Source organism: Vibrio sp. 10N.222.55.C6 (assembly GCF_041473395.1).
Lineage (GTDB): Bacteria > Pseudomonadota > Gammaproteobacteria > Enterobacterales > Vibrionaceae > Vibrio > Vibrio crassostreae_C.
In genome coordinates this window covers 125,811-183,481 of sequence record NZ_JBFRSD010000009.1, presented here as the reverse complement: position 1 = coordinate 183,481, position 57,671 = coordinate 125,811, and the positions used below count along the sequence as shown (strand labels likewise).

Genomic DNA, 57,671 nt, shown 5'->3' with positions numbered 1-57,671 from the left:
TTAGTTGCCAAAAAATCGGCGGTATACCCGGCTGCGCCAGCATGGATGACATTCGCAACATCTCGACACACCCAACAACACAACAAGTCGCCGAGGCTAACGTCCTGGCTTCCCACCCTTTTGCCTTACTGCCAAGACGCACCCGTGAAGGCCATCCTATTCGAACCCAAGACACGGTTAGGAAGGTGGTGATTTTTCCCTTTACTTCGGATGACACCACCACTTACCTCGACACAATGGATATTTACATTGTGTTAGACGAGTCTACCTGGACAGGTCGCCCTGTTCAGGCTATCAAGAAGGATTAACGCCATGGGCGTCTCAAAAGATTTAAAGGGTTTTTATCAAGAAGCCAAACGTGAATATAACCACCTTCATTCTGAACTGCCTTACCGCACTTTTGATGCGCAGCACAGCCTCTTTCATAACAAAAAGGGCGTAGGATTTGGATTCAAATTGAGCGTCTTAACGGGGGCGAATGACGACATGGTGGAGGCATTTAACCGTCTCATCATGGATTTACCGCCTGGCCATAAATGGGATTACCATTTTTCCATGATGGGCCACAACCACGTGAGTCATTTGATTGAGCAAAATACCGCCTTGAAATCCGCTCGTGCGGGTATTTGCAGTGAATTAGCAAAACAAGAAGCCGATTACGCCAACTTTGCGGCTCACCACGGCTTTTTTCATCGTCAGAAGCATTACTTTGACATCAAAGATTACAGCGCGTGGTTGTTTGTCTCCAGTACGGACGATGTTGATAGTGTGTTGGATTGCAAAGAGGCGCTCACCACGACTTTATCCCAAATTGGACTGGAGCTCACGCCGCTTACCCCCGAAGGCTTAATCAACTACGTCGAAGGCATTCTCAATTTTGACCCCACACAAACCGCCCCTCGCGGATCTGACTACGCACCAGAAGCGTTGATCTACAAACAAGTCCTCTCTCCTGATACCGAGTTTTTAACTCGCCGACATTACACCGACGTTCGCTTTAGTAACCGCCAACATCAAACGGTGACCTCGCGGATCATTTCATTGGGTTTACGCAGTACACCTCGAACTTTCCGCCTTTACGCCTTGCCCGATTGTTTTGCGTCCTTAAAGAGCGTGGCCAAAAATGTGCAATGTCCACACCTCATGACCCTCAATTTTCGCCATCAAGAATCGGGCAGTTTTGCGACCAAAAATGGCGGACGCATTGGAGAGCTGGAAAAAACACTCAAGTCCCCGATGGCATTTTTCTTCCCTCAAGCGAAGAAAGAGCAGAGCGAACGCGAGCAAATTCGAGATGAAATGTCGGATGGCATCAACAGCATGGCATACATGCACCTGACGCTGACGTTATTTACCAACAAAAAATCCGAGCGACTGCATCGCACTACTGCCATTAACGCCTTTCGCTCTGGCGGGATTGATTTACAAACCGTCTCGATGCTGCAAAGCCAAGCGCTCATGACGACCTTACCGTTCATGATGACCGATGGGTTTTGGGCCGATTGCGACCGTGCTGGACGCATTCAAACCGTAAAAACCGGCAATGTGGCCAACCTCTTGCCTCTTGTGATGGACGTAAAGAATTTCAGTGGCGGCATGATGCTTCCCACCATGCGCCAACAAGCCTTTTGGTTTAATCCGTTTAATTGTGGCTCAGATAACTACAACATCGCCCTGACCGGAGGCTCCGGGGCAGGAAAATCCTTCTTTGTGCAAAAGCTCGCCGAAACCCTCTTTGCCATGAACGGTAAAATCTGGGCGTTAGATAAAGGAAAGAGCTTTAAAAAGCTCACCTTGATGCTTGGCGGCCGCTACATGACAGCTGAGAAGATTTACCTCAATCCATTCACTCACCTGGAACGCATTGCCATGGGGGATGACTATACCGATGAAAAAGGCGAACAGGTCAACCCTCTCAAGGAAACGCTGCACACCATCACCGGACTCTTTGCGACCATGGCCTGCCCCACACACGAAATGGGAGATTTTGAAAAATCGGTCCTCGGTGATTGCATCATTGCGGCTTGGCAGGCACACAAAAGCGAGACGTTGGTTGACCATGTGCAAGAAGCGCTGTTTGCGGCGGCCGAAAAACAAGGCGGTGATCGCCGCCTTTCTGATATCGCCATGCAACTGAATAAATACCGCTCAGAGGGGATCTACGGTGACACCTTCAATAAACCGTCCATGCTGGATCCCAATGTCCACTTTACCACCATTGAACTCGACGGATTTCCCTCGGACATCATGCGACCGGTGATTTTTGCGCTGATGTCGAGCATCACTCAGCAGATGTACCTTTCAGGCTCTCGTTCAACGCCGAAGATGTGCATCATTGAAGAGGCGTGGTCTCTGATGGCTGGCTCTAATGCACAGGCACAAGAATTCATCAATACCGGTTATCGCACCGCCCGAAAATTTGGGGGTTCGTTTTGCACCGTGACGCAAGGGATTGAGGATTTTTACAGCACACCTGAAGCGCTCGCTGCGTTCAATAACTCCGACATTCACATCACTCTGCGTCAAGGCAGTGGATTGGCGAAATTCATCAAAGACAATCCTTCACACTTTTCACCCTATGAGCAATTTGTCATCAAGAGTTTTGAAAAGTCCTCCATCGCCGGTTACAGCTCTGTCATGCTAAAAACCGGTGATGTAACGACCTTTCATCGCTTGTTTGCCGATCCTTTTACTCGTGCGTGCCTTTCGACAGAGCCGCATGAGTTTGAGTACTGTGAAACCTTGATGAACCAAGGCGTCCCACTCATGGATGCGGTCAATCAAACCGCAGAGCATTTTTACGGACCAGAAATTGAGATCTTCAACACCCTCATCTATGGTAAGGAGGCCAAATGAAATCCATCCGTCACACACGTCTTGTCGGTGCCCTGTTTGCCATAGTGTTGATGATGTTCACGCTGATGGCCGTCAAGCTCAACACCGCCCCTCAAATCGTGGTCTTCGATATCGAACAAACGTTAGCGCAATATCAAGACCAACTCATTGAAGCCAACCTCAGCGATCAGGAGCACAGCGCGCAATTGGCGACCTTTGATACGGAACTCAGGCGGCTCTTGAAAGAATACGCGCAAGCGCACCATCTCGTGATTATCGTGCCAGGCGCGCTCATCAGCGGCGCACCGGATAGAACCACCGAGATCCAACATTACGTTATTGAGGCGCTTAAAAAGGAGTCATGATCTTATGATTGTTCACGGGCATTCATTCATCAAACCAACAGCACTCTCAAAGGTGCTCGGTCTCACTTTACTTGCCATCGCCCCCACCGCTCTTAGTCAACAATTTGGGCGTCAAGGCGAACTTTTCCCTATTGCAGAGGTAGACATGTTGCAATGGATTAACAACAGATTGACACACTTAGAAGCCACGGGAGAAACCGCAAAGATGCAACAGCAGTTTGTGGAGAACGTAGAAAATAACGTGCGAAGACCCCCTCCCGTTAAAGGGTTGACCGCCACCACCGCGCCCAACACCTTTTACATCGACCCATCATTAAAGCTGGCCACCGATATCAAAGATGCACAAGGTAACCTCCTTTATGCTAAAGGCCTCGTCATCAACCCTTTTGATACCGACACTTGGCCAGTCGACATTCCCAAACAATCATTCGATTACTCGTATGTGATTGTCTTTCTTGATGGTGACGACCCAAGCCAGCGCGCTTGGGCTAAACAATACCGCGCAGATAAGCCGATAAAATGGACCCTCACCAACGGCAGTCCAGAAGACGTCGCCACGGAGTTTGACGCCCGAATTTATTTTGACCAACAAGGTCACTACAGCCGTCAATTTCAACTCTCACACATTCCCGCTCTGATTGAACAAGACGGAGCGCGGTGGAAGATCACAGAGATCGATGTGACGCCGTTCACCACCATAAACAAGAGTGCGACGAACACAAAATAAGGAGAAAGACCTTGAGATCCCATGGGTTATTACTGCTTGGTTTGTTCCTATTTCCTTGGCAAACCCAAGCTCAATCCGCCGCTTGTACGGGGCATTTCTTAAATCCATTGTCTGATATTTGTTGGGACTGCCTATTTCCTATGACACTGGGCAGTGTGCCTCTCATTAGCTCGACATACCCTGACACCGCCAACCCAAGCATGCCGATCTCCTATTGTCCTAAACCCCCGCCCATTTTTATGCAAATTGGCTTAAACATTGGGTATTGGGAGCCGTATTCCTTGGTGGACGTGACGCGAGTCCCTTATTGCATGGTCAACATGGGGATGCAGTTGAGTAATGACAATAGCCAACAAATAGGAGGCTCGCAGCACGACTCAAGCAGCAAAACCAGCGGCAATGCTTTTTATCACGTGCATTGGTACAAATATCCGGTGATTTACTGGCTACAACTGATGCAGTCGGCCGCCTGCATGGCCACGGATAATTTCGATGTTGCCTACATCACCGAGCTTGACCCGTTTTGGGATGATGATGAGATGTCGTTCATTCTTAACCCCGAAGCCATTTTGTTTGGCCACCCCATCACGCAGCTCTCTTGCATCACCGAAGCCATGGCGACCACCACCGGGCGCGTTTTGCCTTTTGATGCGCTTTTTTGGTGTTTAGGCTCACAAGGCAGCGTCTACCCATTAACCGGTAATAGCGCTTACTCTCATACCGGCCCTCAAGTTGGCACACTGATGTTAGAGCGTTTTAATTTTAAAATGCACAGGCAAGGCATTGTGTGGGAAACCCGGGGCGAAGATGGCGCAATCTGTTACCAATGGCCAGAGCCTATCTTGCCGAAAAGTCGCTATCGCTATCAATTGTCGGCACCGATTGGTGATGCCGCTCATTGTTATCCCTATGGCACCACCTCGTCACTTTGGGAGCAAGGTAAAGACAACCCAACCACCGGCGGTAACTTTGGTTTTGTGAACTGGCGAAAACGTAATTGCGTATTTTTATAAGGAAATGAGACGATGTCATTTAGCCCAAGAGCCTCATGGCTGTTACTTATTCTGCTGGTTAGCCCTCTCTCACTAGCCGAGAAGGGTTACTCTCAAGAAGAGCTCAAAGCGCTTGCCAAGCAAGAGCAGACCATTGCAGCGCCAACCCATCACAGTGAACTGACCACCTTTCTTGAACGAGGTCAGCAACATAAGCAAGAAGCGTTGTCGATGAATCAACACCTCGATAACGTGTTGCAAGACTCGCCACTGGCGAGTGTTCTTGGGGTGCCTCAGGAAAATCCAAACAAAAAGGCGCAAGGTGTGATGGTGTTTGTGTCGCTTTCCATGCCAGATAACGCGCTTAGACAGCTACTCAAACAAAGTCAGCAATATCAGGTTCCTCTCGTGATACGTGGGGTACTGCCAGAAGGCATGGTACCGACAGCCTCTCGAATACTGAGTTTGTTAGAAGCGGACGACGAAGAAATGGCCATTGATAGCGGTTTTGCCATCAGTCCACAGTGGTTTCGTCAATTTAACATCACCCACGTCCCCGTGTTTGTGGCCATTGGAGAAGCGTGCAATGAAGCGTCTTGCCCGCAAAGTGATTACGACATGGTTCACGGCAACCTCTCCCTTCCTAACGCATTAACGATTTTAAGCCAAGGCGATGTAGGACACATCGCCAAACAAGTGCTCAATAGGAGTTCCCCTTGAATTCGCCCTTTTCACTACTTTTTGTTTTTCTCTCTTTCAGCGCTGCTCTCTTACTCTCCCTTCATACCCTTGCCGCCCCTCAAGAAAACACATTCTACGACAACGTGGAGTGGGCGAAAAACACCCCGAACGAGGCTTACAATGACTCAGAAATGACGCTTAACCTGTCAGACTTCTGCAGCGACAATAATCCAGGGTGTGAAAGCAAAATCCGACAGCCTGATGAAGCCGGGATGACTGATGCACAAATCACAAACCAATCCACGTCGGAGTTTGACAGCAACGAACAAGCTCAAGCGATACAAGAGGGGTTTGACAATAATAGTGCCACCATTAACCCCAATGATGACACGTATCGATTCGCCACCCTTGGCATTGAGAACGCCTATGAAATCAGTCATGGTCAGTCTAATCAGTACGTGGATTGTGACAACGCCACGCAATGCGTCATTGATAACATCGCAAAGCAATGCTACCGACCAACTCACAACCCGGTCCCGTGTGACAAAGTCCCCGTCGCCTCCGTGAGCCTTAGTGAAGCGATCTACCGCTGCCCATCCGGCTGGACAAAGCAAGGGGATAATTGCCAACGCCCTCTCTCACAATGCCGACACGATAATCACAATTACGTGAGGCAAACGGGGGGAACAAGAGGGTTTACAGGGTCAGATACCACGTATTTCTGGGATGGGAAGGTTGTCTCTCCCAACCAAGGCTACACGCTTGGCGATTTAAAACAGACCGACCACATTGTCTGGAAAAGTAACGAATCCTGGTATAAACGCTACCAGATTTGTCGACCCACCACACAAACGAAAAAAGTCACCTTGAGCTGCTCAAACGGATTCTCCTTATCCGGAGGGAACTGCATCAAGAACAACATTACTTGGCGAACAGAATGCAACCTGATGAACTCATGCAAGATCACTCGCCAGCAATGCATTGAAGGTCGAGCCACCCGCATCATTAATGGCATACCGACCACGCTTGATTGCTGGAAGTATCGGGTTGAGCACCAATGCACTCGACCCAATACGTGCAACGTCCTGCCCGCCGATTGCACCACGACGTCAACCCATTGCAGCCTCCAGCAAAACGGTGTGTGCATTGAGGAGAAAGTCAATAACTCCTGCCCACAGCGGCGCTGCAGTGCCACCCAATTAATCTGTGGAGAAGAGAGCTTTTGTCTGGATGGCGATTGCTTTGAAGCCATGGCGACCACTTCAAACCGCTTTAATGAAAGCACCTCAGCCTTAGCCGCGCTCGCAGAAGCCGCTGACGGTATGGGTAACCCACCGAAGATATTTACAGGCAAAGGCATGAAGTGCACAGACGCCGCTTTTGGTTTTGCCGACTGCTGTAAAGACGGCGGTTGGGGCACGAGTATTGGCATAGCCCAATGCAATGATGAAGAGAAAGCGCTCGGTCAAGCCAAAGAGCAAGGCATTACGATAGCCCTTGGCCGTTATTGCGCAGAAAAGGTCTTAGGCGCGTGTATCCGGGAAAAGAAGACCTACTGCGTCTTTGATAGCAAATTGGCGCGCATCATCCAAGAGCAAGGCTCGAAAGGTCAACTTGGCATCAGTCTGGGAACCGCCAAACACCCCATTTGCGGCGCCCTTACCCCCGAGCAGCTTCAAGACATAGATTTTGAACGCCTCGACTTTTCGGACTTCTACGACGACATGCACGGCAACACCAACCTGCCTTCGGCCACAGAAATCCAAGAGCGATTACACAGCGCTTATCGCCATTAACTTAATCAATGATGAGGACATGATATGGATCCCCTACTCCCTTTACTTGTGGCCACCCTGTCGACAACCGGGTTTGCCATCACCCTTATTCGGCATCTTCTGTTCAAACGAAAACTCCATCAGCTCAAGCAAGAAATGATGAGGCACCAACAACAGCGTGGCATTGATGAAGCACTTTGGACGTTATTTCACACGCGCACCCACAAGATGCTGAGTTTCTGGCAATAATGAGGTCACACCATGAAGGACTTATCCACAAAAACGGTGAACAACTCAATTAACCGATTAACAATCAAATCCCTACCGTTAATGTTGTTGGCTTTATTGGCCTTTCACAGTATCGCCGATGAGCCCCCCAAGGGGTGGCGCTGGTATAACGAGACCAAAGCGCCCAAAGTCCCTCCCAAAGAGGAGGAGAGCCTCCCCCCCAACAGCGTCTCTACCGTGATGAGCGCCACCGAGCAGATGCAATGGTTCCACCGCGCGTTTGATGAAGCGTTAAACGATGCCACCATTAACCCAACCGATGAAGAGAAAAATCTAAAATTGATGAAGCTGAAAAAATTCATCGATGGCAAGACCACGCAAACGGGCATGACCTTCAAAAAGCTCATCAACGAACACCCCGAATACTCGTACACCAAAGACCGCCCCACAGAGCAAGCCGCAAGAGCGACGTACTATCAAGGTATCCAACTCAAAAACGAAGCCACTGTGCGTCAATTGGTACAAGAAGGTTGGGGCCTCTACTTCATCTACGAAGGGCAAGACGCCTTATCTCAAACCCTAGCCCCCTCAATCCAAGACTTTGCCCACCGGTACCACATCGAACTGGTCGGGATCAGCAAAGACGGTCAGACCTTTGAGACGATTAATGAAAACCGTATTGATAAGACAGGGCGTGTACAGGTGCGCTACACACCGGCTTTAATGCTGGCCAATATCCACACCAAAGCACTCAAGCCCCTCGCCTACGGCTTCATTTCACAAAAAGACTTGCTCTCTCGCTTTCACAACGTCGCGACCAATTACCAAGACAGCGACTTTTAACTTAAGGACGCCCCGATGAACGCTTTTATCCGCACGTTATTGTTGAGTACGCTGATGACGCTCGCCTCAACCTCCCTCACTCAAGCGCAACCCCCTCATGCGATGACAGGCCAATACGCCTTGGTGTTCTTCCATTTTAGTCAGTGCGCTGAGTGTCACCACTTTGCCCCAACCATGAAGCGGCTAGAGCAAACTACTCAACTACCTGTGTACGATTTCTCCTTTGACGGACAACCCATCCCCGGTTACGCGACGCCTATACCGACCAACTCTGACATCACCGCTGCGTTTTTTGGGGATCTCAAAAACGCCATTACGCCCGCCACGTTCTTAATCAACGTCAGCAATGGTAAGTACGTGCGTTTGAGTGAAGGCAATGTTCCATACACTGAGCTGCTTAAGAGCTACCAAGCCTTGCGCGCCGATGTGGCCATCATGGAGAGTTTACAATGACGCGACCTACCCTCCTGGCTCTCTTAATGAGTCTTTCATGTTCACTTCATGCCGGCGGCTTGGGCGACGCCATGAACAGCTTTTGGGATGACAGCAGTTTTAACAGCAACATCACGAACCCAAGTGCCTATCAGGGTCAATCCGCCACCTACTATAATGCGGGCAGTTTGTTTGCTCGCACCAACATCAAAAACATTCAACTGGCCGCCATCACCTTGCCTTCTGTCAGCGCAGGGTGCGGTGGCATTGACGCCTTTATGGGCGGCTTTTCTCATATTAACTCTGACCAACTGGTGGCTTTTGGTAAAGCCGTCATTGCCAACGCCGTGCCCTTCGCGGTGGATTTAGCGCTGCAAACTTGGGCGCCGAGCATCAAAGAGAATCGGGACAAACTGCAAGCCATTGCTGATCAGTTCCTCACCACCTCGATGAACTCTTGCCAAGTAGCGCAATCGGCGGTCTCTGGTTTAGCGGCCTTTACCGATGGGGAAGCCAAGCGACATGCCTGCGCCACCCTAGGCACGCAAAGCAACGCTTTCGCTGATTGGTTAGAAGCGCAACACGAATGTCGCAACGTCCGTACCAACCAGAGCACACTGGCTAGCAACACCGATGACGCCACGGCGCACGCAGTGAAAGTGAACTTAAATGTGGTGTGGGATGCGCTGATGAAAAGCGCTTACCTTCAAGACAATCAAGAGGTCGCCGAGTTTATCGTAAGCCTCACTGGCACCGTCATTTACGACGCGCAGGGGACGCCAAGCTACATTCCGGCCATGTTAGTGGGTAACGACACCGCCATTAACGCCCTTTTGACCGGAGGGGATTTGGAGGTGTATCGATGCGACAACACCGAGACCTGCCTTTCGATGAGCCTAAGCGCCATCAGCCTAAATGAAAGCCAAGCCTTTAACGCCAAAGTGCGCCACACCGTCGATACGCTCTATGCCCACTTACAATCTGACCAACCTATCACCGACTCAGAGAAGAGCTTTGTTGAACTCAGTGACATTCCTATCTTAGCAATGCTCATTGATGATGCGCACCTCAACCTACAACCAGAAAGCCATTTATACGCTCAAAATATTGCCGCCGATCTCTTGCATGCCTATCTCAACAACATGCTGATGATCGTCAATCAATCCATGACCAACCTCGCTTCGGTTAACCCAACCGACGTCAATCGCACTCTCGAAGGCATCAACAGTGCAAGGGATTACTTACAAACCATTCGAGACCGTCACAAAACAAAATTGAACGCGTACTTAGCCCTCACTGAGCGCTTAAAACGCAAACGAAAGCTCCTTAGCCAATCGGCAAGTGACGCTACCCTATCGAACCTCACCTTTGGCCATTAAAGGAGATCCCCAATGACCTTAGACTTTTATCTCTATGGCGCAGGCCCTCAATTACAACGAGCCTTGAACGCCGTCGCCACTTTTTTTACCACCAACACCTTTGGCTCGTTAATCGAAATCGCCTTACAACTGGCCTTTATCATCAGTGCCACCCTATTTTTTGTGTCTCGAGACGCGAAACATGTGATGCGTTTTATGTTCATTTACTTGGCTATCCCCACTTTTCTTATCAGCATGAAAGCCACCGTCCATATCAATGACGCGCAAAATCCTATGCGCATTTATTACGTGAATAACGTGCCTTACATCGTCGCAATACCCGGTTGGGCGGCCACCACGTTCATGCACGGCTTAACCGAAGGCATTGAAATCGTCTTTAGCAGTACAGAGGATGAAAGCTACAGCTCCTCAGGCATGGTGTTTGGTTCGAATTTATACACGTTGCTTCGTAGCGCCAACGCCGAAACCATTGATCTGCAACGCTATTGGAAAGACTTTTATCACAACTGCATCGTCGGAGACATTCGAATTAACAAAAAATACACCATGCAAAACATCCTGCAAGCACCGGATTTGCTGGGTTTTCTCGCCACAAAATCGATGTCCCCCATTCGTGGGCTCTATAACCCCCAGGGTCAATACAGAACCTGCCGCGACGCGTTTCCTGAACTCACTCAACAATTTGATGAAGAGGCCAATCAAACCATGAATAAACTGGGCGCGTATATCTTGGGACGAGAGAGCAACATCCAATCAACGTTCTTAAGAAACGCCATCGAGAATAGTCACCAAGATTTAATTGGGGTCAGTAACAACGCGGTCGATATTTTAAAACAGAACATGGTCATCAACATGACGCGATGGAACATCGAAAACACGCACCGAGGTATCGCGGCCAACTACGCCTACACCGCCAACCAAATGCAAACCACCACCATGTGGGCCAACATTGGGCTGCAAGCCAAAGAGTTCATTCCAATGATGCACTCGATAGGAGTGATTTTGTTTGTCTGCTTTGGGGCGATCATTGCCATCATTGCCTTGCTGCCACATATGGCGCTGCCTGTCCTTAAAAACTACGTTGGCAGTTTTTTCTATCTGGCCACTTGGCCTATGATATTCACCATCCTCAACGCTATAATGATGTGGTTCTTAGAAGGGGCGACCCAGGGCGCGACACAAGGGTTACGCGGCATTACCCTCTCGAACATGAGCGGCATTGATTACGTCAACACGCGTTACGCCTCCATTACCGGATACTTGATGATGTCCACCCCCGCGATTGCTTTGGCGTTAACCAAGGGCGCAGCGGCCATGATGAGCAGCTTAAACTACCAACTGGCGGGGATGATAAACCAAACCAATGCCCGTACGTCGGCAGCGGCCTCAAGCGGTGACATCAGCCACGGTAATACGCAAATGCAGACCCACACGTTTAATAACGTCAATGGCAATAAGTTTGATACGTCGACATTGCTGAAACAACACGGCAGTACCACTCAAAGCGAAGACGGTATGCTTTCAACGCAATACGGTGATAGAACGGTGTATGACACTAGCCCTACCGCGTCGAATTTCCAATGGAACGTCGCATCAACCAGTCAATACAGTGAAGCGGTGCAAGACTTGCACACCAATGCTCAATCGAACCTCTCGACACAACAAGCGGCCTTGTCGCAAAGCACACAAAGTGGCTCTCAACTGATGGCCGATTGGAAAGAGAGTTATTCTTCAACCCAAGGTTACGGTTTAACTCATGGACACGGTGCAACTGCTGCGGCTTCAAAAGGCTTAGAGCAGGTCAAATCCGCCACTGAGCAAGTCAGTGCAGCAACCGGATGGAGCCATGAGAAAGCGAATGCCTTCTTACACTCTGCGTACGGCGGTTATGACGTGAACGCTGGACTGTCAAGCGGCGCTCTCGGTGACGCCGTAGGGTTTAATGCGAGTGTGAACGCGTCCACGGGACAAAAATGGACACAGGAAGACCGCGAAACGCTCAGCAGCATGAGCAACGAACAACAAAGCCAAATGCAAGCCGCTATCGAATCCTACCGCTCTGGTGCCAACCAAACCATCGATGCGAGCAACCGCCTCACGGCCGACGAACGTAATACGGAGATGGGCACTTACGCCACTGGCTTTACGGCTAACTTTGGTGAGACACAAGGTTTGATAACGTCCACGACACAAGCTCAACAAGAGGTCGATACGCTCAGTCAAGTCAACAGCCAAGAGCATCGTCAAGTGGCGAGCCTGATTGAGAAACTGGAAATACCATTCCAAGGTTTTGTGGAGGAGAAATATAAATCTGAAGTAGGACGAGCAGAACAGATTCTTACCGGTAGTAATGATAAATCACGCCAAGCCCGCGCTGATGAATGGGAAAAATTTAAAACAACCGACACGTTTAAAGATTTTGTGCTCGCCAGCGTCCCCACTCAAGAAGAGCACGAACGTACCTTTAATCCTGAGCCGACCCAATCCGAGTGGCAAACAATGGTAGGCGAACAATACAAAGGTAAGGCTCTAGGCAACACCAGCCAAACGGTGATTGAGCAGCATGAACAACGCGGCGGCACTGAGCGTTATTACACCCCCGACAACCACTCGAAAATCGTGGAGGATACACGTGAACAATTTGAGAGTACCAGTAACCGTGTTGAGCCACCATCAACCATACAGCCAACACAGAAGGAGGATCAAACCCGCTCTTAACCTATAAATAATGGTTAATTATTGAGCAATTAAAATGAAAAATCGTAACGACCTAGTAATATACACAGTATTAAATGGAGGGATTAATGATGAAATGGCTCGTATTAGGCTTAGGCACATGTTTCTCTTTTTTGAGCTTAGCCAATAGTCAAATTCCAGAAATCGACCGACTCAGCAGTGGCAAGAGCCCTGCAGATATGAGTTACTATGTTGAACATTATCAAAATCCGGGGAGTCCTGAGTATCGAGATTTATTGATTGGTACTCGTGTCGCTGCTAACGCCGTGAACTTTTATACCACCCGTTTAGATGCTCGCGGCCAACGCATTGATTATTGCTTGCCAATGAAAGATGCAGCCAATCGCGAAACATTATGGGAATGGAAAACCAAAGATCTGATGACAATTATCGACAACAGACTTGAACACGATCCTCGTTTAAAAAAATACGGTAAAGTAGGCATTGGTGGCAGTATCGCCAGCTATCTAACAGCCGCGTTAAAAGAGCAATACCCTTGCCCAGTGCAAAAACAGTTATGACTTTAGAGATTACTGATGAAGATATTAAAAGTAGCGTTGGGCCTTGTGTTACTTGGGTGGTGGTGCTTTTCATTTTGCGTTTTATCTACAAGTAACGATATAAAGGCCTTTATTTACAAGGCAGACTCTTTGACTGTTGTTTTTATTCTTCTCTTTCTTATATTAACTTTTGTCATTTTATTAAGCTTTCTGAAATTCGCGATCTTAGGCACCGTCATTGCCACTGCGTTATCTTTCAACTGAGACACTTTTTAGTAAGGAAGTTTAGATGAAAAAGACAATAATCTTGTTGGCTGTATTAAATATGGTTGGGTGTTCAACCAATATGTCTCGGGTTCCAGATAAAAATGATATGGAAGGGTTCTATTCACCTAACGAATTTATGGTATCTTCTCTTGATTTTGATATTACAGGATTAGGGCTAATTGAACATCCTCATGAAGAAAAGGTAAGACGCTACATAAAAGAAGTGTATGGTGAAAAAATTGGTAATAATACCACTTTCTTCCGCGCATATTTCACGAAAGTGAATGATACACACTTATATAAGCCTTTAGTAAACGCTAAAGCATATTGTGAATATCAAGGGGGGCATTTAACTTTAGTTTCTCGTGACAGTTTTCAGAATCTATTTAAGATAAATGTAAAGGGTGTGGGGTTCTATAAAAAGTTGCAACTAGAAGGTTTAGGCCATCAAAGAGAAAGTTTTGTAGATTTGGCACATAATGCATGGTCAGAAGGTGCATTTGGTATGCATAAATGTGTCAATGACGGTAATAATTGGTGGATTTCTATTTTGCCTTATAATTTTATCCATAAAGTAGGGTCTTCTGATGCACATACCATTGATGTTATGGTTTATGTAGGTGAGGTGAACTTGTAGTTTCTTAAATATACCCAATATTTCAAGTTAATTCGTAAATCTTGGTACTCCCAAAGTTCAAGTACCATCCTAATCCAATTTCTACGGGGCGCTCAAGGAAAACTGCAAAGTAGCGAGTGCCGTGAAAAGGCTAGAGGGTGTGTATATGCTGCTCAGCTCCATTGACATAGTGAAGAGGCCGTTAATCACTGGCTCAAGCACCCTGTTCGAGGATTTGATAACAACAGACCAATTGATATGCTTTCGACAGCCGAAGACACTGAGGTTGTACTCAATTTGATCGGTCGTTTAGAACATGGAGTGTTTTAGTAACCTTTGTTACCAAGTGCCGTCCCCCTTTCACGGCATACGGCTCAAGCCTCCACAAAGGCATCGTTTGATCCCCAGCAACTTATAAAGCAGTCGGAGCAGGTTCGTTCCAAGAGTTACGAGCTAGCCTTTTGGATTTTCTCTTTTCCAAGTATTCTTGGTATTGAGGGTCAAATGGTGTCGCTGCACTTCGGATTTTCACATGCCTTTCTATCGGCACTTTCGTTATTTGGGACAGATTGAAGTGACAGTTCATGACTTTCTGCCAACCGTGAAATTGCCACTGGCCTTTACGATTGAGAAAGTACTTATGAACAACCCAGTCTTTGGACTTGGTTGGATGACGTCTAACTGCCCAGTGCCATAGCGCTTGGAATAGTTTGTGGCCGACATACCCGAATATTTGTTTAGCAACACAGTGGCGATAGTAATTCGCCCATCCCCTGAGTTTCGGATTTATCAACTTGATAAGATCGTTAACAGGGATGGTTGCGTGCTTTTTGATGAGTCCTCGTAGATTTTTCAAAAATAACAACGTGTTGGATTTGCTCGGCTTGATGAGCAATTTCCCTTTGTACTTCCTGTGATTGAAGCCTAGAAAGTCAAAGCCATCATCAATATGAGTGATCTTCGTTTTCTCTTCGGAGAGGGCTAACCCTCTTTCTGCCAGAAAGCCAGCAATCAACAGTTTGATGTCGTTCACTAGCACTTCCTTTGAAGCTACCTTGTTGCCGCTCTCAAAGAGCAATACCCTTGCCCAGTGCAAAAGCAATTTTTAAGCTGTTGGTTTACCCTGCCAAAAGTTATCCACTCTTATCATGCTGTTCGCTTTTAACCCCCGTGGTGTATCACGGGGGTAAATTAGACCAAGCTACTGACTGGCGGCGTTTTTCAAGGTAATGATGGCTACGCCCTCTGCTGTGTCCTAATAGGCTTGATATATACCTATAGGCTTTCAACCAATCCAAGTTCATTACTTGTAATCTGGTTTAATTTTTTGCTGAAACTCCCCCTGTTGAGCCCTAACATCCTAGCAGCCTTAGACTGATTACCACGCGTATGAGTTATCAACTCAGTAAACAATGTTTCTACCACCGTAGGAGTAACCCAAGACATATAAGGGCTAGCTGATTTATTATCAAACCATGTTAGCTCCAGTTCTGCTCGGATAAGTTTTTTAAATGGTCTTTGTTGATTAGGGTTAGTTGGTCATTCATATAAATTGAAGGTTGTTAATCGATTTTATCATGTTGGCAAATTTATCATGAAAGTGCCTTAAAATCTGCTGACTCCCAAATTTGATGTCATGCAGGTTTTGGTTTGTAGTCGCTTGATGAGTACAGTCATCTTGACTTGAGTATGTCGTCTACTCGACAACTATGAGTTAGAAGTGTTCGGATTCCGAACAAGGAATCCGAATTCAAGCGTTGCCTTCCCTGCCCTAGCCCACCAATAGCTATCATCCTGATAAATATCACCTTACAAACCATACCCAATATCTATCGCTTGTGTTTTAATGCATCTAAACGCTTATCAGGTAATCTTCAAATGGCACGAAAAAACGATGGAATCATATGGCACTTAATGGACGCTCCATGGTGGTTAAGCGTAGTGCTCTCTGCTTGTATTTATTTTGGGTTTTCATATCTATTGCCTATCTTGGCCGTGGATAGCAATAATTTCATCTTTAAAGCTATTGCTCCAAACTTGCCCTTGATGGCTCCATATTTTACGTTCTTATTTCTTCTCCCCGCACCGATAGCGTTTTTCAAGCAATATCAGAGGAAAAGAAGCTATCTCAAGACGAACACTCAGATTAAAATTCATAGGAATACTTCCCCACTAAATCACCTGACCTGGATCGAATTTGAAAGTTATATCGGAGAATACTTTAAGTCTCAAGGGTATGCGGTCAAACAGTCTTTCGCTCAAAAATCTGATGGCGGTGTTGATATTTGGCTTACAAAAGATAGAGAATTAAGCCTTGTACAATGTAAGCATTGGAAAACTCGCAAAGTGGGTGTGCAAATTCTAAGGGAAATGTACGGTGTCATGATCGCGAACAATGCCAGTAAGATGATTATCGTAACTTCAGGAGACTTTACTTCTGAGGCTGTCACTTTTTCTCTAGATAAGCGCCTGTGGCTAGTCAACGGCAGCGAACTAGTACATATGATTGAAGATGGCCGCAGCTTTCAAAATAAACCATCAATATCGCCCCAAACACACAGGGCAGGCGTCGAATCTATGATTTGCCCTAGTTGCCAATCTAAGCTTGTAATGCGTGTTGCTAAGCGAGGAGCTAAATCTGGTATGTCTTTTTATGGTTGCTCTACGTATCCAAAGTGTCGTTATACTTGCGACTGCTGAGTTTTAATCTATTCGCAAAATACGCTTGTTGTAGCAAGTAATCTTTGATGGCCCGAAAGTTGCTGCTGGCATCTATGCTATTTGGCATGGCCAACAACTGATTTATTGCGGTATCTCTGGAAGACAAGGCTAGGTCTGGCAAGATATTGGAGCAATTACCTCTTTTAAACCCTCTCTAGATGAACCTTGTCCAGTTCTGAGTCAGCATGTCGTCGCGACTCATGTTCTCAATCTCTATTGTCTTCCGACAGTTGGAATTGCGGCGTTTCTTTCTCTGGTAAAATAAAGCAGAGAATGCTCTAACTTACTTGTCGCTCTCCAATTTTCCAAGCTATGTACTTGTAAACTTGCCTACCGCAATCATCTGATACATAATGACACTACCATCTGATAAGGAGTTATTGTTATGTCACAAATGCAAGCATTCAAGCCTGTTAAACAGCCAGCTAGCTTTTGGCAGCAAGTAGGTATTCCATCGCGAGGGGTAACCCTTTATGAGTCTGTTCATAAAGGTCTGGATTTTGATGTTTTTGACAAACTAGCCAAGCACTCTAAATTGGAAAAGAAAGAGTTGGCTACCGCTGTTACAATTCCACCAGCCACACTAAACCGCAGATCGAAAGCGGGACGTTTTAACAAAGACGAAAGTGATCGTTTGTACCGTTTTGCTGAGATATTCAACCAAACCATCAACTTGTTTGAAGGTGATATTTTGGCCGCGTGTGAATGGATCAAATCCCCTGTGGTTGGTTTGGGTAATCGCCGCCCTATCGATATGGTTGCCACAACTGCTGAATCAGAGGGTGTGCTAAACCTAATTGGACGATTAGAGCATGGGGTATTTTCTTGATCACTTTGTACCGAATCGTAAAGGAAAAGTGGGAAGAGTCAGCTTTCGATGGCGAAGGCTCCAGACTGTACGGAGGGCGTTGGAATTCTATTGGACGGTCTGCGGTTTATGTTGCGGCGTCAGAGTCACTTGCCATTTTAGAAATCTTGGTTCATCTCAAAAATACCAAAGTACTTGAAAATTATGTCTTGTTTACGTTGGAACTGGATGAAGCCGATGCTTTGGTCCTTGAAAATGACGACTTACCGGACAACTGGAATGAAGAGCCAGCCCCGCTTCAGACAGCCGAAATCGGTGATCAATGGTTATCGAGCTATTCAAGCTTGGCGCTGGCGATCCCATCGGTGATTGTGCCTCGCGAACAAAACTATGTGCTCAACACAAAACATCCAGGTTATCCAAAACTCATCAAAACGGCCAAAAAACACGAAATTTCTTTCGATACGCGGCTTCTATAAATCAGCTATTCCCACTGTAATTGTCCGAGGACATTAAAGTTTGTCAGTTCCAATTTAGTTTGATCTGTTTTTGGCTACATCAAGTTAGACGGCGAAGATAAGTTAAACCACTTTCGCCCCGTTATTTTTCACAGAAAAAAGCGGTTCAACACTCCTCAGCTGAGTTTAGGCGATTAAAACTAATGCAATCGCACAAAAATTCAGTCTTGTTTTTCACTAGATAGAGCTAAACGAAATATTGTAATTAACGGTTCTAAATCGAGTGATACCCCTGCAATATTTGCATCAATCCATTCTTGTTGAGTAATTTTAGGCCACTCGATGGTGTAGCCAAGGACAAATACGAGTTCTTCAAAGAAAAAACGTAAAGTTCGGCCATTACCTTCCCTAAAAGGATGTAACAAATTTAATTCGCAAAATAGACTGGCTAATTCTTGGATAAGATCAGGCAAAGCCAAATTGTCTAACGAAGGGATAATATCAAATAATTTTGAAGCTTCAGCTTCAATCCTAGAAACGGTACAGAATCGAGTGTAGCCTTTAGATATATCCACTTCTCGAACTTGGCCTGCCCATTCAAAAATATCTTGGAATAGATGGTGATGTAGACATTTGAGGTGATTGAAGTCTAAATGCTTGATTTCAGAAACATTACTTTTGTATGAAAGGTACCTATAACTCGTAAACTCAACTTCGGCTTTTTCAAGTTCATCCGAGTCAAGTATATTCAATCTGTTAATTAAAACATCAGAATTTGAGTAACAGTATTTGTCCTGATCAGCACCATATTTATCTCGCATACTTGCGTTTTAAATCTTCAATGGTTTGAACGTTCGATTTCTTATTTATCGTCATGCCTTCATAACCCAAACTGGTTTTGAAGTTCTTTAAGCTAGGGGTAAATGTAGCTTTTTGGCGCTTCGAATTTGAGACATTGGCCATATCAATGTTCCTCTTGTTGGTTGCATTAATTGTACATGACTAATCAGCTAATGTCATGAAGTAGCGATTTTCGCAAAGCCAAGTGAGCCGCGCAGCAGCATTCTATTCTAGTAATGTCACTGGCAAAGTTTTATCCAGAGGCTTCATTGACCTAAAGTTTTACCCGTGGCACTTGTCTCTCAAAGTGCCAGCTAGCTCAGAGCTGCCCCAAAAACGTCACAATCTGAATTTTAACACGTGGCATTTTCTAGCTCGAAAATGCCCCAAAACGTTCTAGAACCCATCTAGATCGTAATAGAACTAGCTAATGTGTAAAGCAAACACATTACTTTGAAAAAACTCCCGTCCGCACCCAAGTATACACATCTCCAAAAGTCATTACTTAGGGAGAGTTGTGATATTCTTATATATGAGCTAAGTTGTTGGTTACAAGTAACTTAAAAAAATCTGGGCTTAGTTTTTTCATGGATATCAAGGATGGTAATATGACTCCAAAGTCAATAATTTTATTTGGACTACTTTTTAGCTCTTTGAGCGTACAATCTGCCACTTATACGGTAACAACAAGTAGTGATCAAGGCATGGGCTCACTTCGAGATTTCATCGAAAAGGCCAATGCTAATCCTGGTTTAGATACTATCGAAATACCGGCTTCATATAATGCACAAGCACCTATCTCGCCTAATTTGGGTGAAGTCCCTTCAGGTCAAACCGACAACCGAATGACAATTACTGATGATATTATCATTCGAGGATTAGGCGATGATTATGTCCACATTAATGACCATCAACGCTGGGTTTCTGATACTGGCTCATTTAATACTGGTTATCCGAATGATCCTAACAATCTGATTCTAAGATCATCTGGTCTTTTATTTGACATCAATCCTCGAAATACCGCAGGGCGCCCCATTGATGTCACCATTGAAAATGTGTGGGCAGAACACATGTCAGGTTTTATCTTTTCCGATAACGCTAATGTAACACTCAATAACGTTATCCTATATAAGATAGTGCCTAGGCAAGGAGAGGCATCCATCATGTCTACTCAAGATGGCATTGTTACAATAAAAGATTCATTTATATTCGAAAATCTTGGCCCAAGATCAGCTCCTACCCTTATTTTTAATAGTGATGTTTTTATTGAAAATACGGCTTTTGAATCTAATGGACCATTGGTTGAAAGCACAGCCAGTCATGTTATTCAAGTTAGTCAAGATAGTTCAGGCAGCAGCACAACGGCAGTCATCAAAGATAGTATATTTAAAGGCTTATTTAATTCTACTTTTAGATTTAATGAAGCTGATGCACAAATTATAAATACTTTATTTGATGGAAGGGATGCTAATAGAGGTTGGCCAATCTATGTCAATAAAGGAAAATTGACGCTAACCAATAGTACGCTGTATTACCCGACTATTACTAAAAATGTAGACCCTGCTACTTACAAAGCGACCCATATAGAGTTAATCAATAGTGCTCAGCTTATAGCCAACAACAATCTACTCGTTATAATCGATGGTGCAAATAATGTTGGCTCTGCAATTTATCCAACTGATTGGGACGATACAACTATTTACCCATTATCAGAGAACAACAATAACTTTATTTCGACACCGGGTGTCGATGACACCCCTAATACTGGCCTGTCACTTGCAGGGTGCGTTACAACTAATTGTTTCGTTCCAAACACGCTTTCAATAGCGCTTGTTGATAAAGGCGACGACGCTAAAGCGCTATATGCCGATGGAAGCTCAATCACATCAGATTACCTCAAGCAAACCCGCCCACAGGGGGTGAGTATCGACATTGGCGCATTCGAAAAACATGAATCTCTTTATGCTCACCCAGATAGCTATGAGGTTGATCAAGATACTAAGTTGATTGTCTCTAGTCAAAATGGAGTGCTTAAAAATGATACCAATGAAAACTCAGCACCCGCTGCATTAGACCAAGATGCTTTGTATGGAAGTGTCACATTGCATGCTGACGGTAGTTTTGAGTATCAACCTGATGCTGATTATTATGGCAATGATGAATTTTATTATTCAATCAATACTAGCCAAGCAAAAGTATCAATAACAATTCTCTCCACAGGTTGGACTCTTATCCCTAACAATGCTGCGCCAGTTGCTAATAATGATAGCTACTCACTTTACGCAGACAGTATTGATACTATTGTTGCACCAGGTGTGTTGCTTAACGATACAGATGACGCGAATACACAAGCTCCTTTTTATGCCGATTTAACTGCGCGAATCTATAAACAACCAATGCATGGGTCGGTAACACTTAAGGAGACTGGTGAATTCATTTACACGCCTGACGCTGGTTTTATAGGCGATGATAGCTTTGAATATGATGTTACAGATATTGGAACAAGACATAGTTACCCTGCTACCGTTAATCTTCATATTCAAGCCGGTGTTCCTTATGGAGGGAAGGTTATCGCGGGAACCAGCAGTGGTGGTTCTATAGGGTTCTTAAGCACGCTGCTATTGACGATACTCGCACTGTTTAGACATCAAAAGTCACTTGCCGTTAAAGTGGTCGTCCCACTATTGTTAAGTGTTTCTCCTTTCGCTCATTCTGCAGAAGAGAATAACGGAATATATGTAACAGCTAATCCTGGGATTTCATGGTTAGAGCCAGATACTGACCACAACGCGTGGAGTCAGGAAAGTAACAGTCACTTTTCTTTCGGAAGTAGCTTAGGGTACCAATTTGATAATAACGCGAGTATCCAGTTTACTTATCGTTGGCTAAATAGTGTCGATTTGAAAGCAGAACATACGCAATATAATGATATGACGGTCGATTACCAACATTACAGCTTTAACTTTGTTTATCGAGTTACGCAGCTTTGGGGCGATAAATTCGCCCCGTACTTCAGTTTGGGCTTAGGTTATCTTGATGCAAGTTCGAACCACGCGGAAGATTTCGAGGTGGAGGATAATGTTCACCCCAACATAGGCGTCGGCGTGAATGTATTGGACTTTGGTCAAATTAAGTCAGATCTACAATGGCATCATTTAGCAGGTGATGTTGATACCCTCGAACTCGTGTTTTCTTATTACTTCAAGTAATTCAACTAAGAACAGTGCTTTTAGCTGTTCTTAGCCAGAGCTATCAGTTAGCACCTCTTCATACATAATTTAAGGGTATTACGGTTGCTCCCTGCGATGATTTGGAATTGTTCATCAATTGGGAGCACCCAGTATCTGACCTTTCCAATCAATACAATGCAATGAGTTAAGGGACTTTTACACTTGCATTTATTCATGACTCGCTAACTTAGCAAAGGCATTAACAAGCTTCTGTCCAGAGACGTGTTATGCCGCCATGCTTTGGGACAAGAGCGCCTTAGTGCGACTACTCTAAAACACTTCTGTCCAAAAACGTTTTGAAACTGGTCAATCTTAATGCGAGCACCAAACAATTCTGTCGTCCCTTAGCCTTGGCACTCGTAATACACCTCCTTTGTAACCTGTCACCTTATTCCTGATTTCATTCTACCGAACAAAAGCGCCTCACTCAGTGTGGGCGCTTTTTTGTTTTCCTTCACAAGGAGTTTTTCTATGTCTACGACTCGTGGTGGTCAAATCACTTTCCATAACATTCGAATGTGGTGGCAAGTGAACGTAACCACAATCAAGTACCTCAATATCTTCGCGGCCTTGCTCGGGCTTATCACTACTTACCTCCTCACCTCGGCCAGCACATTAACCGGTGCCTACTACTACAGTCTATTTTGGCTATTCAACAAATTAGGTTTTAGCCTAAAGCGCAACGTAGTGGTCGAATGGGAAGATCAACGCTACAGCAGCACCCTTGGCCAACAACTGCAAAACCCCATCTTGTCACAGTGCTACCAAGAATTGCTGCAAGCCCTGTTCATTGGCCTACTGGTCTCTGTGGCCACTTCCACCGTGCTGTTTGTGATTATCAACCACTGGTTTAAGAGAAAAGGGCAAGAGCAAAGCGAAGATAACCACATTCGCGGCTTTCAATTGGCTGAGCCTAAAGCCGTCACCGCAGAGCTGAAAAAGAAGAAAAAACTCTCTCCTTTTGCACTCGATGGTCACAAGCTTTTTGTTGATAGGTTTGAGGTCAAGCACTTAATGATTGACGGCACCACAGGCGCAGGTAAATCCGTTGCGATTCGCAAGTTATTGCGCTGGATACGGGCGCGAGGCGATAAAGCCATCATCTACGATAAAGGCTGCGATTTTGTCAGTAAATTCTATGACCCTCATAAAGACGTGATTTTAAATCCCTTCGATGAGCGTTGCGCTGCATGGGATATTTGGAGTGATGCCAAAGAAGCCCCTGACTTTGAATCGCTCGCGGCCGCGCTTATTCCGCAACACGGCGAAGGCGACCCGTTTTGGGTGGATTCCGCACGAACCATTTTCGCAGCAACCACCTATCAAATGATGATCGATGACAAACACAAATGTACCATTGAAAATTTGCTGCACATTATCTTAACGTCGGAGCTTTCCACGCTAGGTGAACACTTAAAAGACACCGAAGCTAGCTCCCTCGTCTCGAAAAGTATCGAGAAGACAGCTATCTCCATCAAATCGGTACTAGCGACTTACATTAAGTCATTACGTTACTTACATGGTTTGGATGAAAAAGACGCACAAGGCCACCATAAACGGGCGCCATTTTCGATCACAGATTGGGTGCAAGATGAATCCCAGCAAGGATTTTTATTCCTATCGAGTAACGCAAGACAACACACCGCACTCAGACCACTGATCTCGATGTGGCTTGCGATTGCCTCCAACGCCATTCTAGGAATGGAGCCCGATGACGACCGCCGAATTTGGGTGATCATCGATGAAATGCCTACGTTACATAAACTGCCTGAACTCACGCACATTATTTCTGAAGTGCGTAAATTTGGAGGATGTTATTTACTGGGTTTGCAATCTTACGCTCAATTAGAAACCACTTACGGGCGCAACGCGGCGAGAGTCATTTTTGATTTGCTCAACACGCGCTTTTTCTTCCGCGCCCCTTCAAAAGCGATGGCCACCATTTCCTCGGATGATCTTGGTGAGCAAGAAATCGATATCTCACGAGAAAATATTTCTTACGGGGCGAACGCACTGCGTGACGGTGTCTCACTTGGCCACCAAAACAAAACGCGTCCTGTGGTTTCTCCTGCCCAAATCCAAGGTTTGGATGATTTAGAGTGTTACTTACGCACCCCTAACTCCATGCTCATCACTAAGCTGCAACTGAAGTACGACCGCATGAGCAATCTCCAACCCTCCTTCATCAAACGCAACCTACCAGGCGGGAAAGCAATGGAGAGTATCGACCAAGCCTTGATTTTTCATGAGTTAATTGCTTTGCATGAACTCGATGAAACCCAAAGAAACCGATTACTCGCCATTCAGCAAAGTACCTATGAAAACGAAGAAGAGCAGCAGCAAACCAGAACCCATCAAAAACAAACCCTTGCCAAAGCACCGAAAAAGGAAAACCCGACCAATAACGCTGCCCAAAACCAACAGCTCGCTGAAAACACACAAAATGCACTACAGCGAGAAACCGAAGAGGCGTCCATGACACAAGCAGAAACGGGCGAGATGTACGATTAACCACACGAAATGAAACATCAAGGAACATTTAGAGACCGAACACAATCTTACCCTCCCCTGTAAAAACCCTTTACCACCCTTTCATTCACATCAACGCCGTCCGCTAACCCATTCGTACCACACCCAACTCACCGGCATTCCGCTGACGTGGCGGCTTTGCTGCGCCCCAAAAAAAGGAGAACACCTTATGATGTCCATTAGCCCTCTTAAATCCGCCTCTGGCGCCGCCAAGTATTACTTAAACGAAGAAAACACCCAAGAGACCCCTGACATTTCTCTCGAAAAAGACAGCAACGACAACTACTACCTCAAAGAAAACAGTACCAATGAAAACACCTTTTGGCATGGTCAGTTAGCCGAAGAAGCAGGCCTACTCGGTAAACCGGTTGACCAAAAAACGTTAGAGTCCGTTTTATCTGGACACCTAGGCCATGAAACCATCAAAGGCAAACGCGACGATCATAAATCGGGGTTTGACCTAACCTTTTCTGCGCCAAAATCGGTCAGTGTACTTGCTCTCGTCGGGGGTGACACACGTTTAATCGATGCGCATAACACGGCGGTCAAATTCGCGCTCTCGCAATTAGAAAAAGACGTAGCACAAGCCACGCACATCAATGACGAAGGCGCTCGTGAGTTCATCAATACCGAATCCATGGCCTTTGCGGTCGTGCGCCATAAAACCAGTCGTGAAAACGACCCACAACTCCATTCCCACGCTTTGACGGCAAACATGACGCGCGACAAAGAAGGGCAACTGCGTACACTCGCCTCTTCTCTCAAACAAAAAGGCGGCGTCATCAATGGAACAGGCGAGCGCATTTACCACTTCCAAAAGTACTACACCGCTCTTTACCAGAGTCAGCTTGCCAAAGAGAGCGAACAAATGGGTTATCAAATGCAAGGATTGGGTAACGGCCAATTTGAAGCCAAAGGCCTCCCTCAAATCCTCCTTGATACGTTTTCTACTCGCAAACAACAGCTCGACCAACAAGCCTTAGATTTTGGGGGGACGCAAGCGGCAAAAGATGTAGCCGCACTCGATACTCGCAAAGCCAAAACCTACGAAAGTGAGGCCGAGCTCAATACTCGCTGGCAACAAACGGTGTGCAACAAAGGCTATCAGCCCAAAGACTTGGTTAAAAACGCCCTCGGCATCGCTCAACAAGAGCATCACCCTGAACAAATCGCTAAAGACGCGTTTAGTCGCGCCGTTGAACACTTGGGGCAATACAACACGGCACTAAAACTGCAAAAGATCATAGAATTAGCCGCGGCCGAGTTTACCAAGGGCGGCGTACAAGCCAATGCAATCGACCTTAAAGTGGTCGCAGACCAATGGGTGAAAGACGGGGCGCTTCTCCCCCTTTCCATGAAAGGTCAATACACCACTCAAACCATGCTGAAAACCGAACAAGCGTTAATGACGGCCAGCAAAGGGCGTACGCACCATATGCGTACTCCCGTCAATGACGCTACGTTAGATAAACTGACCCTCACTCAAGGCAACTGCCAAAAGGTGGCGGACATTTACCAGTCCACCAAACAGTTTCATGTGGTCAATGTGTTTGGCAACAGTGAGCAAATCGCGCAAAACCTATTGAACGTCGGCAACCATGTCGGTAAACGTGTCCACTTAGTGTCACAAAACGCCAAAGACAAACACCGTCATAGCCAAACCATCCAACGTGAAAGTCATACGGTCGCAGCCTGGATAAAACACCGGTTTCAAGAAGAGCATCGTCACTCTGTCCATAGTTTGTTGCACTCCGACCTACCAATGACCAACAAAGATGTCCTTCTCGTCGACAGCGCCCACAAAATGAGCGCGAATGAGTTGATCGCTTTAAACGCAAAAGCTAAGGGATCGGGGAGCAAAGTCATCTTGCTGAACAACACGTCCAGTCGCCAAGGTTTTAAAGCCTATAACGCCATCGAGCTTTACCGCAAAGGCAACGTCGTCTCGCACTCTTGGGTAGACAGCAAACAGATAGACAGTAAGGTTGCCTTGCACGACAGTGATACGCGCACCCTCGCCAGAGCTTATACCTACTTATCAAACAAAGAAGACACACAAGTGCTGGCGACTTCTCACGTTGAACAACGACGATTGACGGACGCGATCCGGACCTCTCTACAGAACCAGGGTCAACTTGCCCGCAGCGGCATCACCTTGTTGACTCAGCAACCTCATTATTTGTCTAAACCCCAACAGGAGTTAGCGCAACACTACAAGCCGGGCATGACCCTTCGCCATTGGGAAGACGGAAAACCTCAAGAGTTAGTGGTTTCCACATCGGATAAGACAAACAATCGAGTCCATGTACTCAGCAAAACCGATGGAAAAGAATACACCCTCGATCCCGCTTCCACCGAGTTCAAAGCCCTCAACATGCAGGTCTTTAAACCTGAATCGTTGCAAGTTAACCAAGGTGAACGCCTCATAACCACCAGTAAGCACTTTCCATCTGGGTTGAACGCCAATGAACGTTACGTGGTCACAGGATTATCTAAAGAAACCCTGACGTTAACGGACACGCAAGGCGAATCGAAAACCATCCCCGCTGAAGCCCTGAAAGACGCACCACTAAAATACGACTATGTGCATTCCGCCAGTCATATCGAACCAAGGCCGCACACTCTCATTTCAGGCAAAGCCTTTACGCTCTCCAAAGCGCTCTTCCATGATCTGACCGAGAAAAGCGCGCGCATCGATGTGTTTACCGACAACCCCGATAAAGCCCAGGCCGCGCTTGAGAAAAGCGAAGTGAAGCTTTCTGCCATCGAGCGAGTGATGCACACTCAAAGCGTCAACGACCGCTACCTGACTGACACCACCGCCATCACCGTCAAAAGCGACATCCAGCAAGCCCTCACCCTCTTAAACAAAGAGCAAAATTCACCACTGCAAGAGAAAGCGTTGAACTTTGCCCTGAGTCATCTTTCTGAAAAAGAAGCGGCGTTTACACAAAAAGAGTTAGTCGTCGAAGCGATCCGTTACGCTTTTGAAGAGGCCAATCAACCGATAATCAAAGATCAAATTGAAACAGAGCTCGCCAAGCGCAGTGACACCCTCTCTGCCGAATACAGCGACGGCACACGCTGGACCACCCAAGCGGCGCTCGATACCGAAAAGCACATTTTGCGGAACATTGAGCAAGGGAAAAATCAACACAAGCCGTTTGCCACCCACAGACAAGTCAGAGATTATCTCGATGCACAGCCTCGCCTTACCCAAGGGCAAAAGGACGGCATCACCCTTATCTCAACGACCAAAGACAGTTTTGTGGCCGTGCAAGGTTTAGCGGGCACCGGTAAATCCACCCTACTCGAATCCAACATTGAATTGATTCAACACGCTAGCCAAGCCAGTAAACACTCACCTTCACAAATCATAGGTATTGCACCAACGCACGCCGCCGTCAGCGAACTGGAAAGCAAAGGGATACAAGCGCAAACGCTGGAAAGCTTACTGACCGACCTAAGACGTGGCATCACCTTACCAGAGGACTACAAAAACACGCTGTTCTTCCTCGATGAAAGCTCCATGGTCAGCAACCAACAAGCCAAAGAGCTCACCGACCTTGTATTACAAAGCGGCTCCAAAGCCACCTTACTTGGGGATAAAGAGCAGCTGCTTTCTCTTAATGCCGGTAAACCGTTTGAATTGAGCATGAGACAAGGACTCATCGATACGGCTTTTATGACCGACATCATTCGTCAGAAGAATGAAATACTGCTTGGTGCCGTACACAACATTGTGGATAAGCAGCCACACAGCGCCCTCGATAAACTCTCTCAGCAAAGCCCTGATACACACGGTAGCACGCAACATATTATCTCCACCCTCGATGAGAGTGCGAAAGACCAAAGCAAAGCACAGCTTATTGCCACCGAAAAGCTGCCTTACGCTGTAGCACAGGACTACCTTGCCCGTACGCCCGAAACGCGAGAAAACACGCTTATCATTGCTTACACGAATAATGAGCGTGACCACATCACTGAGCACATTCGTGTCGGACTGATGAAAACACAAGAGATAGGCCAAGAGAACATCATCACCACCCGATTGCGCTCTACAGGTGATAGCAAAGAAGAGTTAGCCACCATGATGCCTTATCAGAAAGGGCTCATTTTAAGCACCAAGCAAGGAGAGTACGACATCATTACCCACATTGATTCGGAGCACGGAGTGGTGACACTTCAAGACGTGAATACAGGTAAGACAAAACCGTTTTTGCCACGCAACAAAGACCACAAATACACGTCACTCTTCGCTCAATCAGAAAAGCCGCTTTCAACCGGTGATAAAATCATGACCCGCTTTACCGACAAAGCGCGAGGCATTAAAGCCAATGTGGAATACACCATCAGCCGTGCCACCAAGGAAGAAATCACCGCGCTTTCGAAAGAAGGGCAAACGTTAAACCTCAATCCAAACCAACTCAAAGATGGGCATTGGGATTACGCTTACACCAGAACTGCGGACATGGCGCAAGGAGCGACGTATCAGTACGTCATTACCACTCTCAAAGGCAAAGGCGCACTGACGAACTTAAGACGCGCTTACATCGATTTGAGCCGAGCGAGCACTCATGTCAAACTTTTTACCGATAACCCAAAACAGATGATGAAGAGCTGGTTATCAAAAGAGGTCAATAAACACAGTGCCATTGAAACCATCGAAAACATTGCACCACACAGTACCCCTTACTTTAATGACAAAGCTCTGCCTCATGAAGACGTACGTTATCAAAATAGAAACGGAGATTTTGACTACAACCAATTTAAAGAACACATCAACCAAGCGCTCCCTAAATACACCGAAAGCTTAGCCATCAACCTATTGGGACAACCGAACCCATCTAAATCAGACCGTGACTATTTAACCTTTGGTATCGGTAAATCGGCTCTAAAAGTGTCATTAACGGGGGAATATCGAGGGTATTTTAAAGACTATACCACCGGTGAAAAAGGCTCATTAATCAATTTGATGATGAGTCATAAGGAAATAAATTATAAGGAGGCAATGAAAGAAGCCCACAACATCCTTAATGATCCTAATAAATACCAACTCACCGCCAACCCTAAACATGAACAATTACTGACTACTACGCCAAAACACATGGCACAATTTGAAGAGAGAGCGAAAGAATATATACAAACCAGTCAGCCACTCACAGGCACATTAGCCGAAACTTACCTCAATAAATTAGGTATTGAACACCCTAAGAGTGACCATGTTCATTTTCATCAAGCAGTGTACTCCTCGGAGGACCAGACATTTCACTCGGCAATGATAACTAACATTCACGATAAAAAAGGAGAAACAAAAGCGATTGAAGTGACTTATTTAGACGGGCAAGGAAATAAAGATCCGGCACTCGATATCAACCCAAGGATATTAGGCACGAAATCCAAACAAATAACGCGATTCCATCAAGGCAGTGATTTGCACACCACCATCATCAGTACCTCAATCGAGAATGCTTTTATTATTAATCAAGCGCATCAAGGCCAATACGACATTATCAATGTCAATCATAAGAATGACATTCAGAATATCTCCACCGATGAACTCAGACAGAACATTGTGATTGTACTGAGTCAAGGAAATACTGATTTAAATCCCAACAACGTTGAAAAAATCATGGCCAACTTTTCAGGGAGAAATATTCAGTTTGTTTCACCTGACGATATGCTTGAGGAAATTAAACAGGGTATTGAACAATACCATCAACAAACGCATCAACAAAAAGAGGAATTCGACACACCCACTCAAGACCATGATTCATTAACCAACGAGCCGGACACTGATATTAATCAACACACAAAAGAAATCAAAGATAAAGAGCTTGAACACTTCGACAGCAAAGAACCCTCCCCTCAAAAAACGTTTGATTTTAATCAGGAGCGTGACAACAACAATGACCAAGATAATAAACTAGATAGAGAGTTAGAGCGGTAGAAAAAGGGGTGTCCAATGGACTACCCTTTTTTTTTGCCTGCCAGAAACTCATCGACTTTATTATCGATATCAGATTTCACCTGTTGCCTAAAGGGTTTGGATTCTTTTTGTTGTCGGAATAATTTTTCACCATCAAAGGTTTGTCCATGAACCACATCAGTGATCGCAGATGAGCCACGAACGACACGATAAATCTCTTCCATCAACGCACGGTTCGATGGACTATCATCCTCACTGTCATTGAGTTTGATGCGCAGTGCCAACATCAAAAGTTGGCGTGTGGCCTCTGCATCACTTAATGCTTCCTTATCCCTAAACGTCTTAAAATCTTGCGCTAACTTTCCACGTAAAGAACTTTGTAGCGGATAAGAACGTGTCATATTGCCCTCCTCAATCCCAATTAAAAGCATTGTTATTCAAATGAAATTTCAATCAATTAATTTTATAAAAGACCCTTCAAGCATTGTCAATAAAGGGCTCAATCAACATTCAATGATTTCCAATTAAAGGACCTTGAAAACGCTCTCATCGCTTTACCTATAAGGGATCAATTAATAATCATTGAAAAAATATATTTATCCATTGAAATTTAATCGGCTAATTAGTGTAATTTCTGAAATTTTTTCCACGTTACTTTAAGCGACTATTATATCTTTAACTTTTTGTTTTTATTATCTTTATGTTTTTCACAGACAACCATTTGCATTGATTTCAATGCGCCGTAGGGTGTGGATGATTCCCAAGCGGTAACAATGACCTCCAATGAGTCTGCATCTAGTTTGTTTTCTTGGGGGGTGTTTTAGGAACGTCGAGCTCAAAAGCCGAACCGTTGGCGATTGAATCTAGGGTGATTGAGACCATTAGGGAAGGAATGTAAAACGGAAAAAGAAGATCGTGACACAACTATCTATGCACCGTCATGGTGCAAGAAAGGTTATTTTAATGGCGACTGATAATAGACTTTTTGAACTTTTTTGATGTATATTTTTCTAGCGCTTTCGGTACGTTTAAGAAATCCTGCATTATAAGCGCCTACGCTATTCCAGTTATAACCATGGCTGGCAAAGTTAGAGCTTAATACCCACGCACCTAATGAAACATTAAAACAAGGTTCGTAGACATTGGTTTCATTGACATTAAATTCAACCAGTCGAGGAAACCAACTAGAGTTAATTTGCATGAGTCCAAAATCACGACTGGTTACTTGACCTTTTTTATTTTTGTTTTCGTTATAAGCATTAGGATCAAGACTGCTTTCAACTTGTGCTATCGATCGCAGCAAATCTGGATCAACATTATAATGTTGTCCTGCTTCATCAAAACAAAACGAATACCCGACACTTGGAAAGACCGACAAAAATAAGATTAGTTTTTTCATAAGCTAAAAAATGGAGTCCAAAGGAACTCCATTATATCGCGTGAATTGACGTCATCAATATTCATTAGGGAGTAAAATCGTAGTGCAACTACGATCACGCTCGGTAATTATCCAGACTTGTTCATTACAAATGGTGTAACTGGATAAAACCCGCTCGCCTGTCTTGGTGGCTTCGTCATTGGTAAGTTTATCTTCAACACAGATGTTTCCCCAATCACCATTTTGGTGACGATGTAAGTAAATCGGTAAATTCACACCAATATTGTTATTTAGCAGTTCAGCAATGCCTTGTGTACAAACAACTTTGCCAAGATCAAACTGCACAGCCGTACAAACATAATTTTTTTCTTTTGTTTCTTCGTTACCTGATGTAAAATTTTTAATGTTCATTTTATTTACCCCTGTATTTAAATTGAATTTGCCTTGATATTTGATACAGCAAATATCAAGGCGCTTTACTTTTAGCGTTTAATAAACGTCTTCCGTTTTACGAATGTGATTAAACACCTCATACACTTCATCGTAAGAAATGCCATACTCTTCGAGCTTTTCGACACAATCACAAATGTCATTGGTATAGAAACACTCGTGATTGAATAGCTCACGGCGAATGATCGCTTTTTTACCATTCTCTTCGATGTCTTCGGCGATCCCTTCTTGAGCAATAGAATCTAAACGGGTCATTAATTGCTTCGCATTATCAACAGGGCAAATTAAACCCATACCTAACGACGCATATTTCACGCCCTCTTTTTTTGCTCCATCGAACTGCTTATTAGAAAAAGCAAAGAACGCCCCCGCCTCATTAAATGCTTGCGTTTGTTTGGCTTGAATATAGTGAGAGAGATATTTCATGACTTACTCCTGACGTTAATACAAAAATATCCCAGTAATTAAAACGGGCAACGGTGAAACGAAAAGAGGGCTCTCGAAGGGGTTGATACATCCTTCACAATAAAATTGTCAGTTAAGTCCCCTATTTTAAAGTGGTGTAAGATACTCTTCTCAACCTCAGCCAGAGTGGATGGGTAGAACTTAGAATCACGCAAAGTAAATCCTGCAATTTTGAGTTCAGCTAAGGCAATGTCGCTACACGGCGTAAGAGAAAAGCCGTGCTCTTCTCCCTCTGTACGCTGAGGAATACGCAGTAAAGAGATATCATTTTTTGGTGAGCTTTCGTGCCCAGCGGCGAAACGCTGGTCGCTAAGCGTCAATGTAGAGAGAGTTGGGGTTGAGTTTTGTTGTGCCATGACAAGTTTCCTTTCTGTTTGAGTATCACTTTTATGGAGCCGCTTGGCTGTCCAGATCTCAAACAGGGTTCTTCTCTGCAGGGGCGCGAAGCGTTTATTAACCCTTGCAGAGAAGGTTCTGATTGAAGATGGTGAACAGTCTGCGAGCGCCATCCAATGATGCGAGTCGAAAGGAAAATCGGCACATAAGAAAACAAGCCCTTACTCGAACTTAATTGAAGCCAGTGAAAGGCAATAAGGAGGCACGACGAAGCGCAGCTACGCAGTAGCGGAGGCGTTGGGTGATTGTTCGCAGTAACTTAATGTCACATCGAGCTTGCTCGATAACAGTGCCATAAGTTATCGCGAGAGGAGTGAAGCGACGGAATGAGCCGACCGAAGGGAGAACGCCCAATATTTAAGTTTAATACGTACTTTATAGATTGATTGGCGTTAGAAAAAGAACCGTCCGTACTCAATCTTCAAGGGTAAGTGTTCGAACGCGGTTCAAGTCAAATATCACAATAAATCTAAAGGGCTATTCGCCGTCTAGCCATTAACTCAATTAGCCTCCATCTTTTTGGTCAGGGAGAGTGGAAAGTGAAAAAGCTTGATGCAAAGAAACGCAGAGCATGGCAAAAGCTGCACTTGGCTGTTCATGTCGATACACCCGAAACCATGAGTGCGGAAGTCAGTTTTGTTGTGCCATGAGCCTCTAAAAAAGAAAGGTTGTCCCTCACTGAAATTCACCTCGAAAGAAGGTAATGCTTTGGGAAGAGAGTGGAGCAATAAATGAAGCGGAAAAGGCGCTAACGAGCGGTAAAACGAGTTTGAAATACTACAACGCTCAGATAGGTGAAATGATAGTAAATGTCAAAACTACAAACAAAAATTATAGCTCTGGCTATGCCAGTTAGAAGCCAACGGTTAGCCATAGACGATGTAGCTTTATCTCCAGGCAGATTTTATCAACACCACCACTTTGCCACACAACCCTTTATGCTTGAGCAGCTAATGAGAAAGTTGTGCGAGTTCGTCTGTATTCAATCCCGTGACATCCATAATGGTTTGTTGATCTAGACCATTAAGCAGCATCTTACGCGCCATATCCTTGAGCGCTTCTTGGCGGCCTTTTTCCTCACCTAATTGTATACCTTCTTGGCGGCCACGTTGCTCGCCTTGTTGGCGCAATTGTTCTGCAATAGTCATAAGTGTTTCCTCGTGTTTCGGTACTGATGAGACCAGTGACGTAATTAACGCTTCTAGGTTACTTGTTTCACCCACTTGGAGTAGGTAGCTCATCAATGACTGTACTTGCTTATCTGTAGTGTAATCGGTTAAGAGCAATGTGACCAGAGGCTCAAGGAAATCCATGATATCGCGATGCCTAGCGTGCTTTTGTACAAGTTCAAGTAACGCGATACGGCGATGTTGCATTATCTCATCATCGGAGATAACAGTGACATCGACCAATGGAAAATCTTGAGTATAGAGAGCCTTAGCCATCTTAGGGTTAGCAAAACCTTTTAACCAATTCATCTCATATGGGTAGGGCGAGACTTGGCCATGGTAAAACTGCAAAGGGATCACCAAGGGTAAATGCTCATGACCCGCTTCAATATGCTGTTGCATGGCAGCGATAGCGTAACGCATCAGTCTGAACGCCATGTGTTTATCTGGCCGACTCTGGTGCTCGATTAACGCATAGACGTACCCTTCCCCCTGAGACGTTTTAAGAGAATAAAGGACATCCGAATAGTAAGGCCGTAAGTTTTCTTCTATAAAGCTGCCTGATTCGAGCTTTAAGGTCGTCAAATCAGTACCATGATAAAAATTCTGCACCATGTTGGTTTCTTTCTACACATCAATTTAGTTCATTTACTCTAAGTAATCTTTGCCCCAAAGCTCGTTAGGGAAGTAGGTTGTAGATGTAACAAAGAAAGATAAGCAGCTATATCTGTTCAGTTTAGACATAACTGCTTTTTGAGGGTGAGAGGGTAACGCTATTTCACTTCGTACCTAAGTAGAACTTCATTATCTAATACAACATTTGTTGACCAAATGAAGCTTGCTCCAGCACCGCTGAATTTTTCAATAAAATTCATGTAAGATTTCTTATTATTCACACCAATTTCATCTTCTGAGTATTCAGTCGCTTGTGGCCATGAAATTGCGTCAAAATCTTCTGCCATCCAGTTACTTGGAGTCTCCCAGTGAGCAGCATAAGCATTTTCACCATTATCTGTACCTTGTGTTGTACAGTTCTCCGATAATCGCTTACCATCAACTTCACTCAGGCAACTTAAATCATAGATTGGTGCAGTATAAAATGTCTGTGCTTGCCAGTCGGAACCCGTCACAGTACCGTCACTAAAGCTTGCGATAAAGCCACCATCACCTGGGTGGTATGCCTTGCCTCGGTTATCTTCTGTACCTAAACCTAAGTTTTCTTCCCAATCGATTACTTTTACGGCAATAGTGTATGGCTTATTTACCTTAAACTTTACGATACTAGAGTTAAACGGTGTAAAAGGTACTGTATCTACTGCAACGAGCTGACCATTAATATATAACTCAAAATAGTTGTCAGCAAAGATGTAACCAGTGATCTCTTTACCATCTGAATCAATAATAGCCACAGGGACAGAGTCTTCATCCACATCGGCTATGCTTTCGGGTGCGATGTTAGAGCACTCTTCATAAAGATCGACCGCTTTTGGCGCAGTTGTGAAATGGTTTTGAGCAGGGACTGTCCACACTTTTCCATCAGCGTCAGCAATTTCACCGATGCCTGCAACACGACTTCGACCATTCGCACACTCAAAAAGATTCGCTTCTACTGTTTTTGCAAGACCTTGGGTAATGCTAGCTGAACCTTTGTAGTCACTAGTGGTTCCGCTTACTGTTAGGTCGGAGGATGGAGAGCAGCCAGCCAACAGTAAGGCAATAGACGAAAGAGCGAATACTTGATTATTTGTAGTAACCATAAATAAAAATCCAGTAGTAAGTATGAAGTTTAAGTGTAGTTTTTAGCCTCAACAAATCAATATGTTGAGCTACTTAAATAGTTGGGACATATATTAGGCTATGTACTGTAAATGAACGTAAACGATGTGTGATTTTAAGTAAATGGACTTCTACTCCGTTCTTTCACAGATAGCACTTCGTAACTTAGAAATGTCCAAAAATGTGTTAAAGGGTAGTCTCCTACCCTGTTTCAATCAGCGGCCATAAGCCGCTTTTTTAAATCCAGCCTCGCTCAGAAAAAGACACCACACACTCAAATGAAACCACAAAGTGATCCAGTACTCGGATATCAACCAATGCCAACGCATCCGTCAGTTGACGGGTAATGCGTCGGTCAGCTTGACTTGGGGTGGCGTCGCCACTTGGGTGGTTATGATAGAGAATAACCGCACTCGCGTTCGCGGCCAGCGACGCTTTCACGACTTCACGCGGATAGACCGAAGCGGCATTAACGGTACCGTAGAACATCTCTTTGGTGCGCAACACTCGATGTTGATTATCGAGGAAGATAATCCCAAACACTTCAGACTCACAAGCGGCCAAGGACGTTTGGCAGAACGATTTCACCAATTCAGGCGAGGTTAATGGCGTTTGTTCTGAAATAAACAGTTTGGATTTGAGAATGCTTACGGCCTGGTCAAGGGTGCCCTTTTCTTCTGATGTGAATAACGAAACATTTGAGTATTGAACAAGTGCTGACATGGTATTTCCTTTCGGTCTTGGTGAGCGTCTGACTGTCCGTACCCAGTTGCAGGTTCTGCAGCGCAAGGGCGCGCAGCGGCGAAGCCTCCCTTGCGTGAGGGTTCTCAAATGGGACGGTTTAAAGGAAGTCGCGACAACAAGCCAAAAGGACAGCCTAAGCCAATATCTCAACCCAAAGTACGTCGCCCAGGTAGAAATGTCCCTTCCCCACCAAGAGAGCGCCCTGCTGGTTACTCGACTTGCGCCACTCGATAACCTTGGCTACTTAGGACAAGACCGAACAGGGCGTTGCTCGTCTATAAACACGAACCGCTTGAATACCGCAAACAGTTGGAATATCGAAACAAAATTCAGACAGATTGATGATCTGATGAGTATTTGAGCCGTCACGCATCTGCCGACTTTAGTCGTCATACAGACAAGAGAGTAAAGCCTTAGCCGACGTGCGATGCTCAGAGGTTGTTCCTATCGTCCTTTCTGCTTTCTTTGCGTAGCCGTAGTCTTCTCGCATCTGTTTAATGGTGGTAGTCAGGTCACACACACTGATACTCACCCCCTTGCCTCGGTTGCCTTGCTCTAGTATTAAGGCGTCGGTATACCCAAACTCATTCACCAAAATTTCATGAACCTTGACGGCCTTTACGGTGGAATCAAAGTCGGTCGAATTCACCCAAATCACGTGCATGGATATGTCAGCGGATACTGTAGAACGCACTTTCATGTGACCCCCTAAGCGCCAAAACGCACATCAAAACAAAACCCTGAGCACTTAAACGTCCCCTCTCCCGTTGTCACAAAGCGCAACGCGGGAAACACAGAACCGTAAGTGGTGTAAAGAATGATGTGATCCACTCGCTCGTGAAGAAACCATTCACCAAAGCCAGCACCATTTAATTCGATGAAAAAATCACGGATTTCATGGAAAGCAAAACGACGCGATCCCAATAGCGGAAACTGCTGCTTGATAGCTTCAACGAACCCTTGGTCTTTTAACGCTGCGATATCAGCCTGCTGCTCTGGCGACTGGCGACGACTGAACATTTTCAAACGCTGGATTTTGGAAACCCAATCAGACTTTCTTTTCGCCTCATCACGACACTTTTTGACTTGAGAGCGCAACTTCAATACCGCCAAAGGACTAGAGACATCATTTTTTGGTGAGCTTTCGTGCCCCAGCGGCGAAACGCTGGTCGATGAATTTGAATTAGAGAGAGTTGGGGTTGAGTTTTGTTGCGCCATGAGAGTTTCCTTTCTGTTTGAGTATCACTTTTCGGAGCCGCTTGGCTGTCCGCTCTCTCAACATCGTTCTGCTTTGCAAGGGCGCGCAGCGGCGAAGCCTCCCTTGTAAAGCAGGTTGTGGGGAGAAACGGTTAACAGCCTGCATGCCCGAAAATGATGCGAGTGAAAGAAAATCGGCGCATAAGAAAACAAGCCCTTACACGAACTTATTCGAAGACAGAGAGAACAACGAGGAGGAAACGACAAGGCGCTATGACTCTTAGGACAATAACGGGGTTCAAACAAGGCCTAGCTGCAGGGGAACCAAGGCAACGATAAGAGTCATGATTAAAGACACGTTTAAAGTGTTAGTCTTTACAAGGAGAGAAGGCCCAGAACAGGTAATAAGACGCTTCAAGTGTCATGTTCATCCGTGCTAGAAGTTAAGTCCAAACTAAGGCTCTATGAAATGTCTTAAAATAGATACAGAGCCTTAAAAGCAAATATGTATTACATAGGTAATACATATTCAATTCATTTTATTAATCAACTCAACGAGCTCTTCATCATCTATCTTGTCTCGATATAAAGCCAAAGCTCGGTACAGTTTCGCTGCAGACACATTTCTCTCTGTCTGCTCTTGCAGATTTGCTACCCAATCGGTTATCCGTTCTTTATCAGTAAGTGACATTCTAAGAGTCAGAGGAGGCACCATATAAGATGTCGTCACTTTCTTTTTGACAGTCGTAATTCCAGTCGACTTACTTGAACCTTCGTTCTTGTCAGTAGAGATAGCTGTTATAGCTCCTCGTTTTTTCAACTTGCTCATATGTATTACCTATGTATTACATCAAATTCAAAAGAAACGCAGCCAGTTTTCGGTAATCGTTATTAACAAGAGATCCCGATTTATAAAAGCGCACAGGAGAGGAAACGGCATTAGCTTGTCCAACATGCTCAGAACGACGGACAGATACTGGTAGCAATTTATCTTGTACTACCTCCAATTCCTCATCAATGAACTCATTAATAATAGTGTTTCTTGAGTCGACCTCGTTCCTCAAGATCAGATAATTGCCTTCATCCTCCTTAATTTCATAGACAGCTTCGAGTAAAGAGCTAATGCCGTCTAATGAAAATGCACCTGAATCTACAGGGATCAAGATAAGGTCTGAAGCCTGGATTGCGTTAAGAGTCGTTAGGGATAAGTTTGGTGGAGTATCAAGAAGAATGAAATCATAGGTATCACCTAACTTCGCTAATTGCTTTTCTAAAATTCGTTCACGATTAATCTTTGTCAGTGATGTTTCGATGACACGTGACAACTGAACATCAGCGGGAACGACATAGAGGTTTTCAATAGAGTTCCCATTAATCTGTGCAGGTTGAATTAAATCGACAATGGACACAACTTTAGGCTTATCAAACAAAGCAGCCACCGTCTCTTCAAACTTAAAATCACGTTGTCCGGTTAACGTTTTAGAGCAGTTCCCTTGAGGATCGAGGTCAATAACTAACACTTTTCGTTTTCGTGCAAGCTCAGCCCCTAAATTGACAAGAGTCGTGGTTTTTCCAACGCCACCTTTTTGGTTCGCCGCGCTGATGATCTTAGTTTTCATAATAAACACCTCATGTATTACATGTGTAATACACAATAAAAAACAAAAAGCACACTGTCAATGTATTACATATGTAATACACTTTTTCTATCAACACTTAAAGTTATTCCCCCGTTACCAGTCGATGATGTCAAGACACTAAAAATCCTAAAGAAAGTGACACCAGCCGCGAGATCACTATCCGTATGAATCAAGTTATTAGGCTCCTCACCAACCAAAACTTCTTGGTTAAGTTAATCCCAACACTAGAATCAAAGTCAGTTCTGAAATTGAAAATATTGTGACTACGACGGGGGACACTGTTTAAGCATGAATCGGATTCATCAAGTCCCGACGCGCCATCGATATTTGGAGCTATCTGACTCACACCAGAAAGACGCGAATTTAAACCCAAAGAATGGCTAAGTTTTGCCTACTGGCGTGATGAGCAGCGCCAACTGGTTGAACGCCACGACAAGATTGAGTCACCCACTGGGCAGAGTCATGGAAGTGAAATCCCACTGTTCATTGCGGCTGTTTGTAGAAAGGTGTTCCCAAAAGAAAATACCCATAATGAATGAGAAGCCCATTGAGTCTTCTACTCTTAACACGACATCGCCCTGATCTAATAACTCGCCCATCGCTTGTTGGTAAGCTTCTTCGACGATGGTTTGTTCCCAAATACGCTCGTATTCGGGTAAGACTTGTTGTCTAGAGATGGTCGACACCCTGAAGCTTAATGCGCCCTCGATACGATGTCGTCGGCTGGTGATCAGTTTAACCTCCGTCCATGAAAGTACTGGTTTGGCGAGGCGCCTAGATTGGCGTTCCTTTTTCTTTTTCGCCATACTCGAGTCTTAACGGATGTAGACCATCCGCTTATCAGAGGTGGCACAGACGCTTGACTGTTTGCTCATACAAAAATCAACATAAACCTTGCTCCGCGCGCATCACAAACAAGATGTACACCTTGTCCCCGTCTTGCTTGCAAAAAACACGACAAGGGTTGACCACAACTTCTCGGTAATTGAGGTGTTCAACTTTGTCGAAAATATTTTGAATCATCTGCTTGGCCGCAACCAGATATTCAAGGGCAATGTATTTCGCGATATCCTTGAGGTCCGATCACGCGGCTCACTCCAAATCACTTCAGCCATTTTGACATCTTGTCCTTAGCTTCATCCTGACTCAAGGACTTGCCTTGTGAAATGGCGCGCTCACCACATGCGATCCCTTCAAAGATAACCAAACGGTTTTGCATAAAATGATAGTCGTCCACCTCAACCAAATACGCAGAAGGTTTACCGTGTTCGGTGATTAGCACAGGTTCTTTGGTGTCGTGTAAGTCCGCTAGGATTTGGGACGCTTGACGCTTGAGGGAAGTAACGATCTCGACTTTCATAAGAGTAACTCCAAAATAAGAGTAATAAAGTGATACTGTCGTATCACTTTCAAGGTGCCAGGTTTAGCGCAGAGATATTGAGCGTTAAGAATCACTCTTAAGTCATGCTTCTTATGAGTAGGAAACTCACTCAACAACACACAAACAGCAAATGGCGTCACTTGGGTTTCGGCCTTAGAGCCTTGCTATTCTTGTGATAAGATACCCTCACCAGAAAATAATCGATGTGAACAATGTCAGAACATTCATACCATCAACTTCTTAAGTCGACCTTCGAAAACACTCTTCTTCACCTTTACTTCAAAGTAAAAACTTCCAGTCACTTTGTTAAAGAAGAGCAACGAAACAAGATCATCATTGGCTTCTTAAAGCCAAAAATCAAACAAGCTCGATATAGCCTTATCAAGAAAAAGCTTAAAACTGTTTGTTTGATGAAGAGTAAATTTGGCTCAATCGAAAAACACTTAGAAAGCGTTTTATCTCAATATTCAGCGATAGAGAGCAAAAACGACGTTGATAAGCTTTATGCCTTGTTAGAACGCTTTGAGAAGAGCGGATTAGAAACAAAACTTATTGAAGAGACCCCTAAGCAGGAAATGGACGTTGTTTATATCGACAGAGCACATATTGATCATTGCTTCGATAATGAAAACCGTCAGATTGCACCCATTTCGCTGTTTATACATACGAATGAATTAGACAGATTCACTAAGAGCTTAGCAACCCAACCTTATTTCACATATGAGTTGTGCCAAGCAAGTGAAGAGTTGAATAACTATCATTACAAAGTCCACCCAATTAGCTAACCATACTGCTTATCACACACTGTTTAGCCTTAACTGGTCCAAGACTCTTGTGAGTGCTTACCTGTACTTTTCCATCAATTGTCTATCCTGTACCTTAGTAATTGTCCCACAGCTATATGAAGCGCCAACTAACACAACCAAATCTAAAACGTTGGGCACTTCCAGCCCAAATCAAGATGTGTTGTACGCGATTTACCAAGCGGTACTACCGTCCTTTTTTCATCACAATCAAGGCCAATCTTTTGATCTTCTAACAGTAAGCTGATCAGATATAAGCCTAACGCTGAATGATCTTGGCCATTCGTCTTCACCGCTACGGCTTCAACAATGAATTCAATTCCTGTTGACAGTGTCTCTTTATCTTTAAAAGACATAACTCCTCCCTTAAGTTACTGTGTAAATATACAGCAATATGGAGCGGGTGAATCCATATTTAAACAAATTGAGACATCAATCACATTGAACAGGGTCATGTCGACTCACCCTTAGAACACATTTCATGTCTTTAAAAAGGAGCTCGCGGACAAAAAGTAAGAGAGGAGATGATCCGGTGTCCAATAAATGCAACCTAGTCTCAACTCCATAATTGAATTTACTAAGGGACCTCGTTTTTAGTCGATAGTTACTCATTATTATTTAACTCAAGGAAAAGCCGACTCAAGCACCGCCTTCTTTTTCCCTACTTCATACTCCGCCCTCTCTAACGTTATAGGGGCAGATATCTGATGAACAGCATAATTACCACGAGGCTCTGGCCCATTTCGCCTACTTTCGGATAAAGCAGACTTGACCCATTCAAACAGATAGACGTAACGACTGACGGTCTGGCGACACAAGTTCGCCTTACGCGCCACCAAACCAATCGTGAGCTCCTGATTTTTGCGTAACAGAAACAGACAGGCGCGGATAATTCGGCGAGTGGTCTTCGTCCGACGAAGGTTATGAGTTCTTCTGGCCGCTCTACGCTGCCTTTCCTGTAAACTTAATCCACTATCCAACCTCATCACACCTCGCTGGCAGTCTGACCGAGCACAATATTTATCCCAGGTCCAACGAGAGACGCTTTTTACCACCGCTAACACCTCACTGCATGGCAAAGACGGCTTACCCACCAAATTGGCATTATTGATATGTGCAAAGCTCTCTACACGGCCTTTAAAATTCGTATAGCTGCCCTTTTCCCTTTCTTCGTCGACGATGTCATAAGCGAACCGGCGAGTACGTTCAAACAAAGTACAATTCCGGGAATAAGAAACGTCACTCTCTTGACGAAGCCACGGCCGCGTACTCTCCAGTTCAAGCGAATCCGCTAACTCGTTAAGTTCATAGACACTGCGGTGAAGTTCGGTTGTCTGCCACCAAGGATGAAAGGGCGTTTTGGCAACAGGCCCTGAATAACTCAAGTCCGCCTCCAATCGCAAGGCTAACGCGCGATAAATGGCTTTGAGGTACTGAATGGGTTTGGAGCGAGCCTGATCACTGGTGCAAACCGGTACAATGGCATAAAAAAGGTGGGCTTTATTACTGGTACGGTTTCGGACAATCATATTGGGGGGCGGCAACCCTTCATCTTGCCAAATGTAGGGATTGGGGAAAGCTCGGTGTTCATGATCAATATCGAAAACCATCCACGCCTGCATCTCTTTTCGATTGACCTGCATATAGGGCCATCTGACGGCGTAGTTTCGAGGTCGAATTAGCATCGCGGTTTTGTTGTCACTGCACCTCGACAAATAAGGCGCTTCCTCAAGCAACCGGCTCAAACACGACATAGACGAAGACGCAGCGTATTCAGAATGAGCCGTCATCGGCTCGCCCTCACCGTCCCTTGTCCACGTTGACTTCCTGACTCGCTCTGGATAAACACCCTTTCCAAGGCCTCGTACGTTACGACCGAGTTGACGCTCTTAGTGGCGCCCAATAAGCCTGTCGAACCTGATGAATCCTTTCCATTCAGGCGTTCAATTGTTAAGTGTTCGTCATTTCCCCTCACCCCGCTTTTCACAGGACAGCGGAATGCATCACGCCATTGGTCTTCGCTCACTACCGCTAGATAGAAGACCGCTTCTTGGCTTATTTGAAGCACCTTACCGCCTATGACCGCCCACTCATGATTATTCATCACGTTTTCCTTGGCTAACAGGCTCTCCTTTGGGAGCAGCCAATGACGTTACTCAGGCTAAGGACAACGCGTTAAAGCCAACGCTGTCTGATTCTTTGCATTCGCTTTTCAAGACCGAATAAACGAATTCGCAGCCGTACTTGTTCAAACACCCGATTCGAATGCCTTAATTGATACGTTAACCTCATCCACTCAACCAATAATGGCGAAAGTTGACGGTCACATAACTCGCGTCGGATGCGCCTGATATAGCGAAGGCCTCTTCGCTTATCTTCCTCTGTTAATCCATGACCAGACCTTTCAGAAGATGGCTTATGATCCGGAGCAATGAGCATCACCCCTCCGAATGAATACTTGAAACTGATATACCACTAGCGCCCACCTTTCCGCCCTATCGCTTTGAGCAGACCAACACCTTGATTCAGTTTTTCCAAACTATTGAGGAGCAAAACCTGACCGCTGATATTCGCGTGTACGGTCTGAACAATCTCATATTTCTGTGCCCGAGTAAGCCTAGGCTTTCCTGCATACTCCAAAGCCATTCGAGACAACTCACCCGAATGGGTCGAGCTCTCTAGTGCGCACAAAACAAAGGCATCATCGGTAGTGTTGGGCGGTATATAAGCGGTGACCACCCCAAGTCCAAGAAGTAAGCTGTTTACAATAATGTGATTACCGCTCACTTTGGCGAGAGTGATGGCTTCAACACAACTCAGGACATGAGGCTGATCAGGATTAAGTTTATTCCGCAGCATGGTCGGACTCATCCCTATGACCTCTGCCAGCCTAGCCATATTCTCTGACCTAGCGAACACGCAACACGCCTCATTAAAGGCCCCTTGTTTTGTGCGAGAAAATTCGCCTATTGAGTCAATTCCGTTCATAACCAATACTCAATTGAAGAAAGACGAGATGACAACGAAACTCCAACCAAGAATGTTAGCCCCAACGGACAAAGCTCTTTGGTCGAAGTTATGAAAGATAAACGCATGGCTATTTACCCCATTCTCTCCAACGTTTCACGCGTTGCCATTTCTAGCAACATGACCATATTGATGAGAGGGGTTTCTTTACCTTTTGCTTTAGTTTTAATAGGTAAGCGACCATCAGCTACCCAATCCATGATGGTGCGTTTCGGCATTCCGGAGAACTGAGAGTATTGGTCGTACGTCATGAAAGGCGTATTTAGGACTACTTGATATGAGAGCATAATGATATCCTGCTTGGTCATTGAATGTTTAATTTCGGAATGACGAGTTGCACCCCACCATTTCGAACTCAATTGCGATTATTGATCACATATGAATAACAAGCAACTTAAAATAGACCAAATATCGTATTTGGGAGGTAGAGATATTATCAAGAAGTTGATAGATATCACGAATTCAGACCGCCAACAGGACGTAGCAGACGTATTTGGCATCCCAAAATCAACAATCGCGACTTGGCGACAGAGAAACCTTACTCCCTTTGAAATTGCAGTAAGGACTCATTTGAGCACTGGAGTCTCACTTGAATGGTTACTTCTAGATAAAGGCGAACCGTACCCTAAAACACCAACCCAAAAGCATATTAATAAGAAGAACGAATCGAAAACTCTTTTCGATATCGACTGTTTCTCTATTGACGACGGTAAATTGGTTGGGAAAGGGATACTTGCATTCGATAAAGCTCTTCTAGACGAGTTAGGTGTGAGTAATGTAATAGCAATCAAAGATGGAACTACTACGTTCCTTATAAATAAAGAATCTCACCATGCAGTAAGCGGTACATACCTAGTTGATATGGACGGCCTACTCTCGCTAAACGACATCCAGCGCTTACCAGGCAAAAAGCTAGCCATCAGCTTTAACGGTTCGATTCTAACCCTCGAAGAAGATGAAGTAAGGGTTGTAGGTAGAGTCGCGTTAGTGATAGAAAAGCGTTAACTGTTACACTCATCTGTTTGAGAGCCCTGCAGCTAATTTGATTAATAGCGTCACCGATACTTAACGAGCCTCTTATCACCCTCCCTCGTGGGGAGTGGCACTTGCAAAGACAAAGACTGCCTTATGGCAGTCTTTGGGTCAGTGTTGGTCGTTGTGCAATCTCTAAGTAGTCCTGAAACATTTTTGGACAAAAATGAGCTAGTTACATTACTAAATTAGAGAACAATGGATTATCTAAGGTATTGCAATACTACTAATCTGGAGACCAAATCTCGTTAAACATTACACAAGAATAACTTTGAAACTCTTCGAACACGATAGCAACGAGTTGGAGGAAGAAAGGCTTCCCTACACTGGTGAATGTGGCGTGCTATTCTTGAACGGTCTCCCGCCTCGCTAGTTTCAAATCGAACTTGATTTGGAAGTTGCTCAGGAGATAGAAGGTAAGGGTGAGGCTGACTCAAGAAGCAACTCATAAAAACGTTTTGTCGCAGGCCCCGTTTTTATCCCTTTAGGTAAAGTCAGATGCAATGGAACATGATAGCCACTGCCATTTTCCACATTCAGTACCGTTAGTTTCTCACTACCTCGGCTATCAACAATATGCTTAGGCAGCCTGCAATAGCCCACCCCCTGCTCTACTGCACCAAAGGCATGGTCGAAATTATCAACCGTAATGCGCTGACTCGACTTTAACCAGCCCACATCTTTTTTCTCGCCCAGTTTTTCAATCGAGCCTAAATCTCTCACCACAATTTGTGGCAGCGACGAGAGCTGGTTGAGCGATATAGACGTCCCCCTAGTTATCGGATGCGAACTCGCCACAACAGGCTCCATCTTGGTAAAACCAAAGGCTTCTGCAGGGTAATTGATTATGGGTAGATTAATGATGGCAACATCAGCCAGTTCTTGAATGACCATTTCAGTGGTCTTCGACAGTGATGTTTCTACCACTTGTATCGATGTACTGTTGTTCTCTGCCATAAAATTAGCCATCGGCTTATAAAGATGCTCAAGACAGCACAAATGATCAACTGCGACTACTATTTCTGACTCAACCCCCTTTGCTAACTGCTCACTGATCAGCTCTAGTTCTCGCGCTTGTTCCAGCATGCTGCTAGCCCTGCGCAATAACGCTTTACCGTCTTCAGATAACACCGTTCTTCGACCTTCAACCTGAACCAACGACACGCCTAGTTGACTTTCCAGTTTTCTCAACGCATAGATCAGCGTGGTATGGCTCTTATTGAGTTGCAATGCCGCTGCCTGAATGCTACCAGCACGATCTATCTCATGGAGTGTTTGCCATTGGTCGAGGGTGGTCTTTAATCTCATTGGTCTAAAATCCTGACATTTAATGGCAATATTATGAACTTTCCAGTCCATTTTTTAAAGGTAATATCTAAACAGGCAATAAAGCCTCCTATGTTTGCGATATGACAGGAGTCTCAGCGCAATACCAAGTATCTGTTTGGAGAAATAACCATGAAATTATTACAAGTCGATTTTGAATTTAACGGCCCATTTGGTGAAGAGATGTCGAACGCACTCGTTGGCCTAGCAAAGTCTATCAACAATGAATCGGGGCTGATCTGGAAAATCTGGACTGAAAACCAAGCCAAAAAACTGGGTGGTGGAGTCTACCTTTTTGAAGACCAACTCAGTGCAGAGACTTACCTAGCAATGCATAGCGCACGCTTAAAAGAGATGGGCGTGGATAAAGTTCGCGGCGTGATTTTTGACGTGAACCAACCATTAACTACCATTAATAAAGGCCCAATCAACGGCTAGTTCAACCGTTCACTCCTGAGTGAAAATAAAAATAGTGAAATGAAAGAAGAAATAGCAAAAGACACGAAATAGAGATAGACCAAATGAACAATAAAATGTTTTTAAGCCTACACGGCATCATATACGCAGGGTTTGCCTTAGCGCTGTTTTTCTTACCCACTGTCATGTGGCCAATGTACGGTGTAGAGATCAATGATAAATACGCGTATTTTCTCTCTCAGCACACCAGTATCTTTCTTGGCGGCATCGCAGCGATAACTTGGTTATTACGAGATATTGAAGCGGGGCTCAGCGCCAAAAAGCTCATCCTAGGTTTGGTTGTAACCAATATGCTTGGGGCGATCATCACACTGTATGCGGCTTTCACTGGTATCTTTGTTGGCTTTGGTTGGACTGATCCTGCGTTTTTCCTTTCACTATCGGTACTGAGCGTGTTGCAGGTTCGTAAGCAAGTTTAAACGGTTATTCAGTTCGGATAAGCACAAACAAAAAGCACTTGGTATATGCCGAGTGTTTTCGTATTCAACCAATTTATCAAGACCAAAGTTAAGTTCACTAAATAAGCGGAAATCTTGATGTCTAGCTTAGGTGGTAAAGCCTGAACTTTAGAGGCAATACATGTATAAGAAAACTTAGGTCAAATCTCATACCGTAACTCGTTATGTAAATCGAACGAAACCCATTTCGGGCAAAAGTTACTCAGACGAATTGGGCAACAAGTGAAGAGCCTTTTTCTTGTGGCACTAAACCACTTCTGTACACAGTTAATCCTCAACTCGAAGACCGAAATTGTGAAAAACGTCAGAATAAGGAAGCTCACGAGGAAACCAAATGGGGTCTTCCCGTTTCAGAAACGTTAACCCACTCTACTTCTACCGTTTTGATAGTTATGCTAAATTTGAGGCGAAGCTCATCTAAAGGAATGACAATGAAAGCATGGATAGCAATTACGGTGCTAGCCTCAGGTATTTTGAGTGCTGCTGAATTTCGGACGCCAAACTGCCCAATTGGCTGCCCTAGCCTAGAAATTGACGGTAATGTTGTCATCTTTGAGCGTTTATACACGCTCTCTCAAAACAAGAAAACACAATTTGCAGATTGGGTCGCATATGAAGTCGATATTCTTAACTTCGGAACAACAACTAATCGAACTTGGAAAAATAACCCTCTACTTGTTGAAGCTGAGCGATTAGAGAAAGGTGATTATACTGGGGCTTCAAGTAAGCTCAATGTTGACCGTGGGCATCAGGCTCCCTTAGCCAGTTTTGTCGGCAGCCGCTATTGGCCTACTCTTAACTATTTGTCGAATATCACTCCCCAAGCAAAAGACTTAAACCAAGGCGCATGGAAAAACTTGGAAGAAGCAGTTAGGGATGCCGTTGGGTTTCGAGAGAACCTGTACGTTATTACGGGGACTCTCTACCGTAACGAAATGGATACTTTACCAAAAGCTGATGAGCCTCATGCAATACCCTCGGATTACTACAAAATTGTGTACGACGAGAAAGGAAATTCTGTAGCCTTTTTCATGAACCAACACACAACCAGAGATACAAATTACTGCACTAGAAAGCTGGCAGTATCAGAGTTGAGATCAATCGTTCCATATACCCTGCCAAGTGGTTTAGCTGATAGTAATGAAATATTGGAACGTTTAGGTTGTTGAACACTAAGGTTGTTTGGGCTCGAATTGCTCAGCTCAGAACATGCTCGAAGTTGTAGCTATGCCGCGCTTCCATTTAACTATCCGACTTCCAACATGCTGTGTAACTACGAATCAGTAATTAAGCGATTTAATCCACTACAACAAGTAGCTCTTCATAGGATTGAGTTACTTAAATTACCTTAGGAACAACCATGAGCTACGCTCATGAACTAATAGAGGTCTTTCAAAGCGTAGCTTTGGGATGTTTTCATGGGGGTCACTTTTACTCTATATATAATATTAGGGTGAAAGTGACCCTATACATTTAGACCATTTCAAATTAGCAATCCAGTGATAGAACTAACAAGTTATATGGATGACTGTACTAATGAACTGTCCAGGCGACTGCATTTTTGAACACCAAGCTACAGATCTAGTGAAGTGGATGACTTTCAAAGTTCCTTACGTGAGTGACAGCAATCGCAAGTATGAGTTCGTCATACTGAGTAGTTAAATCAATATCGGTTAAAACGATCAGCAACAACAAATCGGGCTCCGATACATCGTTCATCAAATGCAAAGCTATATCGTCAGAATCGACCTTCATCACAGCTTGAGTCATCAATACAAACAACTGGTTTAAACAGCTATCGCAATGAGCATTTGCGCGATGGATATACTCTAGAAAAATTGATTTAGTATTCATACGTACAGAATAATAAAAACACTCACAGTTAAAGTATTGGAATAGACTGCCATCATGTGAAGAAAATCACGATGCAGTCGCTCGCATACCTAATGGGTTCGAACAAGCTCAACTTTTAAACGTACGCTTTGTTAATTCGAACAAAAGGTTAATTAAACCGCACTTAGTTTTACAAACATTGACGGCCCTAGAACCTATACTGTATATTTATACAGTATAGGTTCTTAGGTCGTAAACATGCACATTCTACCGCTTTCTCCATCCAGTATTTCTTGCTCTCTTACCTCCTGGGAATCACCAGCAGCTGAGTATGTTGAGCTTGGTGTTTCACTGGATTCTGTCTTGGTAAATAACCCCAATGCTACATATCTTGCTTATGCTAACGGAGATTCCATGGAAAGAATTGGCATCTTCAATGGCGACTTGTTAGTCATCGACAGAAAGCCACAAGCTCAGCATTTTGATACCGTTATCGTCAGCTTAAATGGTGCATTTATGTGCAAAATCCTTGATCTGCATAACAGGCTTTTGCTGTCAGCAAATCCTCATCACTTACCTATTGAGATCCATCCAGAAGATGCCTTTGCTATTGAAGGGGTTGTGATACGTTCTATTCGTCTACATAAACCGTTGCCTGAGTTCATGTAATGTTTGCTCTTATAGATTGCAACGCTATGTATGTCGCTTGTGAACAAGTATTTCGGCCTGATTTACGACACCTACCCTGTATTGTCTTATCAAACAATGATGGTGCAGTTGTAGCAGCAAATCGGTTGGCAAAAGAAGCTGGAGTCAAAAAGTTTGAGCCCTATTTCAAGCAAAAAACACTCATTGAAAAGCGTGGTGTGAACGTTTTTTCATCAAACTATGCTTTATATGCTGATCTGTCTGCAAAAATGATGGCAACAATTACGACGTTCTCACCAAGGAGCCATATTTACTCAATAGATGAATGCTTTTTAGATATAAGCCGTTTTTCACATGTTGAGTCAGACTTAACCTCTTTCGGTCAACGAATTCGTCAAACGGTCTGGAAAGAATGTCGACTGCCCGTTTGCTTTGGTGCGGGTGATACTTTGACACTATCAAAAATGGCAAACAGAGTAGCCAAAGTTGATAAAAAGTTGAATGGTGTCTGCATCATTGATTCTGAAGACAAACGCCAACAATATTTGACATCACAACCTGTATCTGAAGTTTGGGGCGTTGGAAGGCGATTGACACAACGTATGAAGTTGATGGGGATTGAAACAGCTCTAGATCTTGCGAATTTAAGTCCTGAACAAGCAAGGTGCTCTTTCAATGTAGAAATTGAACGCACCGTTCGTGAGTTAAATGGCCACCCTTGCAAAGTTTGGGACGAATGCAGAGCGGACAAACAACAGATATTTAGCACTCGCAGTGTCGGCAACCGAATAACATCACTTGAAGAGCTAAAACAAGCCCTCGCCTTTCACGCTGCCACAGTGGCAAGAAAAGCACGTAATCAAAAGAGCTCATGCGCTACTCTCATGGCTTTTGCCAACACATCACCTTTCGATGACATACCACAAAACTTCAAAAAAACCTGCACATTTGAATTTCCAACTAATGATACAAGTAAGTTGACTAAAGCAGTGACGTTGATGGCAACTAGGTTGTTTAAGCCAGGTGTCAGCTATTACAAGATTGGCGTAGGTGCGATGAACCTAGTATCCGATCGGCAGCGTCAACAGGACTTATTTTCCGAACCTGACAACCCAGCATTGATGCAAGCCATAGATAAACTCAATAACAAGTTGGGGCGAGATTCGATATTCCTAGCCGCTCAGGGAACTACACATGACTGGGCTATGAAGCGCAATTTTTTATCACCACAATACACGACAAAGTTAAAAGACCTACCGAGAGTACTTTGCTAATAAATGATCTGAAGAGTCGAAACCTATTTTTATCAAACATTTGGACACTCTTTCGAGCTAGGAGGTGCTACGGGTAAGAATTAAGCCTGTGACGGTTCTGGACATAAATGAGTTTATAAAAACCTTACATTAGCGATTCATGAATAACTACAGGTATGGCAATTTGTTTAACTTAGGGGCCAGTATTGATGGGGTAGCTCATCTCTAAAAGGCAATAATAATTTGCATAGTTGTTACTATGGATCTAAGGTGTACAATAATACCTAACGAGGCAGTATCCATGCGAATTTCTAGGGAAGCAGAGCAGTACATTCTACAATGTCAGTTAACGGCGTTAGAGGAACAAGAATACGAAAATGATGATCATGACAGTATTCAAGAGCCAGTGACCGTTAATAGCTTGAGAGAAGCAAAGCCTTTACTCGATAAGGGCATAACTGTCGTATTAAATGGGAAGCATTTGACAGCTAAAAACGGTCGTGTCTTTGCGGCTCCAGCTCATGTGATTAACCGAAGTGTAAAGCTTGGGTTTGAGGAAGCAGAATTAGTTAGTGGTGCCATGCGTGTGATGGAACATCATATAGCTCATGGTTCTGTTAAGCACATGTATCGCCTACTACAACAGGATGCTCAGAAAAGTTTTGATGACTTCAAGGAAGCCATTAAGCCACATACAAGTGCAGATGATACACAATATTTAATAGCAAAAGACTTGAACGAGATTGAAGCTAGAGCAAAAAACTTCCCGCTAATTACAGCAAAGCAAGCATCAGTACTGTTTGGAGAAGTAAGTGCTGCAAATCCTTCAAGATTGGTTGCTAAACTCAAAAAAGAAATGAAGCTACTCGGCTTTTATTTTGGAAATTCTCGTAATATCCAGATCCCAGCGTTTCAGTTCGACACTGAACGTCTTGGTGTGTACAAGCCAGTCGAAAGGTTGTGTCACATATTTGATGGGTTAAATGATTGGGGAGTGTATAAATGGTTAACAACTCACAATGATGATCTGGAGTGCACACCTGCTCAAGCTATAAGCCGACCCGAGCTTGAAGAAGATTTGCTATACCTAGCAGGTTTGTTTAAGTCTCAAAGCACATTGCGTGACTTAACCTTTGCTTCAGAAGAGCAAGACTATGAGTAAGGCGCCACCACTGCTGAAAATCGAACCTGGTCGTCATTTTTACCGTGCATTAAATAAGGTATATGACGACAATGGTGAGCGTGCTTACACAGCCATAGATCCGAATCCATTTCTACAAGTTAAGTTCACTAGTGATATTAGGGCTATCTACTCTGATGGTACGGTCACCGCTGGTCGCTTTTCGCCATTCCGCTCTAACGACAAAGCAGTCCCTGCTCTGTATATAGCACCAACTAGAGAAACGGCCTATTTTGAAACGGTACTACGACCACTTGCTACAGATTCAGTAGTAACGTTATCATCCAAAGAGTTTCAAAATCTCGCTGTGGCTACAATCTCTTTTAGAAAGGAGCTAACCTTTGCTGATTGTAGAGCTGCATATCTGAAAGGCGGGGCCGAAGCATTTTGGGATATTAGTTTTGATGATTTGTTTAACAAATCTCAGCTGAAATGCTTGGATATAGCAAGAACGCTAGCTAAGCACATTCATAATACCTACCCCAATGTAGATGGCTTAGTTTGGGATAGTGTTCAACAAGGAAATATTGTCCCAGTATACGTGATTTTTGGACCAAAGCGGGAGGGAGACATACATTTAGAAGTGGATGCTTTGGAGGATATCGCTACATGGAAGCCTTATTTACACCAAGCTGTACAGAATGACCACTTAACCATATCTTCAGATCTAGCATCGCTACTTTAAATGTTAGCGTGGCACTTTCGCGTTAAAAGTGCCACGGGTAAAAATTCAACCAGAGAAGCTTTTGGACAAAACCCTGTTAGACCTTTTGCTCCAATGCGATCTCTTCGGATAACTTTAGTTTGGGGAAAACGAAGTAGATTGCCTATTGACAGGAAAAAGGCTCATATGTGTTATGCTGCATTTAGCAACATATATGATTTAACGAACAATGACAGCTCTTTATCTGCTTCAGCTTCTTTTTGAAGCTCGGCTAGTGCTGCTTCACGTAAAGCTTTAGAAGATGTTCTAAAACAAGCATCAATAGTACGTTTGATCTCTTCAATTTTAACCTGTCTCTTTTCTAGAAGCTCCGGTCTGTTAAGGTTCAGGTCATTTATTGTCAAATCTCCTCGTTCACTCCCGTTCTTTGAGAATAAGTAGGTTCCATAAGCTACGAGATGCTGTTCAGGGTCTTCATCATATGGGTTTATATAGGGAGTATCTTCATGATATTTATCTGATTTTGAGTTGTTACATTTTGGACATGCGTATCCAAGGTTTTCCCAAGCAAACATTAGTTCAGGGTATTTGTCTTCGGCTTTTGGTTTGATGTGCTCCACATGAGCAAAATCGATATGAGAAATTTTGCACTCACAATACATACATTTATCATTGTTTGCGTCCTTTAACGCAGCCTTATTAACAGGATGCTTGTAGTTGCTCGCTGCAAGGGCGGCTGGGTTTGGGCAGTTTGGGCGAAATAATCTAATCACTATTTTCCCTCCATGAATTTTTCAATAGCTTGAGGGAGTAACTTTTCAAGACCGATCTCAGCCAAATCTTGACGCATTAACGTAAATACCTGTGGGTCAGCAGAACTAGACTCATATTTTTTATTAATCGAATTTAGTTTATCTTCCACCCATATAGGCATTGTGAAAGACACGCCTAAAATTTCATCAAGCACTTCAATAGCATTCTTTGCTTGGTGATGTAAATCAAGTTGATGTGAATCAACTTTGCCTGCCGAATTATGCTTTAACGCATATACTGCGGAGTCTTTAACAGAACCAACAACTAAAGGGCTATGAGTTGAAACAATAAATCTCGCATTCGGAAAAGCATTTACTAGATCAGGCAAGACTTTTCTTTGCATTATCGGGTGTAAATGGTTTTCAACTTCATCAATAATCACTGTAAAGTCAGACTTTTCTTTAGTTGAAAACATGTAGATTTGCCAAGCTATATCTATTAAGGCGCTAATACCACCAGAAGCTGTTTCCAATACAAACTCATCATTACCTCCGTTACAAACAAAAACCACCTCCATGTTTCGAATTTCGATTTCTTCGAACCCGATACTTGCAGGTAGTATTTTTCTTAAAACATTTTGAAATCCTTCAAAATTTTGTATTTGTTCGTCATCTGATGGCATGATTGCCTTGTGGGCGTTATGAACGCCATAGCCTTGAATTACCCAGCCTATCAGGGTATTTTTCATAAAAAAGCTACTAGATTGCCCTCCATTCCCCTGATATCTTTGCATATTACTTTGAGAAACTTCTTGAAAGGCATTTTGCTTATTTTTCTTGGTGGTTGGAATACTTCCTACTTGTTGGTATTTAAATATAGGTCTATGCGAAGGTATATAAAAAGAATGAAGGTTTTGTTGTTGCTGAATCTGGACATGATATTGCGCTGAATTGCCGTTGTTCACTACTAATGGAGAATTCACATTGTTAGAGTATATAATTCTTCCAATAGAGTTATTGCTCCCTTTATCTACGCCTGAAAAAAATCGAAAGAAATATTTAACTATTCCTGTACTAGATTCTGTTTTAGGTGTAGCTAATGAAACGCTATTCCAGCCACAGTGCTTAGCTAAAATATTTAGAATGGTTGTTTTTCCACTACCATTACCGCCAGTCAATATCGTTACTCGATCATGAAATTCGATATCAACTTCTTGAAATTGTTGCCATTCGTTTAAACATATTTTCTTGATATACATACGATTCCTTATTCATGCAGTATAACAATTTATTAGCTCCCAAAGAGGGGTAATTAGACACCCCACTTTAGGATTTTTTTCGCATCCGCTGGACGCTTGGACTTAGCATAAGCGCATGTTTTGAATAGAGTATAATCATACATTCCAAAATCACGAACGAGAAAATACGACAAAGTGTGGGTATTTCCTACACACCTCACGATTGGTATTAGAAAATCTATCGAAAATTCTCGGGATGAGATGTGGGCCGTTAGCTTTCGCTAGCAAGAAAAGGGGCAGATCTGAGCTAGCTGGCACTTTTTGAGAAAAGTGCCACGAGTAAAACTTCAGGTCTATGAAGCCTCTGGACAAAACTGTGTTAGCGACATTGCTAATTTAGGCAATGATACATTACTTTTCGTATGGAACTTTGCTGTCCAAGGATGATATGAGCAACACGACTATCTAACCTGAAGGTGCACTGTAGACAGCAAAACCAACTAGGAACGCTAGAATACTTTGTGGAACTCGTCACATAGATAATCTAAACTCCTCAATCTTCCGTCCGATAACGTCGGTAGCATCACTTACAGTAGATGATATAAGGATATTCTCGACATCTTCGTCATCCAAAACTACTATCATTTTGTTGTGAACCATCCACTGTTCTCGTAAGGTCTGTTCGCAACCTCGACTATCACCACCATTTCGGCTGAATATTAGCCCAAACATCCCCGCACCATGAGGTTTCAGATAGTTAGCAACTTGTAAAACATCGGATTTTTTAACTTTGCGTGTATAGTTTTTTGCATCAACAACAATATAATCTGCATTGTATTTTTCTCTTAAGAATGCCCAGAACCCTTCATTAGCATAGTTAGGGATTATAAAATCACGGCGGTTAGCTTTAGAGTGATCGCTACTTTCTCCCAATGGTTTCTGTAAGGGAGGACAAAATACTTCTTCAATAATTTCACCAACAAGGCTCTGATATACATAACAATCCTTTCGGCCAGGAATGCAGCTTTTTAATTTATTGAGAAGTACCTTACTTTTCGAAAGCAATATTGACGCATTATTTGAACCAATAAGCATACGCATTATTGGGCTGCTAATAGAATTAATTTCCTTACTGTAATGCTCCGCAAAGTATTCAAGATCCCAAACCTGAATGCCTTCTAGTTTAATTTTTTCCCGTATTTCATCCGTCAATCGACCGTATACAGCAAGCACCAACTCTGCTTCAGGCAATTCACCCGCCATAGCTTTTAACTGAGCAATCGCACTTGAAGCCAAGTTTTTTGACATGGAGCGAAATGATTTACACTCTATCAAAGTTTTTTTGCTTTTCTCCCCAACTCTAGTATGAGCAATTAAATCTGCTTCATATCTCTGAGAATCTCCAAAAACTACCGACTTTTCGATGTTTTGATATTTACCCGAAGTATTAAGTATTTCGCCCAAAACATCTACAAATTCGCTTTCCTTAAGAA

General features: G+C 44.2%; 55 protein-coding genes and 6 pseudogenes (2 of these 61 cut by a window edge). 32 read left to right on the top strand and 29 right to left on the bottom strand.

Annotation, left to right across the window (positions count from 1 at the left end):
- The 15 genes and pseudogenes from traV to AB4486_RS09435 form a co-directional block, all read left to right on the top strand.
- Positions 1-308, top strand: the 3' portion of a protein-coding gene (gene traV, locus AB4486_RS09505) for a type IV conjugative transfer system lipoprotein TraV (RefSeq protein WP_016800273.1). 73 nt of this gene lie to the left of the window's left edge; only the last 308 of its 381 coding nucleotides appear in the window; its start codon lies off the left edge, out of view; it ends in the stop codon at positions 306-308.
- Positions 309-312: 4 nt separating this feature from the next.
- Positions 313-2,856 carry a type IV secretion system protein TraC gene (gene traC / locus AB4486_RS09500; protein ID WP_016800272.1) on the top strand — a complete coding sequence of 848 codons (2,544 nt, stop codon included), beginning with the start codon at positions 313-315 and terminating at the stop codon, positions 2,854-2,856.
- Complete coding sequence (locus tag AB4486_RS09495) at positions 2,853-3,200, top strand: TrbI F-type domain-containing protein (protein WP_016800271.1); 348 nt, start codon at positions 2,853-2,855, stop codon at positions 3,198-3,200. Before traC ends, AB4486_RS09495 begins: the two co-directional genes overlap by 4 nt.
- Before the next feature lie 4 nt (positions 3,201-3,204).
- Positions 3,205-3,927 carry a type-F conjugative transfer system protein TraW gene (gene traW, locus AB4486_RS09490; protein WP_102561070.1) on the top strand — a complete coding sequence of 241 codons (723 nt, stop codon included), beginning with the start codon at positions 3,205-3,207 and terminating at the stop codon, positions 3,925-3,927.
- Positions 3,924-4,940 (top strand): conjugal transfer pilus assembly protein TraU, encoded by a 1,017-nt coding sequence (gene traU, locus AB4486_RS09485; RefSeq protein WP_029203709.1) that lies wholly within the window; start codon positions 3,924-3,926, stop codon positions 4,938-4,940. The genes traW and traU overlap by 4 nt, the downstream gene beginning before the upstream one ends.
- A gap of 12 nt (positions 4,941-4,952) precedes the next feature.
- On the top strand, positions 4,953-5,639 hold the full coding sequence (gene trbC, locus AB4486_RS09480) for a type-F conjugative transfer system pilin assembly protein TrbC (protein ID WP_136977978.1): 687 nt from the start codon (positions 4,953-4,955) through the stop codon (positions 5,637-5,639).
- Complete coding sequence (traN, locus tag AB4486_RS09475; protein ID WP_136977979.1) at positions 5,636-7,396, top strand: type-F conjugative transfer system mating-pair stabilization protein TraN; 1,761 nt, start codon at positions 5,636-5,638, stop codon at positions 7,394-7,396. Before trbC ends, traN begins: the two co-directional genes overlap by 4 nt.
- Positions 7,397-7,420: 24 nt before the next feature.
- Entirely contained in the window at positions 7,421-7,624 is a 204-nt protein-coding gene (locus AB4486_RS09470; RefSeq protein WP_016799995.1) for a hypothetical protein, read from the top strand.
- Positions 7,625-7,636: 12 nt separating this feature from the next.
- Complete coding sequence (traF, locus tag AB4486_RS09465; protein WP_170962434.1) at positions 7,637-8,446, top strand: type-F conjugative transfer system pilin assembly protein TraF; 810 nt, start codon at positions 7,637-7,639, stop codon at positions 8,444-8,446.
- 54 nt (positions 8,447-8,500) lie between these two features.
- On the top strand, positions 8,501-8,899 hold the full coding sequence (gene traF / locus AB4486_RS09460) for a conjugal transfer protein TraF (protein WP_240700346.1): 399 nt from the start codon (positions 8,501-8,503) through the stop codon (positions 8,897-8,899).
- Positions 8,896-10,257, top strand: a complete 1,362-nt coding sequence (locus AB4486_RS09455) for a conjugal transfer protein TraH (protein ID WP_017061846.1) — start codon at positions 8,896-8,898, stop codon at positions 10,255-10,257. Before traF (AB4486_RS09460) ends, AB4486_RS09455 begins: the two co-directional genes overlap by 4 nt.
- A gap of 12 nt (positions 10,258-10,269) precedes the next feature.
- Positions 10,270-12,975 (top strand): conjugal transfer protein TraG N-terminal domain-containing protein, encoded by a 2,706-nt coding sequence (locus AB4486_RS09450; RefSeq protein WP_372117016.1) that lies wholly within the window; start codon positions 10,270-10,272, stop codon positions 12,973-12,975.
- An 86-nt stretch (positions 12,976-13,061) separates the two neighbouring features.
- Positions 13,062-13,514, top strand: a complete 453-nt coding sequence (locus tag AB4486_RS09445; RefSeq protein ID WP_136977981.1) for a hypothetical protein — start codon at positions 13,062-13,064, stop codon at positions 13,512-13,514.
- A 268-nt stretch (positions 13,515-13,782) separates the two neighbouring features.
- Positions 13,783-14,397 (top strand): hypothetical protein, encoded by a 615-nt coding sequence (locus AB4486_RS09440; RefSeq protein ID WP_136977982.1) that lies wholly within the window; start codon positions 13,783-13,785, stop codon positions 14,395-14,397.
- A 183-nt stretch (positions 14,398-14,580) separates the two neighbouring features.
- Positions 14,581-14,706: pseudogene (locus AB4486_RS09435) on the top strand (antitoxin Xre/MbcA/ParS toxin-binding domain-containing protein); the annotation flags it as partial.
- Between the two features lie 82 nt (positions 14,707-14,788).
- Here AB4486_RS09435 and AB4486_RS09430 read toward each other — a convergent pair.
- Positions 14,789-15,427 (bottom strand): annotated as a pseudogene (locus tag AB4486_RS09430) (group II intron maturase-specific domain-containing protein); the annotation flags it as partial.
- 224 nt (positions 15,428-15,651) lie between these two features.
- Positions 15,652-15,923: pseudogene (locus AB4486_RS09425) on the bottom strand (helix-turn-helix domain-containing protein).
- A gap of 331 nt (positions 15,924-16,254) precedes the next feature.
- Here AB4486_RS09425 and AB4486_RS09420 point away from each other — a divergent pair.
- From AB4486_RS09420 to AB4486_RS09410, 3 genes are all read left to right on the top strand, one after another.
- Positions 16,255-17,076 (top strand): restriction endonuclease, encoded by an 822-nt coding sequence (locus AB4486_RS09420; protein WP_136977983.1) that lies wholly within the window; start codon positions 16,255-16,257, stop codon positions 17,074-17,076.
- A gap of 406 nt (positions 17,077-17,482) precedes the next feature.
- On the top strand, positions 17,483-17,926 hold the full coding sequence (locus AB4486_RS09415; protein WP_016800265.1) for an antitoxin Xre-like helix-turn-helix domain-containing protein: 444 nt from the start codon (positions 17,483-17,485) through the stop codon (positions 17,924-17,926).
- Complete coding sequence (locus AB4486_RS09410) at positions 17,923-18,384, top strand: RES family NAD+ phosphorylase (protein ID WP_016800264.1); 462 nt, start codon at positions 17,923-17,925, stop codon at positions 18,382-18,384. The genes AB4486_RS09415 and AB4486_RS09410 overlap by 4 nt, the downstream gene beginning before the upstream one ends.
- A 200-nt stretch (positions 18,385-18,584) precedes the next feature.
- On the opposite strand, the gene AB4486_RS09405 is transcribed toward AB4486_RS09410, so the two are convergent.
- Together AB4486_RS09405 and AB4486_RS09400 are read right to left on the bottom strand one after the other, a co-directional pair.
- Positions 18,585-19,184: a Fic family protein gene (locus tag AB4486_RS09405; protein ID WP_102257488.1), complete on the bottom strand. Its 600-nt coding sequence runs from the start codon at positions 19,182-19,184 to the stop codon at positions 18,585-18,587.
- Positions 19,174-19,326, bottom strand: a complete 153-nt coding sequence (locus AB4486_RS09400) for a hypothetical protein (protein ID WP_165901749.1) — start codon at positions 19,324-19,326, stop codon at positions 19,174-19,176. The genes AB4486_RS09405 and AB4486_RS09400 overlap by 11 nt, the downstream gene beginning before the upstream one ends.
- A 485-nt stretch (positions 19,327-19,811) precedes the next feature.
- Between AB4486_RS09400 and AB4486_RS09395 the strand changes: the two genes are divergently transcribed.
- The 3 genes from AB4486_RS09395 to traI all read left to right on the top strand — a co-directional run bounded on the left by AB4486_RS09395 (position 19,812) and on the right by traI (position 30,912).
- A complete protein-coding gene (locus AB4486_RS09395) occupies positions 19,812-22,412 on the top strand; it encodes an Ig-like domain-containing protein (protein WP_136977984.1) in 2,601 nt (866 codons plus the stop codon).
- 492 nt (positions 22,413-22,904) lie between these two features.
- Complete coding sequence (gene traD, locus AB4486_RS09390; protein ID WP_016800260.1) at positions 22,905-24,944, top strand: type IV conjugative transfer system coupling protein TraD; 2,040 nt, start codon at positions 22,905-22,907, stop codon at positions 24,942-24,944.
- A gap of 187 nt (positions 24,945-25,131) precedes the next feature.
- On the top strand, positions 25,132-30,912 hold the full coding sequence (gene traI, locus AB4486_RS09385) for a conjugative transfer relaxase/helicase TraI (protein ID WP_136977985.1): 5,781 nt from the start codon (positions 25,132-25,134) through the stop codon (positions 30,910-30,912).
- 20 nt (positions 30,913-30,932) lie between these two features.
- Here traI and AB4486_RS09380 read toward each other — a convergent pair whose 3' ends face one another.
- The 5 genes from AB4486_RS09380 to AB4486_RS09360 all read right to left on the bottom strand — a co-directional run bounded on the left by AB4486_RS09380 (position 30,933) and on the right by AB4486_RS09360 (position 33,540).
- Positions 30,933-31,292: a hypothetical protein gene (locus tag AB4486_RS09380; protein ID WP_016800258.1), complete on the bottom strand. Its 360-nt coding sequence runs from the start codon at positions 31,290-31,292 to the stop codon at positions 30,933-30,935.
- 554 nt (positions 31,293-31,846) lie between these two features.
- A complete protein-coding gene (locus tag AB4486_RS09375; protein WP_372029501.1) occupies positions 31,847-32,290 on the bottom strand; it encodes a lytic transglycosylase domain-containing protein in 444 nt (147 codons plus the stop codon).
- A 54-nt stretch (positions 32,291-32,344) separates the two neighbouring features.
- Positions 32,345-32,680, bottom strand: a complete 336-nt coding sequence (locus tag AB4486_RS09370) for a type I restriction endonuclease subunit M (protein WP_136977987.1) — start codon at positions 32,678-32,680, stop codon at positions 32,345-32,347.
- Positions 32,681-32,758: 78 nt separating this feature from the next.
- The gene (locus AB4486_RS09365; RefSeq protein ID WP_016800255.1) at positions 32,759-33,145 is read right to left on the bottom strand and encodes a hypothetical protein; all 387 of its coding nucleotides are present in this window, start codon (positions 33,143-33,145) and stop codon (positions 32,759-32,761) included.
- 38 nt (positions 33,146-33,183) lie between these two features.
- Entirely contained in the window at positions 33,184-33,540 is a 357-nt protein-coding gene (locus tag AB4486_RS09360; protein WP_372117013.1) for a hypothetical protein, read from the bottom strand.
- A gap of 469 nt (positions 33,541-34,009) precedes the next feature.
- Between AB4486_RS09360 and AB4486_RS09355 the strand changes: the two are divergent.
- Positions 34,010-34,440 (top strand): annotated as a pseudogene (locus AB4486_RS09355) (IS5/IS1182 family transposase); the annotation flags it as partial.
- 90 nt (positions 34,441-34,530) lie between these two features.
- Here AB4486_RS09355 and AB4486_RS09350 read toward each other — a convergent pair.
- The 3 genes and pseudogenes from AB4486_RS09350 to radC all read right to left on the bottom strand — a co-directional run.
- Positions 34,531-35,373 (bottom strand): annotated as a pseudogene (locus tag AB4486_RS09350) (Rpn family recombination-promoting nuclease/putative transposase); the annotation flags it as partial.
- 149 nt (positions 35,374-35,522) lie between these two features.
- Entirely contained in the window at positions 35,523-36,506 is a 984-nt protein-coding gene (locus AB4486_RS09345; RefSeq protein WP_237297952.1) for a hypothetical protein, read from the bottom strand.
- A gap of 256 nt (positions 36,507-36,762) precedes the next feature.
- Positions 36,763-37,248: a DNA repair protein RadC gene (gene radC, locus AB4486_RS09340; RefSeq protein ID WP_372117011.1), complete on the bottom strand. Its 486-nt coding sequence runs from the start codon at positions 37,246-37,248 to the stop codon at positions 36,763-36,765.
- 196 nt (positions 37,249-37,444) lie between these two features.
- Between radC and AB4486_RS09335 the strand changes: the two genes are divergently transcribed.
- Positions 37,445-37,630 (top strand): hypothetical protein, encoded by a 186-nt coding sequence (locus tag AB4486_RS09335; RefSeq protein WP_305372561.1) that lies wholly within the window; start codon positions 37,445-37,447, stop codon positions 37,628-37,630.
- 21 nt (positions 37,631-37,651) lie between these two features.
- Here the strand turns inward: AB4486_RS09335 and AB4486_RS09330 are convergent, their stop codons facing one another.
- From AB4486_RS09330 to AB4486_RS09300, 7 genes and pseudogenes are all read right to left on the bottom strand, one after another.
- Positions 37,652-37,969, bottom strand: coding sequence for a hypothetical protein (locus tag AB4486_RS09330; protein WP_017059568.1), 318 nt, complete (start codon positions 37,967-37,969; stop codon positions 37,652-37,654).
- Between the two features lie 8 nt (positions 37,970-37,977).
- Positions 37,978-38,487: a hypothetical protein gene (locus AB4486_RS09325; RefSeq protein ID WP_017059569.1), complete on the bottom strand. Its 510-nt coding sequence runs from the start codon at positions 38,485-38,487 to the stop codon at positions 37,978-37,980.
- A 508-nt stretch (positions 38,488-38,995) separates the two neighbouring features.
- Positions 38,996-39,295 carry a hypothetical protein gene (locus AB4486_RS09320; RefSeq protein ID WP_016799982.1) on the bottom strand — a complete coding sequence of 100 codons (300 nt, stop codon included), beginning with the start codon at positions 39,293-39,295 and terminating at the stop codon, positions 38,996-38,998.
- Positions 39,296-39,311: 16 nt separating this feature from the next.
- On the bottom strand, positions 39,312-40,085 hold the full coding sequence (locus tag AB4486_RS09315; RefSeq protein ID WP_016799981.1) for a ParA family protein: 774 nt from the start codon (positions 40,083-40,085) through the stop codon (positions 39,312-39,314).
- A gap of 464 nt (positions 40,086-40,549) precedes the next feature.
- Positions 40,550-40,792, bottom strand: a complete 243-nt coding sequence (locus AB4486_RS09310) for a hypothetical protein (protein ID WP_240700347.1) — start codon at positions 40,790-40,792, stop codon at positions 40,550-40,552.
- A 196-nt stretch (positions 40,793-40,988) separates the two neighbouring features.
- Positions 40,989-41,221 (bottom strand): annotated as a pseudogene (locus AB4486_RS09305) (type II toxin-antitoxin system RelE/ParE family toxin).
- Positions 41,209-41,466, bottom strand: coding sequence for a type II toxin-antitoxin system Phd/YefM family antitoxin (locus AB4486_RS09300; protein ID WP_371958526.1), 258 nt, complete (start codon positions 41,464-41,466; stop codon positions 41,209-41,211). The pseudogene AB4486_RS09305 and the gene AB4486_RS09300 overlap by 13 nt, the downstream one beginning before the upstream one ends.
- Before the next feature lie 233 nt (positions 41,467-41,699).
- Between AB4486_RS09300 and AB4486_RS09295 the strand changes: the two genes are divergently transcribed.
- Entirely contained in the window at positions 41,700-42,272 is a 573-nt protein-coding gene (locus AB4486_RS09295) for a DUF2913 family protein (protein WP_371958527.1), read from the top strand.
- 143 nt (positions 42,273-42,415) lie between these two features.
- Here the strand turns inward: AB4486_RS09295 and AB4486_RS09290 are convergent, their stop codons facing one another.
- From AB4486_RS09290 to AB4486_RS09270, 5 genes are all read right to left on the bottom strand, one after another.
- Positions 42,416-42,646: a hypothetical protein gene (locus AB4486_RS09290; RefSeq protein ID WP_016799977.1), complete on the bottom strand. Its 231-nt coding sequence runs from the start codon at positions 42,644-42,646 to the stop codon at positions 42,416-42,418.
- Between the two features lie 267 nt (positions 42,647-42,913).
- Entirely contained in the window at positions 42,914-44,080 is a 1,167-nt protein-coding gene (locus AB4486_RS09285; protein ID WP_016799976.1) for a replication initiation protein, read from the bottom strand.
- Entirely contained in the window at positions 44,077-44,394 is a 318-nt protein-coding gene (locus tag AB4486_RS09280) for a hypothetical protein (RefSeq protein WP_016799975.1), read from the bottom strand. Before AB4486_RS09280 ends, AB4486_RS09285 begins: the two co-directional genes overlap by 4 nt.
- Before the next feature lie 371 nt (positions 44,395-44,765).
- Positions 44,766-45,188 (bottom strand): phage regulatory CII family protein, encoded by a 423-nt coding sequence (locus tag AB4486_RS09275; RefSeq protein ID WP_318276423.1) that lies wholly within the window; start codon positions 45,186-45,188, stop codon positions 44,766-44,768.
- 203 nt (positions 45,189-45,391) lie between these two features.
- The gene (locus AB4486_RS09270; RefSeq protein WP_029203682.1) at positions 45,392-45,604 is read right to left on the bottom strand and encodes a hypothetical protein; all 213 of its coding nucleotides are present in this window, start codon (positions 45,602-45,604) and stop codon (positions 45,392-45,394) included.
- Positions 45,605-45,695: 91 nt separating this feature from the next.
- Here AB4486_RS09270 and AB4486_RS09265 point away from each other — a divergent pair, with 91 nt between their 5' ends.
- Positions 45,696-46,322: a phage repressor protein CI gene (locus AB4486_RS09265; RefSeq protein WP_016799972.1), complete on the top strand. Its 627-nt coding sequence runs from the start codon at positions 45,696-45,698 to the stop codon at positions 46,320-46,322.
- A gap of 429 nt (positions 46,323-46,751) precedes the next feature.
- Here AB4486_RS09265 and AB4486_RS09260 read toward each other — a convergent pair whose 3' ends face one another.
- Positions 46,752-47,657 (bottom strand): LysR family transcriptional regulator, encoded by a 906-nt coding sequence (locus AB4486_RS09260; RefSeq protein ID WP_029203681.1) that lies wholly within the window; start codon positions 47,655-47,657, stop codon positions 46,752-46,754.
- Positions 47,658-47,807: 150 nt separating this feature from the next.
- Between AB4486_RS09260 and AB4486_RS09255 the strand changes: the two genes are divergently transcribed.
- The 3 genes from AB4486_RS09255 (at position 47,808) to AB4486_RS09245 (ending at position 49,779) form a co-directional block, all read left to right on the top strand.
- Positions 47,808-48,113 carry a monooxygenase gene (locus AB4486_RS09255; protein WP_017059571.1) on the top strand — a complete coding sequence of 102 codons (306 nt, stop codon included), beginning with the start codon at positions 47,808-47,810 and terminating at the stop codon, positions 48,111-48,113.
- 83 nt (positions 48,114-48,196) lie between these two features.
- Positions 48,197-48,571, top strand: coding sequence for a hypothetical protein (locus AB4486_RS09250; RefSeq protein ID WP_016800234.1), 375 nt, complete (start codon positions 48,197-48,199; stop codon positions 48,569-48,571).
- A gap of 470 nt (positions 48,572-49,041) precedes the next feature.
- Positions 49,042-49,779: a DNA/RNA non-specific endonuclease gene (locus tag AB4486_RS09245; RefSeq protein ID WP_016800233.1), complete on the top strand. Its 738-nt coding sequence runs from the start codon at positions 49,042-49,044 to the stop codon at positions 49,777-49,779.
- A gap of 412 nt (positions 49,780-50,191) precedes the next feature.
- On the opposite strand, the gene AB4486_RS09240 is transcribed toward AB4486_RS09245, so the two are convergent.
- Positions 50,192-50,464, bottom strand: coding sequence for a hypothetical protein (locus tag AB4486_RS09240; RefSeq protein WP_372117008.1), 273 nt, complete (start codon positions 50,462-50,464; stop codon positions 50,192-50,194).
- Positions 50,465-50,701: 237 nt separating this feature from the next.
- Between AB4486_RS09240 and AB4486_RS09235 the strand changes: the two genes are divergently transcribed.
- The 4 genes from AB4486_RS09235 to AB4486_RS09220 all read left to right on the top strand — a co-directional run bounded on the left by AB4486_RS09235 (position 50,702) and on the right by AB4486_RS09220 (position 54,209).
- Positions 50,702-51,112, top strand: a complete 411-nt coding sequence (locus AB4486_RS09235) for a LexA family transcriptional regulator (RefSeq protein WP_029203707.1) — start codon at positions 50,702-50,704, stop codon at positions 51,110-51,112.
- The gene (locus AB4486_RS09230) at positions 51,112-52,365 is read left to right on the top strand and encodes a Y-family DNA polymerase (RefSeq protein ID WP_017059572.1); all 1,254 of its coding nucleotides are present in this window, start codon (positions 51,112-51,114) and stop codon (positions 52,363-52,365) included. Before AB4486_RS09235 ends, AB4486_RS09230 begins: the two co-directional genes overlap by 1 nt.
- Positions 52,366-52,645: 280 nt before the next feature.
- Complete coding sequence (locus AB4486_RS09225) at positions 52,646-53,506, top strand: hypothetical protein (RefSeq protein WP_016800229.1); 861 nt, start codon at positions 52,646-52,648, stop codon at positions 53,504-53,506.
- Positions 53,499-54,209: an RES domain-containing protein gene (locus tag AB4486_RS09220; protein WP_016800228.1), complete on the top strand. Its 711-nt coding sequence runs from the start codon at positions 53,499-53,501 to the stop codon at positions 54,207-54,209. The genes AB4486_RS09225 and AB4486_RS09220 overlap by 8 nt, the downstream gene beginning before the upstream one ends.
- Positions 54,210-54,379: 170 nt before the next feature.
- On the opposite strand, the gene AB4486_RS09215 is transcribed toward AB4486_RS09220, so the two are convergent.
- From AB4486_RS09215 to AB4486_RS09205, 3 genes are all read right to left on the bottom strand, one after another.
- Positions 54,380-54,961: an HNH endonuclease gene (locus AB4486_RS09215; RefSeq protein WP_017040201.1), complete on the bottom strand. Its 582-nt coding sequence runs from the start codon at positions 54,959-54,961 to the stop codon at positions 54,380-54,382.
- Positions 54,961-56,199, bottom strand: coding sequence for an AAA family ATPase (locus tag AB4486_RS09210; protein ID WP_372117007.1), 1,239 nt, complete (start codon positions 56,197-56,199; stop codon positions 54,961-54,963). Before AB4486_RS09210 ends, AB4486_RS09215 begins: the two co-directional genes overlap by 1 nt.
- Before the next feature lie 510 nt (positions 56,200-56,709).
- Positions 56,710-57,671, bottom strand: partial view of an HNH endonuclease gene (locus AB4486_RS09205; RefSeq protein ID WP_102385395.1) — the 3' portion only. The gene runs 205 nt beyond the window's last position; the window shows 962 of its 1,167 coding nt (coding positions 206-1,167); its start codon lies beyond the right edge, outside the window; its stop codon occupies positions 56,710-56,712.

Excerpts from the sequence above, each read along its gene's own strand:
- AB4486_RS09495 (WP_016800271.1), top strand. The coding sequence starts at position 2,853 with ATGAAATCCATCCGTCACACACGTCTTGTCGGTGCCCTGTTTGCCATA.
- AB4486_RS09345 (WP_237297952.1), bottom strand. The coding sequence starts at position 36,506 with ATGGTTACTACAAATAATCAAGTATTCGCTCTTTCGTCTATTGCCTTA.
- AB4486_RS09330 (WP_017059568.1), bottom strand. The coding sequence starts at position 37,969 with ATGAAAGTGCGTTCTACAGTATCCGCTGACATATCCATGCACGTGATT.
- AB4486_RS09375 (WP_372029501.1), bottom strand. The coding sequence starts at position 32,290 with ATGAAAAAACTAATCTTATTTTTGTCGGTCTTTCCAAGTGTCGGGTAT.
- AB4486_RS09420 (WP_136977983.1), top strand. The coding sequence starts at position 16,255 with ATGGCACGAAAAAACGATGGAATCATATGGCACTTAATGGACGCTCCA.
- AB4486_RS09450 (WP_372117016.1), top strand. The coding sequence starts at position 10,270 with ATGACCTTAGACTTTTATCTCTATGGCGCAGGCCCTCAATTACAACGA.
- AB4486_RS09270 (WP_029203682.1), bottom strand. The coding sequence starts at position 45,604 with ATGCTCTCATATCAAGTAGTCCTAAATACGCCTTTCATGACGTACGAC.
- AB4486_RS09295 (WP_371958527.1), top strand. The coding sequence starts at position 41,700 with ATGTCAGAACATTCATACCATCAACTTCTTAAGTCGACCTTCGAAAAC.
- AB4486_RS09275 (WP_318276423.1), bottom strand. The coding sequence starts at position 45,188 with ATGGCTAGGCTGGCAGAGGTCATAGGGATGAGTCCGACCATGCTGCGG.
- AB4486_RS09265 (WP_016799972.1), top strand. The coding sequence starts at position 45,696 with ATGAATAACAAGCAACTTAAAATAGACCAAATATCGTATTTGGGAGGT.
- AB4486_RS09415 (WP_016800265.1), top strand. The coding sequence starts at position 17,483 with ATGTCACAAATGCAAGCATTCAAGCCTGTTAAACAGCCAGCTAGCTTT.
- AB4486_RS09360 (WP_372117013.1), bottom strand. The coding sequence starts at position 33,540 with ATGGCACAACAAAACTCAACCCCAACTCTCTCTACATTGACGCTTAGC.
- AB4486_RS09225 (WP_016800229.1), top strand. The coding sequence starts at position 52,646 with ATGCGAATTTCTAGGGAAGCAGAGCAGTACATTCTACAATGTCAGTTA.
- AB4486_RS09400 (WP_165901749.1), bottom strand. The coding sequence starts at position 19,326 with ATGGCCAATGTCTCAAATTCGAAGCGCCAAAAAGCTACATTTACCCCT.
- AB4486_RS09250 (WP_016800234.1), top strand. The coding sequence starts at position 48,197 with ATGAACAATAAAATGTTTTTAAGCCTACACGGCATCATATACGCAGGG.
- AB4486_RS09290 (WP_016799977.1), bottom strand. The coding sequence starts at position 42,646 with ATGTCTTTTAAAGATAAAGAGACACTGTCAACAGGAATTGAATTCATT.
- AB4486_RS09240 (WP_372117008.1), bottom strand. The coding sequence starts at position 50,464 with ATGAATACTAAATCAATTTTTCTAGAGTATATCCATCGCGCAAATGCT.
- AB4486_RS09280 (WP_016799975.1), bottom strand. The coding sequence starts at position 44,394 with ATGAATAATCATGAGTGGGCGGTCATAGGCGGTAAGGTGCTTCAAATA.
- traD (WP_016800260.1), top strand. The coding sequence starts at position 22,905 with ATGTCTACGACTCGTGGTGGTCAAATCACTTTCCATAACATTCGAATG.
- AB4486_RS09325 (WP_017059569.1), bottom strand. The coding sequence starts at position 38,487 with ATGGCGCAACAAAACTCAACCCCAACTCTCTCTAATTCAAATTCATCG.
- AB4486_RS09245 (WP_016800233.1), top strand. The coding sequence starts at position 49,042 with ATGAAAGCATGGATAGCAATTACGGTGCTAGCCTCAGGTATTTTGAGT.
- AB4486_RS09300 (WP_371958526.1), bottom strand. The coding sequence starts at position 41,466 with ATGAAAGTCGAGATCGTTACTTCCCTCAAGCGTCAAGCGTCCCAAATC.
- traC (WP_016800272.1), top strand. The coding sequence starts at position 313 with ATGGGCGTCTCAAAAGATTTAAAGGGTTTTTATCAAGAAGCCAAACGT.
- AB4486_RS09255 (WP_017059571.1), top strand. The coding sequence starts at position 47,808 with ATGAAATTATTACAAGTCGATTTTGAATTTAACGGCCCATTTGGTGAA.
- AB4486_RS09335 (WP_305372561.1), top strand. The coding sequence starts at position 37,445 with ATGTCCCTTCCCCACCAAGAGAGCGCCCTGCTGGTTACTCGACTTGCG.
- traI (WP_136977985.1), top strand. The coding sequence starts at position 25,132 with ATGATGTCCATTAGCCCTCTTAAATCCGCCTCTGGCGCCGCCAAGTAT.
- trbC (WP_136977978.1), top strand. The coding sequence starts at position 4,953 with ATGTCATTTAGCCCAAGAGCCTCATGGCTGTTACTTATTCTGCTGGTT.
- AB4486_RS09445 (WP_136977981.1), top strand. The coding sequence starts at position 13,062 with ATGATGAAATGGCTCGTATTAGGCTTAGGCACATGTTTCTCTTTTTTG.
- AB4486_RS09395 (WP_136977984.1), top strand. The coding sequence starts at position 19,812 with ATGACTCCAAAGTCAATAATTTTATTTGGACTACTTTTTAGCTCTTTG.
- AB4486_RS09210 (WP_372117007.1), bottom strand. The coding sequence starts at position 56,199 with ATGTATATCAAGAAAATATGTTTAAACGAATGGCAACAATTTCAAGAA.
- AB4486_RS09235 (WP_029203707.1), top strand. The coding sequence starts at position 50,702 with ATGCACATTCTACCGCTTTCTCCATCCAGTATTTCTTGCTCTCTTACC.
- AB4486_RS09440 (WP_136977982.1), top strand. The coding sequence starts at position 13,783 with ATGAAAAAGACAATAATCTTGTTGGCTGTATTAAATATGGTTGGGTGT.
- AB4486_RS09365 (WP_016800255.1), bottom strand. The coding sequence starts at position 33,145 with ATGAAATATCTCTCTCACTATATTCAAGCCAAACAAACGCAAGCATTT.
- AB4486_RS09320 (WP_016799982.1), bottom strand. The coding sequence starts at position 39,295 with ATGAGCAAGTTGAAAAAACGAGGAGCTATAACAGCTATCTCTACTGAC.
- AB4486_RS09405 (WP_102257488.1), bottom strand. The coding sequence starts at position 19,184 with ATGCGAGATAAATATGGTGCTGATCAGGACAAATACTGTTACTCAAAT.
- traF (WP_170962434.1), top strand. The coding sequence starts at position 7,637 with ATGAAGGACTTATCCACAAAAACGGTGAACAACTCAATTAACCGATTA.
- AB4486_RS09370 (WP_136977987.1), bottom strand. The coding sequence starts at position 32,680 with ATGAACATTAAAAATTTTACATCAGGTAACGAAGAAACAAAAGAAAAA.
- traW (WP_102561070.1), top strand. The coding sequence starts at position 3,205 with ATGATTGTTCACGGGCATTCATTCATCAAACCAACAGCACTCTCAAAG.
- AB4486_RS09380 (WP_016800258.1), bottom strand. The coding sequence starts at position 31,292 with ATGACACGTTCTTATCCGCTACAAAGTTCTTTACGTGGAAAGTTAGCG.
- AB4486_RS09220 (WP_016800228.1), top strand. The coding sequence starts at position 53,499 with ATGAGTAAGGCGCCACCACTGCTGAAAATCGAACCTGGTCGTCATTTT.
- AB4486_RS09260 (WP_029203681.1), bottom strand. The coding sequence starts at position 47,657 with ATGAGATTAAAGACCACCCTCGACCAATGGCAAACACTCCATGAGATA.
- AB4486_RS09315 (WP_016799981.1), bottom strand. The coding sequence starts at position 40,085 with ATGAAAACTAAGATCATCAGCGCGGCGAACCAAAAAGGTGGCGTTGGA.
- traF (WP_240700346.1), top strand. The coding sequence starts at position 8,501 with ATGACGCTCGCCTCAACCTCCCTCACTCAAGCGCAACCCCCTCATGCG.
- radC (WP_372117011.1), bottom strand. The coding sequence starts at position 37,248 with ATGTCAGCACTTGTTCAATACTCAAATGTTTCGTTATTCACATCAGAA.
- AB4486_RS09230 (WP_017059572.1), top strand. The coding sequence starts at position 51,112 with ATGTTTGCTCTTATAGATTGCAACGCTATGTATGTCGCTTGTGAACAA.
- AB4486_RS09455 (WP_017061846.1), top strand. The coding sequence starts at position 8,896 with ATGACGCGACCTACCCTCCTGGCTCTCTTAATGAGTCTTTCATGTTCA.
- AB4486_RS09470 (WP_016799995.1), top strand. The coding sequence starts at position 7,421 with ATGGATCCCCTACTCCCTTTACTTGTGGCCACCCTGTCGACAACCGGG.
- AB4486_RS09285 (WP_016799976.1), bottom strand. The coding sequence starts at position 44,080 with ATGACGGCTCATTCTGAATACGCTGCGTCTTCGTCTATGTCGTGTTTG.